Here is a 57,671-nt window from a genome sequence, read left to right as displayed (position 1 = left end):
TCCGGGATCATGTCCGGCGGGGACATCGTGGCGGCGCTGGCTGCCGGTGCGGACTTCACCCTGGTTGGCCGGGCGTACCTGTACGGGCTGATGGCCGGCGGGCGCCAGGGGGTGGACCGGGCGCTGGACATCCTGCGGACCGAGATGACTCTGGTGATGCAGCTGATCGGGGTCACCAGCGTGGCGGAGCTGGGCCCGGAGCATTTGCGGCAGCTCAGGGCTTCGCGAAGCACATAAGGCTCCGCGAAGTTCGCTGGACGCCGGCACACCATTGCTAGGCTGCGGAGGCAGCGTTCCGGCATCCTGCCGGGCCTGCCCCGACGCCGCCGGAGGACCACGTGCAAGAACCGGATAGCCAAGACACCTACTTTGCCCCCTTCGATACCCAGATCAGCACGTTCATCGAGCAGCACCGCAGCATGCTGGCCGCCAGACTGGACGGCCTCACGGAAGAAGAGGCCCGACGGCGGCTGGTCCCGTCCAAGACCACGTTGCTAGGGCTGGTCAAACATGCCGCCTTTGTGGAACGGGTCTGGTTTGGTGAAGCGGTCACCGGAGCATCGAGGGCCGAACTCGGTATTCCGAATACCCCCGATGAGTCCTTCGGCCTCCAGGAATCGGACACCATCGAGTCCGTTCTGGCGGACTACGCGTTGGCTGTAGGCCAATCCCGGCAGGCGGTTACCGGAATGGACGGCGACACCGTGCTCCCCGGCAACCGCCGGGGTCCGCTGCCGCTGCGCTGGGTCCAGCAGCACATGCTCCGCGAACTTGCCCAGCACTGCGGCCATGCGGACATTCTGCGGGAACTGGTTTTGGCCGCTCGGTCCCGGACGCAGGAGTAGGCACCCCGCCTACCCACGCGCTTCCCGCCGGCACCGCACGCATCTGTCGCACAGAACACATCCCTGCACCGGAGAATCCGTGTATACGGTGTAAATAAGACGACTAAAATTCGAACCATGAGCACCAAAACGTTCCCGCACCTGATGGCCACCGGCCGTATTGGTCCGATGGAAACCCCCAACCGCATCGTCCTGCCCGCCATGGATATGAACGTCTCCGAGCACGGCGAGATCGAGCAGACCGAGATCGACCACTACGTGGCCCGCGCCAAAGGGGGCGCAGGCCTGATCATCACCGGAGCCTGCGCCATTGCCTTCCCCTACGGCGCGGCATCCATGAAGGAGCCGGGCCTCTCGGATGACAAGTACATTCCCGGTCTGAAAGCCCTCGCCGACGCCATCCACGCAGCCGGCAGCAAGCTCTGCATCCAGTCCACGCACCACGGCAAAGTCGCCCGCGTGGACGTCGCCAATGACCGGCCCGTCCTCGCACCGAACCCGCAGGACTACACGTACGACATGTCCGCCCTGGCAGACAGCACGCGCGAAGAACTCGGCAAGATGGGCGCCGCCACCGCCGGCAAGCAGACGTCCTACAAGGAGATGACCCAGGAGGACATCAACTGGCTGATTGAGACCTGGGCCGACGCCGCCGAACGCATCGCCAAGGCCGGAGCCGACGCCATTGAGATCCACGCCGCCCACGGCTACATCCTGGGTGTCTTCCTCAATCAGCGGGACAACAAGCGGACCGACGCCTACGGCGGCTCCCTCGCCAACCGCGCCCGTCTGGCCTGCGAGGTCATCGCCGCCGTCAAGGCACGCGTGGGGGACAAGCTGGCCATCCTGGTCCGCGTCGCCGGTGAAGAATACGGCCAGGAAGGCGGTCTCACCCTCCCCGAAGCCATCGAGGCCTCCAAGCTGTTCGAAGAAGCCGGAGCTGATGCCATCCACGTCACCGGCTGGGGGCGCAACCCGTTCGACAACTTCACCGACGGCCCGCTGCCCAACAAGGTGGGCGCCTACCTGGAGAACGCCGCCGCGATCAAGCAAGCGGTGAATGTCCCCGTGATCGCCGTCGGCCGTATGCTCCCGGAGATCTCCGAAAAGGCCATCGCCGCAGGCCAGATCGACTACGCCGCCATGGGCCGCCAGCTGCTCGCCGACCCTGAACTGCCCAACAAGCTCCGCGAAGGCCGCTTCGCCGAAGTCCGCCCCTGCATCAACTGCTACCTCTGCGTCGCGGAGAACTTCTTCGACGACACCCCGTTCTGCGCCGTCAATCCGGCCCTGGGCAACGAAGCCGTGCTTCCGCTGAAGCCCGCGTCGGCGGCCAAGCACGTCGTCGTCGTCGGCGCCGGCCCCGCAGGCCTGGAAAGCGCGCGCGTCCTCACCGAACGCGGCCACCGCGTCACCGTGATCGACAAGTCCGACCGCCTCGGCGGCACCATGTGGTTCTCCACCATGACGACGCCGGACAACGAGCGCCTGCTGCGCTGGTTCAAGGCCGAAATCAAACGGCTGCGCATCGCCGTCAAACTGAACACCCCAGCCACTATCGAAACCATCCGCGCGCTGAACCCGGACCACGTCATCGTCGCCACCGGCGCCGTCCGGCCCAAGCCCGACTTCCCGGGCGGCGACCTGCCGATCGTCCAGACCGGCGACACCCTGCGCGCCATGATGCTCGGCACCGCCACAGCCGAGGAAGCCGGCGCCGTACTGAGCACCCTGGGCAAGATGGGCCGGCTCTCCGGCGTGACCAAGAGCCCCGAGTTCGTCCGCCAGTTCACCAAGTTCTGGCTGCCCATGGGCAAGGACGTGGTGGTCATCGGCGGCTCCCTCGTGGGCCTGGAGCTCGCCGAGTTCCTCGCCGAACGCGGACGCCGCGTCACCCTGCTGCACGAAAAGCAGCAGCTCGGCCTGCCGCTGGCCATGCCGCGCCGCTGGACCGCCGTCAGCGACGCCAAGAAGCACGGCGTCCAGATTCACCGCAACGCAACCATCACCCGGATCACCGAGAAGTCCGTGGAATGGACGGTAGGGGAAGAGTCCTTCTCCGCACCCGCCGCCATGGTGGTCTACGCCGACGGCACGACGTCGGCAGCCCCCCTCGCGGACGAGCTGCGGGATGCGGGCATCCCCTGCGACGTCGTCGGTGACGCTGGCGCGGTCAACTACATCCACGGCGCCATCCATTCATCGTGGAAGGTGACCACCGAGCTCTAGGACTTCCGCGCTGCTGCCGGGCCGTCCCCTCGAAGGGGCGGCCCGGCATTTTCTTGTCTGGCAAGCCCCGGTCCCGCGGTCGCTGGAAACGCCCCGCCGATTCGGAGACCACGGCTCCTTCTGCAAGGATGTTCATAAGGCTACTTACAAAGGAGCATCCCGTGCACGAAGACATGCAGGAACATCACGCTGAGGACACCACCCCGTCCACCCGCCGGACAGCTCCGCTGATGAACGTCCCGGCGTCAGGCATCGTCAATGGGGGAGCCTCGGCCAGCCGGCCAAGGGATGTGGATCCCGCTGAGGTTGCCGTCTTGGCAGAAGCAGAGGATCCCGGAACCGCTCCGCAGCGCCTGCAGGAACTTGCCGCCGAGCAGCCAATCGCACGTCCCGCCGTCGCCGCCAATCCGGCCGCCGGACCCGAACTGCTGACCTGGCTGCGCAAGCTGGACGACCCTGCCGTCAACGAAGCGCTCCGCCGCCGGGCGCAGGCGGAACCGGGACAGTAGGTCCGGCTTCACAACTCAAGGAGAACCCCATGCTTTCCCCAACCGCCGCAGGCACGGCCGCGTCCTACGGCGTCCACTCTGAGGTGGGCAAGCTGCGCAAGGTCCTGGTCTGCGCACCGGGCCTGGCCCACGAACGCCTGACCCCCACCAACCGTGAAGACCTGCTGTTCGACGACGTTCTGTGGGTGGAGAACGCTCAGCGCGACCACGCGGACTTCGTGGCCAAGCTGACCAGCCGCGGCGTCGACGTCGTCGAACTCCACGACCTGCTCGGCCAGACCATGGACCTGCCCGACGGGCGGACCTGGCTGCTGGACCGCAAAATCATCGCCAACCGCGTGGGCCTGGGTCTGGTCACCGGCACCCGCGCTTTCCTGGACTCACTCTCCGGACCGGAACTGGCGCGGTACCTCATTGGTGGCCTGACGACGTCGGACCTTCCCTCGGATTACCGCAGCGGTTACGTCGGTCTTATCCGGGAATCCCAGGGCCGGCCCGAGTACCTGCTGCCGCCGCTGCCCAACACCCTCTACACCCGGGACACCACCTGCTGGATTGGCTCCGGACTGACCCTGAACCCGCTGTACTGGCCGGCCCGGCATGACGAGACCCTGCTGATGCAGGCCATCTACCGGTTCCACCCGGACTACACCGGATCAAAGATCTGGTGGGGCGATGCCGAACAGGACTGGAGCCAGGCCACCCTGGAAGGCGGCGACGTCATGCCCGTAGGCAACGGCACCGTGCTGCTCGGCATGGGAGAGCGGACCTCCCGGCAGGCCATCACCCAGCTGGCGCAGGCACTCTTCGCGGACGAGGCAGCGGACCGGATCGTGGTCGCCGGGATGCCGAAACTGCGCGCCGCGATGCACCTGGATACCGTGTTCACCTTCGCTGACCGGGACCTGGCTACTATCCATCCGGCCATCGTGGACGGCATCCACCCGTTCACCATCCACCCCTCGGACAAGGATCCCGGCCTCGAAATCCGGGACGAGCGGGACCGCCGCTTCGTGGATGTGGTGGCCGAAGCCATGGGCTACAAGCAGCTGCGCCTGGTGGAGACCGCCGGGGATTACCACGCCACCGAACGCCAGCAGTGGGACAGTGCAAACAATGCCGTCGCCGTGGAGCCGGGAGTGGTGTTCACCTACGACCGCAACACCCAGACCAACGCGGCGCTGCGGAACGCCGGCGTCGAGGTGGTTCCCATTGTCGGAGCCGAGCTGGGCCGCGGCCGCGGCGGCGGGCACTGCATGACCTGTCCGATCATCCGGGACGGGATCGAGTGACGTCTCTAGCTTGAGCGATGCAGCCCGGTATCCGGTGGCAGGAACGGTGCAGCACGCGCTTACCCGAACCCCAGCTTCACCGCCGCCCGCACACCCTCCAGATAGTCGGACGGCCGCTCCCACGCAGCGAAGTGCCCGCCGCTCTGGAACTCCATCCACTCGGCAACCTTGAAGTACCGCTCGGCGAACTGCCGCGGCGCATTCACCAGGTCCTTCGGGAACAGTGTGAACACGGTCGGCGTCTCGATGCGCGGCCAGCCCGTTGGACGGCCCGCCGCATACGGAGCGAACGAGGTCCCGATGGACCCGGTGAACCAGTACGCACTGATCCACGTCAGTGCCTCATCCAGGCTGAACGCATTCGTCAGCGTTCCGTCCGAATCCGTCCAGCGGACCAGCTTCTCGCCGATCCACGCCGCCAGCCCGGCCGGTGAATCCCCAAGCCCCGCCGCCAGCGTCACCGGACGCGTGGACTGCTCGTGCGCATATCCGCCCTCAGCCCCCTGCCAGCGCCGGGCCCGCTGCTGGTACTCCCGCTCGGCGTCGTCCATGTCCTGCGGCGGTGCGAGGTTGACGTGGTACTGGGACACATCGGTCAGGTGCAGCGCCGTCACGACGTCGGGATGCCGCACCGCCAGCGCCTCAGCCACATCCGAGCCAACATCCCCGGCGGACACCACGTACCGGGCGAACCCGAACTCAGACATCGCCGAAGCAACCGCATCGGCCATCTCCACCGTGGACATCCCGCCCGCCGGCACCGGTGCGGCAAACGGATACCCGGGCAGCGCCGGCGCCACATAGGTCAGGTCCGTCAGCAGTGGAAAAAGCCGCTGGAACCGCAGGACAGAATCCGGCCAGCCGTGCAGCAGCAGCACTACGGGCGACGACGGCGAGCCGTAGGCAGCTTCCGCCCGGGACACGACGGCGCGCACCGGCATAGTGGACAGCTCCGTCTGCTCCCACTGCAGCGCCGAAATCCATGCCTCCTGCGCGGGCCAGTCGAACCCGGTCCGCCAGTGCTCGACCAGCTCGGCGAGCTGCTCCCCGCCGAACCCGAGGGAGTCACGGCTGCGGTTGAAGAGCCGGGGTTCGGGCACCGGCCGGAACCGGGCCAGGCGTTCGGCAAGGTCTTCCAGCGCAGCGGGAGGAACGGGTTCATACGGATTCACGGCAGCTCCTGACGGGGTTGGTGTCCGGAAACTATAGACCGGGCGCTGACAAAATTCCGAGGGAGCCCGCTCCCGGAACCCGCTTGTCCGCTAATTAGGACATCTTTCTGTCACCAAATTTCCCACCAACCGTAGAAGTAGCTTAGGGTTACCTTGGTTAGCCTGCCCTAAGTACGTATCCGGAGCGTCGCAGGAAGGCTTCCGCCGGCCCCAATCGGGGCCGGCCCGAACCTGCACCAAAGGAAACGACTCTTGCGCTCCTCCAAACTCGCTGCGCTCTCAGCCGCCGCCCTGCTCACCGCATCCCTCGCCGCCTGCTCCTCCACACCGGCCGAAAGTCAGGCCGCACCCGAAGGCGACTGGGAAACCATCACCATTGAACACGCCCTGGGCACCGCCGTCATCGACGAAAAGCCGGAACGCGTGGCCACGGTCAACTGGGCCAACCACGAAGTTCCGCTGGCCCTGGGTGTTGTGCCCGTGGGCATGGCCGCCGCGAACTTCGGCGACGACGACGGCGACGGCATCCTCCCGTGGGTCGAGGAAAAGCTCGAGGAACTCGGCGGCGAAGCGCCGGTGCTGTTCGACGAGAACGACGGCATCGACTTCGAAGCCGTAGCCGACACCCAGCCGGACGTCATCCTGGCCGCCTACTCCGGCCTGACCCAGGAGGACTACGACACCCTGAGTGAAATCGCCCCCGTGGTTGCCTACCCGGAAACCGCCTGGGGCACCTCCTGGCGCGAAATGGTCGAGTACAACTCCACCGCCCTGGGCCTGGCCGAGGAAGGCGAGCAGCTGGTCGCTGCCCTGGAGCAGGAAATGACCGACGCCGCCGCCAAGTTCCCGTCCTTGGCCGGCAAGTCCGCCATGTTCATGACCCACGTGGACACCACGGACCTCAGCGAAGTCAGCTTCTACACCACGCACGACCCGCGCACCCTCTTCTTCGAGGACCTGGGCATGAGCGTGGCAGACAGCATCGCCAAGGCCTCCGCCGAGACCGAGAAGTTCTCCCTCACGCAGAGCGCCGAGCAGGCCGATGCCTTCAGCGACGTGGACATCATCGTCACCTACGGCGGCGAGGAACTGATCACCGCACTCGAATCCGATCCGCTGCTCTCCCAGATCCCCGCCGTCGCCAACGGCGCAATCGTCACCCTGCCCGGTGACAACCCGCTGGGCACCGCAGCCAACCCCACCCCGCTGGCGATCAGCTGGGTGCTGAACGATTACCTGACCGTGCTCGCAGAAGCAGCCGACGCCGCCAAGTGACACACCCTTCCCGCCCGGCTGCCCCGGACGCCGCCCCCGCACCCGAAAACCAGGACTCACCGGAGTCCCTGGCTTCCGGAACTGCAGCACGGCGCCCGGGGCGGCTGCGCGCCCTCTGGCTCGCCGCCGCCGTCGTACTCCTGGGCCTGCTGATGCTGGCCTCCGTCACGGTGGGGGCGCGCGACGTCGACTGGGCGGACATTGTTGCCGCACTGGGCGGCTCGGCAGACGGCTTCAGCGAGGCCGCCGTGGCCAAACGCATTCCCCGCACCCTGCTGGCTGTGCTCGCCGGTGCAGCGCTGGGCGTCGCCGGAGCCGTGATGCAGGGCGTCACCCGCAATCCGCTGGCCGACCCGGGCATCCTGGGCGTGAACATGGGTGCCTCCCTCGCCGTCGTGGTGGGCATGGCTTTCTTCGGCCTGACCGCCGCCAACAGCTTTGTCTGGGCCGCGATCCTGGGTGCCGGAATCACCGCTCTGTTCGTCTACGCGGTGGGCTCGCTGGGCCGCGGCGGCGCCACCCCGCTGAAACTCGCCCTGGCCGGCACCGCGATCTCCGCGGCGCTGGCATCCTTTATCTCCGCCGTTGTGCTGCCGCGGAACGACCTTGCCGGGGGAGTGCGGTCCTGGCAGATCGGCGGCGTGGGCGGCGGCTCCTTCGACGCGATTGGGCAGGTGCTGCCGTTCCTCGCCGTCGGGTTCCTGGTCTGCCTGGTCACCGCCCGGTCCCTGAACTCCCTGGCGCTGGGCGATGAACTGGCCGCCGGCCTCGGCGAACGCGTAGCCCTGGCCCGCGGCACCGCCGCCCTGGGCGCCGTGCTGCTCTGCGGCGCCTCCACTGCGGTGACCGGACCCATCGCCTTCGTCGGCCTGATGGTGCCGCACGCCTGCCGGCTGCTCACCGGCGTTGACCACCGCTGGCTGCTGCCCTTCTCCGCCGTCGCCGGGGCCGCCCTGGTCACCGCCGCGGATGTACTGGGCCGAATCATCGCCCGTCCGGCGGAAATCGACGTCGGCATTATTACCGCGCTGATCGGCGCCCCGTTCTTCATCTGGATTGTCCGCCGGCAGAAAGTCCGAGCCCTGTGAACGTCTCCTCCTCCACAGCCCCGGACGCGGCCCCGGATCTGTCCGCCGGCAACAGCGCGACCATCGCCGCCGTCGTCCGCGGCCGCCGGAACCGCGGCCTCCGCCTGCGCACCGTCGTGACCGTCCTGACCATTCTGATCCTGGCGGTCTTTGCACTCAGCGTGATGGCCGGACGCACGTTCTACCCGCTCGGCGACGTGCTGCGGGTGGTTTTCGGTGAGGATGTGCCCGGCGCCTCCTTCGCCGTCGGGCGCCTGCGCCTGCCCCGCGCGGCACTGGCCGTGCTCGCCGGCGCCAGCTTCGGCCTGGCCGGCGTCGCGTTCCAGACCATGCTGCGCAACCCGCTGGCCAGCCCGGACATCATCGGCATCAGCTCCGGCGCCGGTGCCGGTGCCGCCTTTGCAATCGTGGGGCTGGGCCTGGGCGGAGCATCGGTGTCCCTGTTTGCGATCACCGCCGGGCTCGCCGTCGCGCTGGTCGTCTACGCCCTGTCTTACAAGGCCGGCGTCGCGGACACCCGGCTGATCCTGGTGGGCATCGGCATCGCCGCGATGCTCGAATCCGTCACCGCGTACATCCTGAACCAGGCGCCGGACTGGGAACTGCAGGAAGCCATGCGCTGGCTCACCGGCAGCCTCAACGGCGCCTCGTGGAACCAGGCCCTGCCCGTCCTCGCCGCACTGCTGGTCTGCGGCCCCGTGCTGCTGAGCCAGGCCCGCAACCTCGGCGCCACCCGGCTGGGCGATGACACCGCCTCCGCCCTCGGCGTGCGCGTGGGCCGCACCCGGCTGGTCATCATCGTCGCCGCGGTGCTGCTCATCTCCTTCGCGACGGCAGCCACCGGACCCATCGCGTTCGTCGCCTTCCTCGCCGGGCCGATCGCCGCCCGGCTGGTAGGCCCCGGCCCGTCGCTGCTGGTCCCCGCCGCCCTGGTAGGCGCGCTGCTGGTCCTGGTGGCCGACTTCTGCGGACAGTACGCCTTCGGCACCCGCTTCCCGGTGGGAGTGGTGACCGGCGTGCTCGGCGCCCCCTACCTCGTTTACCTCATTGTCCGCGTCAACCGCGCAGGAGCCTCACTGTGACCGCTGCCCACACCCTCGCCGTCGAAGGCCTCACGCTGGGCTACGGAGACCGCACGGTCATCGAGTCCCTGGACCTGCTGGTTCCGCCGGGCCAGGTCACCGCCGTCATCGGCGCCAACGCGTGCGGCAAGTCCACGCTGCTGCGCTCAATGTCCCGGCTCCTCGCGCCGAAGAAAGGCCACGTGCTGCTGGACGGCAAAGAGGTCCACCGGATGCCTCCCAAACAGCTGGCCCGCACGCTGGGCCTCCTGCCGCAGTCCCCAGTGGCGCCCGAAGGCATCACGGTTGCGGACCTGGTGGGCCGCGGCCGGCATCCGCACCAGCGGCTCCTGGCCCGGTGGAACGCGGAGGACGACGCCGCCGTCGCCGCCGCGCTGGACGCCACCGAGACGGCGGGGCTGGCCGAGCGCTCCGTGGACGAGCTCTCCGGCGGGCAGCGCCAGCGCGTCTGGATCGCCATGGCCCTGGCCCAGCAGACGGACCTGCTGCTGCTCGACGAGCCCACCACGTTCCTGGACGTCAGCCACCAGGTGGAAGTCCTGGACCTGCTCACCGACCTGAACCGCAGCCGCGGCACCACGATCGTGATGGTGCTTCACGACCTGAACCTGGCCGGCCGCTACGCGGACCATCTGGTGGCCATGGCCGACGGAAAGATCCTCGCCGCCGGTACCCCTGCCGAAGTACTCACTGAGGACAACGTCCGGGCGGTCTACGGGCTGGAGAACCGGGTCATCACCGACCCTGCCTCCGGCAAGCCGCTGGTGCTGCCGCTGGGACGGCACCACGTGGTTGGCTGACACGTATTGGGGGCAATCCGCGGTGCGCCGCGGGTAAATACCCCTCTACCCTTGCGGATGGTTTAGGAAGGGAAGTGCCGCCGGGAGTACCCGGTACAAGCGCGTAGTTTGTGCTATTGAAGGCTTCCGGGCATACATCTAGGCTCCGTTCCACTAGTAGTTCGCACCCCAAACTTCCTGGCCAGGCATTCAAAGAATGCTGTTCAGGAAACCGGTAAACCCGGTAAATCTCACTGCCCTCATTCCGGCGTCCAGTCTCAGCGCCGCGCGCTCAAACCCCTGCATACGGTGATGCGTGAATGGTCACGCACGCCGAATCACTGAGGAGCTTGTATGTTCACTCGAAAACGGCGCATCAGCACTCGAAGGCCGCGTAATGCGCGCCGGTACGGGCTGGTGGCCTTTCTAGGCTTGTTCGCGGCAACCGGATTTCTTCCGTCTGCGGTAGGTGATGATGCTGTGATTCAGGCGGATCCTGAATACACAGTGCAGCCGCCGCCGTTCAGCGACATAGCTAACGATCCGTTTCAAACGGAGATTGAATTCATCGCCGCGAACGGAATCGCCACCGGTTTCCCCGACGGGACCTACCGCCCGCTGGCAACGGTTGCCCGTGATGCGATGGCGGCGTTTATCTACCGGCTGGCCGGACAACCCTATTTCGAGCCGCCGGCCACCTCCCCGTTTACGGACATCACCCCGGAGATCCAGTTCTACAAGGAAATCACCTGGCTCGCGTCAACCGGCATTACCACCGGCTACCCGGACGGAACCTTCCGCCCGCTTGAACCAGTCGCCCGCGACGCCATGGCGGCGTTCATGAACCGGTTCAGCGGCGGCTACTGCAGCGTTGCCGCGACCCTGGAGTTCCCCGATCCCACCACTGCGCCCTTCACCGACGTTCCATTAACCCTCCAGTTCGCTGAGGAGATTGCGTGGATGAAGGAATCCGGCATCTCCACGGGCTGGCCCGACGGAACTTACCGTCCGTTCCTCCCGGTTGCCCGTGACGCGATGGCAGCATTTATGACCAGGCTGGATGCCTACAACGGGCGGGAAGGCGGCTGCACCCCTCCGGTGCCGGCAGGCAACCCCTGGCTGGGCAGCGACGAGGACGCCATGACCCGCGCACAGTGGGCCACGGCGGCCATGAACCTGGGGCAAAAAGTCACCTACCTGATCCAGTCCGGCGGACCCGGTGTTCCGGAGTTCGGGCTGCCGGGCATCCGGGGCAAGGACGGCTGCTGCGGCCTTGCACTGGACACCGGTCCGTCCACCGGTCTGCCGGTCGGTGTAGGCCTTGCCTCCACATTCGATGCGGAGCTGGCCCGCGCCTACGGTGCCGTGGGCGGGGAGGAAGCCCGCGCAACCGGCTTCAACTCAATCGCCGGACCCACCATGGACCTGGTCCGGACGCCCTATAACGGCAGGATGTGGGAAGACCTCGGTGAGGACCCAATGCTCAGCGGAGACACTGCGGCGGCCCAGGTTATTGGTGAACAGGGAGCTGACGTCATTGCCCTGCCCAAGCACTACAACCTGAACAACTTTGAATCACGCCGCGGAGACGTCAACGTTCGCATCGATGAGCGCCCGCTCCTGGAGACCTACACCCGCCCGTGGGAGAACGTCGTGGAAAACGGCAACGCCGGCTCCGTCATGTGCGCGTTCAACAAAGTTAACTCCGAGTATTCGTGCGGCAACGACCTGCTGCTGAACCAGATCCTGAAAGGACGCCTGGGATTCCAGGGTTTCGTGAGTTCTGACTTCAACGCCGCGCATGCATTCTCCGACTATGCCAACGGCCTGGACGTTGCAGGGCCCGGGACCGAGTTCTCCGGGCCGGCGCTGCAGCAGGCCGTGCTGAACAACCAGGTTTCGGAACTGCGCCTGACTGACGCGGCCCGCCGGGTGGCTTTCGCCATGTTCGATAACGGCATCATCGACAACCCGCCGGAGGGCTCCTTCGAGACCCCGCAGCCAACGGACATTTCGATTCCGGAAAACATGCTGGACGCCCACGATGCGGTCGCAGAGCAAGTGGCGGAGAACTCTGCGGTGCTGCTCAAGAACAGCGACGGCACGCTGCCGCTGGTCCAGGCTGACACCTCCTCGATAGCCGTCATTGGTGCCGACGCCGACTGGTACATTGACGGCGGCGGTTCGGGCGCCGTCCCGAATCCGGCCCGGCTGACCACCATCCTGGACGGCATTACGGCCCGGGCTACGGGCGCCACCATCAGCCAGTCCGCCGGTACAGACCCGGTGTCACTGGCCGACACCATCCCGGGCCCATTCCCGATGCCCAGTGATGTGCTGACCAACGTCAACGCCGAGTATCGGCTGGGCATCAACAACTTCACCGGCGATCCCACGCTGGCACGAACGGAGCCGCAGGTAAACCTGCGGACCGGGATTTCGGCGGACGTGATCAACACGTCGCAGGTTCCCGGAATCGGCGGGCTGCTCGCTACCCAGCCGATGTCCGCAGCCTGGACCGGCACCATTGTGCCGCCGTCCACGGGCACCTACACCCTGACCCTTACCCATCTGGGCACGGCACGGCTGTATGTGAACGGGGCCGAGGTCCTCAACGAAGCTGCGGATGATCTCGGTACAAATCAGGTGACGGTGGACCTGACAGTTGGAACCCCGGTGCCGGTTCGGGTGGAGTACACCACCGACGCGCCGGACCAGTTCAACGGTGGACTCAATGACCAGCCTGGTGCAATGGCCCGGTTGGGATGGATCCCGCCGGAGGGCGTCACAGCCCCGAGCATCACGGCGGCCGCGCAGGCAGCCGCAGCTGCCGACGTCGCCGTCGTGGTTGCCCGCGACTACACCGGTGAGGGCGCCGACCGGGGTTCCCTGGCGCTGCCGCAGAACCAGGACGCCCTGATCAGCGCCGTGGCGGAAGCGAATCCACGGACCGTCGTGGTGATGGCCACCAGCGGTCCGGTGACCATGCCCTGGATCGAGGACGTGCCTTCGGTCCTGCAGACCTGGTACGCCGGACAGGCGCAGGGACGCGCAGTCGCCTCGCTCCTGTACGGGGATGTCAACCCGTCCGGGAAGCTGCCCGTCACCTTCCCGGTCAGCGACGAGCAGGCGACGACAGTGGGACCGCCGAACCCGTTCAGCATCTTCGACGTCGTTAGCCCGGTAGTCAACTACACCGAGGGAGTCTTTGTTGGCTACAAGGCCTACACCACAGAGGGTGCGGTTCCGCTGTTCCCGTTCGGGCACGGCCTGTCCTACACCAGCTTCGGCTACGGGAACCTCTCGGTGCCGGCAGAGCTCGACGCCGCGAACCCCAGCGGCAACGTGGCGGTGCAGGTATCCAACCTCGGCACCCGCACCGGAAAGGAAACGGTCCAGGTGTACGTGGGCAACCTGCCCGGCGAAGAACCCACACCAGCACGCCAGCTGGCCGGCTACGGCAGCATCACCCTTCCACCGGGAGGGGTGGGGACAGTGAACATCACGCTGGATCCGAGGTCGCTGCAGTACTGGGACGACGAAGCGGATGAATTCGTCACTCCTACCGGACCGCTTGCCATCTATGTAGGGAGCTCCGTCTCTGACACCCGGCTCATTGGGCAGGTGACCGTGCAGTAGCCGGACTAAAAAGCATGTGGAGCCCGGGAGTCCTCCCGGGCTCCACGCGTGTCAGGGAACCTGTCAGCAGGCGCCCGGACCTAGACTCATCTGATGCCCGAAACGCCGCTGTCCACCCGAACACCCCCTCCCGCCGTCGCCGGCGTCGTCACGGAAATCTTCGCTCCCGCCGTCCTGGTCGGCGTTCTCCTGCTGCTGCAGCCCGTGCTGACGCCCGGAGTGACCTGGCTGCACGGGATAGTGGCGGCAGTGTTTACTGTCGGGCTGCCCTTCGCCGGGATCCTGTGGCTGAAGCGGCGCGGCTCCGTCACGGACCACCACATCGGCGTGCGCTCGCAGCGGGCACCGGTCCTGCTGGGCGCCGTCGTGTCCCTGGCTGTGGGTGCGCTGCTGCTGGCTTTCCTGGCTGCTCCGGCTGCCCTGTTCGGCGAGATCGGCGGTGTATTCATCGGTTTGGTCCTCTGCCTGGTGGCCAATCTTTTCTGGAAACTTTCGGTGCACTCCGCCGTTGCAGCCTATGTGGGACTGGCACTGCTCGCGCCGATCCCGGCGCTGGGACCGGCGCTGGCGCTTCTGCTCGCCTCAGCAACGGGCTGGTCCCGCATACAACTCGGCGCGCACACACCAACACAGGTCCTGGCCGGCCACGCCGCCGGCTGCATTGCGTTCGCCGCCGCGCTGCTGCTTCCCTGAATGCATTCTTTTTTGCTGGCGCAAATGTGGGATAGGGTCGCAGGGTTCAGTCTCTGGCCTACAGGCACAGAGTCCGGAAAAGACATGACGGGGAATTGAATGGCAGTGCGTTTTCGAAAGTCTGCCGGCGGGGACCGGGCCGCATCAGAAACCGCGGTCGCGTCCCTGGGCCTGGGCCAGCACGTCACCTTTGAAGAATTGCTCGACGTCGTTTCACAGGCGCACGGCAAACCGATCGAAATCCGGGAAATCGACAACTCGGCCATTCCCGCCGTTACCGGGCTGTGGATCGAAAAAGAAAAGAAATCGATCATTCTTGTGCCGTCCGGGGACAACCGGCTGCACCGAACCCACGCAGCCTGCCACGAATTCGGCCACATCCTGCTGCGTCATCAGGGATGCGGGGGAGTTGAAACGGCAAACCCGTCAGTCTTCCAGCACATTGGCAGCCGCAAGGGCATCAAACGGATGCTGGCGCGGTCGCTCGACTGGAATGAAACCGAGCGCGCAGCCGAGCACGTTGCCTATTTGCTGTCCCTGGCGCTGCTGCCGAAGGAGCCGGCCAGCCCGAGCGACTTCGAGCGAACCTTCCTGTGACGGCACTGCAGGTAATTCCTGTCCTGGTCCTCTGGTCCGTGGTCGGGGGCCGGCTGCTCGGCCTCGCGTTCGGGTGGAAACCCGGGATTCTCGGAGCAGTCTTCCTTGTTGCCCTCGCCGCTACGCTGAATATCGATCCGGTGTACCTCGCCGTCGACCGTTATCTGGGCGGCTGGAACCTGCTCAACCTGATCGTCCATCTGCTGATGGGCATCGGCATGACCGACCTCAGCAGGCTGCTGCTGCGGGTCACGGGCAGGGCCAGGCGAATAAAGGCGCTGATCTGCGTCGGCGCGGTGCTGGCCGCAGCCCAGATGGTGCTGCTTCTGATCTCCAATACCCAGGGATCTGCCGCCTCCTTCACCGACACCTTCGGTGACCAGCCGACCATCGCGCTCTACCAGGGAACCTTTTTCGCCTGGTTCGGCATGATCTCGGGCTACACCGGTGTGGAAACGCTGCGCCGGGACCGTGCAGGGGAGTCCCGGGCCTTCCGAATCGGCTTCAATCTGCTCAGCGCCGGGTGCTTTGTGGGCGTAGCGGCAGCCGCTTTGAAAATGTTTGAGATAAGCACCGAAATCCGCGGCGGCGGCGAGAATTACGACGACGCGCTGATCCTCGGGTACCGCATCCTCCTGGCTGCCATGGTTACCGGGTTCGCAGTCGGGTTCATCCTTCCCACCATCGGACGTATCCGGTCAGCACTCCGGGCACGGGCTGTGCGGAGATCGGACCTGGACGCGCTGCGGCCGATCGTCCGGCGCCTGATGGAGACCAGCGAAGGCCAGCGGTCCATGAGGGCTGCAAGCATCTCCCTGGAATCCCGGACATCCAAGACCCAGCTGTACCGTTGGTTTATCTTCATCGGCGACATCCGGGTCCTGGATCCGAAGCTGCTCTCCCCGCAGGAAAACCGCACCATTGACGAGATAGGCACAAGGATTGAGCACCACCATTCACCAGCCCGGAACACGGCGGCCTCTGGCGTCTAGTTATTCCAGGCTCCTGCAGCCCGCCCTGCTGCTGGCGGTGCTCGTGATCCTTGCGGGGTTGAAAGCCGGGATGTCTCTCCTGGGCGTTGCCGCGATCCTGGCGGGAATCGTGGGTGTCCCGGCCCTGCTGTACAAGGGGTCCAAGGGTCTCTTCCGCCGGTGGGGGCTGCCGGACCGGGCACGGATCATTCTGCTCGCCGTGCTGACTTTGGCCAGCACCATCGCCTGCTTCGTCCTTCCGCTCCCGGCACCCGTGCCGCTGACTGTAGCGGCAATGTTCCTGGGCAATGCGTCGCTGGCAATCTTCCGGCGGTGGCTGAATGTCTCCGCACATGTGTCGGTTGTGACGTTCACAGCGCTGTGGGTTACGGCTATGTTTGGGGGTGTCTGGGCGTGGCTGTTGATATCATCACCGTTGATGATGGTCAGCCGGGTTCAGCTTCGTGAACACACCTGGCCGGAGGCGCTGTCAGGCGCAGCACTTGGTGTGGCAACTTTCTGCTGTTTCCTCGCGGCAACAACCTGGAGCTAACTTCGTGAACGAACTCGATCTTCCCCCGGACCGCCAGGCGGCCGTCCGGCGAGCTGAAATCCTGGCCCGGAAGATCAATCTCCTGCTCGACGTGATCATGTCCGATTCGGGCAAGCCCTTCGATTACCCGGCCATCCGCGACGGCGCGCAAAAGGCGGGCTATTACCTTTCCCGCACCCGTTGGTCGCTGCTGAAATCCGGCAAGGAGCAGGTTGTTCCCGACGAAGCCCTGCGTGCGATTGCCGCTGTTTTCGACGTCGACCCGGAGTACCTGATTCAGGACGGAGGCAAGCTGCCCGAACGCGTGGAAGCCGAGCTTGAACTCATCCGCAGCATGCGCCGCGCGGAAGTGCGCAACTTTGCTGCGCGCGCCCTTGGGCCTGTGGACCCGGAAGCGCTGCGGGCGATCGCCAAAATCCTGGACGAAGACGACTAGCCTTTCCCACCCCGGAAATCTTTGACCCATCTACTAAGCACTGCTATGGTTTCACTCATGTCTCACACATGTGTGAAACACGAGTGATGCTATGGAATGGCGGACGGGGAAGTGCCCGCCCCAACGGCGAAGCTGAGGACATTATGTGGTTGGGGGACCACGTCTGCGGCTTCGGCCTGAGGGACGCTACGTGTCCCGAGGGCTGCGCACCCCGTCCGCGTTTCCCAGCCACTGCCAGGACCTGGTGTTCCGGCGATCAAGCAGGATCCACTGCCCGTGGGGGTGTCAGTGGAGATTGCGGGTAAAAGCCAGCGAAGCATATTCGCTGGCTTTTGCTGTATCCGGGCCAAGTCGGGACTGCAGGCGTCGGCGGCCCGTCCGGCGTCGTAACCTATGCGCGTTCGACCGCCTGCATCGCCTAGCCTGAGCGCATGGCTAAACCTGTGCTGACAATCCTCACCGGCAACCGCTCTGTCACGGGACTGGAACGCCTCGAAGAGCTGGCCGAGGTGCGCCTGGCTGACGATGCCACGGAGCTCGCCGAAGCGCTGCCCGGCACTGAGATTGTGTACCTGTGGAACTACTTCGCCGACGGCCTCCGCCAAGGCTGGGAGTGGGCCGATTCCCTGAAATGGGTCCATCTTCCCGCCGCCGGCGTGGACAAGCTGCTGTTCCCCGAGCTGGCTGCTTCTGAGGTCACCGTTACCAACGCCCGCGGGATCTTCGACGCTGCCATGGCAGAATACGCGCTGGCCGGAATCCTCTATTTCGCCAAGAACTTCCCGCAGGCCGGGCGCAACCAGCGCGAACGCCGCTGGAAGCATTTTCCTACTTCCAACCTGGGCGGGAGCCGGGCGCTGGTGGCCGGTACCGGAAGCATAGGGCGGAGCACCGCGCGGCTGCTGCGCGCCGTCGGAATTGAGGTTGACGGGATGGGGCGTACAGAGCGCGACGGCGATGCAGACTTTGGTGCCGTGTTCGCCAGCCGGGACTTCGCAGCGGTTGCCGGTGACTACGACTACGTGGTGCTGGCCGCGCCGCTCACCGACACCACCCGGGGCATGCTGAACCTGGATGTACTCTCAACCATGCGCCCGAGTGCAGTGGTGGTGAACATGGGCCGCGGCGAACTGGTGGACCAGTACGCCCTGCAGTCAGCTCTGGCTGCAGGCACAATTGGCGGTGCGGTCCTGGACGTTACGGATCCGGAGCCGCTGCCCGGGTCGGATCCGCTCTGGGGCCTGGACAACGTGCTGATCACTCCGCATCTCTCCGGTGATTCCCGCACGCACCTGCCTGCCATGGCGGAACAGTTTGAAGCCAACCTGCGGGCCTACATCGCGGGCAGACCGTTGGTAAACGTGGTGGACAAGCAGCTGGGGTTCGTTCCGGCGGGGTCTTAGGGGGAGGGAATTCCGGGGGCAGTCCTACAGCCGCGGAGTCCCTACAGCCGCGGAGTCCGGGGCGGCTCGGTCCGGCGGGAACCGCTCGCCTCAAACGCAGCACCAAACCTGAGCAGCGCATTGTCATCCCAGCCCCGGCCGGCAAAGGTCACCCCCACGGGCATGCCGGTATCCGCCATGGTGCCCATGGGCACCGTGACAGTCGGAATCCCGAGATGCCTCGGAACCAGGTTGCCGTTGGCCACCCAAACACCGTTCCGCCAGGCAAGCGCGGCCGACTCCGGGTTTACATCCGCATCCGCCGGACCCACGTCAGCCACTGCAGGAAATACCACGGCATCCAGTCCAAGCGAATCCATCCACACCTCCAGATCAACGCGACGGGTTTCCTCCAGCCCGCGCAGGCCCTCGGCGAGGTGCGGAATCCCGGTGAAGGATTCCACCGGATGGTTCCGCACATGGTCCGGGTAGTTGGCGATGTCGTCGTCGAACCCGGTGTACTGATCCGGCAGGGCACCCTCCGGGTGCGGGAAGATTGCGTCGCCGTCCACGTCCGCCAGCGTATTCAGGTTCGGGTCGCCGTTGGCCGCGAGGAAGTCATCCCACGCCCAGGCAGAAAGGTCCACTATCTCGCGGTGCAGGAACTCAGGGCTTACCAGCCCGCGGGTGGCGATGGTCGGAGCGCCGGGCCGGTCGCCTTCGTAGTTGGAGACCACGGGGAAGTCGACCTCCACCACCTCGGCGCCGGCAGCTTCCAGATCCCGGCGGGCGGCCCGCCACAGTTCAACCACCGATTCCCGGGTTTCAATGCGCTGCCCGGTCGGCCCGCCGATGCCCGGGGAGTCCGCTGTGCCGGCGTCGGGATCGGCGTTGATGTACATCTTCGGCACACCGAAGCGCTTTCCGGCCAGCACCCCGCGCGCAGCATCAGGCGCAGGGACAGCCAGGTCAGCGTACGACGGCGGACGCACCGACGAGGAGGGCGGAATCTCCACCCAGGGCTGGGCGCGCCAGAAATCTCCCCGGGTTTCGGCGTCGTCCGCGACGATCACGTCCAGGACCTCCAGCAGGTCCGCCATGGTCCGGGTGTGAGGGACCACCACATCCATGGTGGGAACCAGCGGCCAGTTCCCGCGGATCGAGATCACCCCGCGGGAGGGGGTGTACGCGCAGAGAGCATTGCACGACGCCGGAGCGCGGCCGGATGACCACGACTCCTCGCCCAGTCCGAACGCCGCGAAGCTGGCTGCCGTGGCCGTTCCGGATCCATTGGAGGATCCGGAGGCGAAGGCAGAGGTCAGAAAGTCAGCGCTGTACGGGCTCTCCGCGCGGCCGTAGAGGCCGCGCTGCATGCCGCCGTTGGCCATCGGGGGCATATTCGTCAGACCGATCAGCACCGCACCGGCGTTCCGCAGCCGGGAAATGGTGAACGCATCCTCCTGCGCCACCAGGTCAGCGAAGGCAGGGGAGCCCGCGGCCACGGTGAGCCCGCGGACCTTGAAGCTGTTCTTCGCCGTGTAGGGGATGCCGTCCAGCGGGCCGAGGGACTCCCCGCGGGCGCGCCGGGCGTCGGAGGCTCGCGCCTCGGCCAGCGCCTCCGGATTCCGGACAACGACCGCGTTCAGCTGCGGGCCGGACTGGTCGTAGGCCTCGATGCGGGCCAGATACGCGAGCACCAGCTCTTCGCTGGTGGTCTTCCCGGACTCCAGCGCCTCCCGCAGTTCGGCAATACCGGCCTCAACGACGTCGAACATCAGGCGCCTGCCTCGCGGCCGGCACCCAGCGCAGCGGGCTGCTGCTGGGTGATGCAGTGGATGCCGCCGCCGAACTCGAAGATGTCCCGGGCATCGACCAGTTCGATTGTCCGCCCCGGGTAGGCGCGGCCCAGGATCTCAGCGGCAGCGGCGTCGTTCGGGTCGTCGAAGGCACACAGCACCACCACGTTGTTGGCGACGTAGTGGTTGATGTAGGAGTAGTCCACGAAGCCGTCGCCCGCGTCGATCACGGTGGGGGCGGGCACGTCGATGAGCTCCAGCTTCCGCCCGCGGGCGTCCGTTGCTTCTTCCAGTACCGCGCGGATTTCCTGCATGACCTCGTGGTCCGGATGCGCCGGGTCATCCTGCCGGTGCAGCAGGACGGTGCCGGGGGAGGAGAAGCACGCCACGATGTCCACGTGGCCGCGGGTGCCAAATTCGTCGTAGTCCCGGGTGAGGCCGCGCGGCAGCCAGATCGCCTTCGACGTGCCGAGTCGGGCATGGACTTCGGCTTCGACGGATTCGCGGGTGGCCCCGGGGTTCCGCCCCGGATCCAGCTGCACCGTTTCGGTGAGGAGCACGGTGCCTTCGCCGTCGGTGTGGAATCCGCCTCCCTCGTTGACCAGGGTGCTGGCGTGCACCGGCGCTCCGGCCTGTCCGGCCACGAACCGGCCCAGCTGCGAGTCCTTGTCCCAGGCCGCCCAGTCCTGTGCGCCCCAGCCGTTGAAGATCCAGTCCACGGCGGCAATGCTGCCGTCCGCCGTGTGTACAAAGGTGGGGCCGGAATCCCGCAGCCAGGCGTCGTCCAGTTCGGCGGCCACAACTTTGATCCCGTCGCCGAGGGATTCGCGGGCCGCGTCGAGGTCCGCGGGATCGGCCAGGACACTGACCGGTTCGTAGCGGGCAATGGTGCGGGCGACGGCGGACCAGGCGGTGCGTGCCCTGTCCAGTGTGCCGCTGCCCGGTTCGCCGAAGGTGTCATTCGGCGGGGGAAATGCCATCCAGGTGCGTTCGTGCGGTGCCCATTCGGCGGGCATGGAGGTGTTGCTCGAAGACATTGCGGGAGGTTCCTTCGGGGTCGTTTAGCTCAGGGTAGCGGCAGCGGCGTCGAACACTGTCTCGCCGCCGGTAACGGTCAGTAACACGGCGTTGACCAGCAGGTTCTCTGCCGGTGCGGTGAGCGGGTCGGTTGCCAGGACGGTGAAATCGGCGCAGTAGCCGGGGGCGATCCGGCCCTGGCTCGCCTCGGCGCGGCAGGAGAATGCGGCGTCCCGGGTGGCGTGGCACAGCGCCTCGCCCAGGTCCAGGGCATACTGCGGGAGGTTGGCCGGCAGGCCGGGTTCCAGCGCCGATTTCCGGGTGGCCGCGACATAGAGGTTGGGCAGCGCCTGGTACGGGGCTGTCGGCGCGTCAGTGCTGATCGCCAGGGTGGCTCCGGCAGCGGTGAACTCCGTCCACGGATAGGCGCGGTCCACCCGGGAGTCGCCGAGCACCGCCTGCCAGTTTGCCTGGATGGCCGGGTCCGCGTGCACGGGCTGGACGGAGGGAACGACGCCGAGGTCCGCCAGCCGCTGCACGTTGGCTTCGGTGACGGTTTCCAGGTGTTCGATCCGGTGCCGGCGGTCCCGCGGACCGTTCGTGCGGACGGCATTCTCCAGCGCATCGAGGGCGATGTCCGAGGCTTCGTCGCCGATTGCATGCAGGGCCACCTGCAGGCCCGCGGCATCCGCGGCAGCCACTACGGGCAGCAGTGATTGCCGGTCCCAGATGGGTCCGGCGCTGCTGCCGTCCGCATACGGTTCCTTCATGGCGGCGGTGCAGCTGTCGATCACGCCGTCCACAATGATCTTGATTCCGCACAGCTGCAGCCACTCCGCGGCCGGGCTCGCGGTGAGCTGACGGGAGATTTCCAGGGCCCGCTCCACCTGGGCCAGGTTCTCCTCAGGGCTGTCGGTGCGGTGGATCAGCCAGTGTCCCTTCACCCGCAGCGGGAGCCTGCCATGGCGGCGGGCGAGGGCACGCTGGAACGCGGCGACGTCGTCGTCCTGCACCGCCATGTCCACGGCGCCGGTGACGCCGGCGGCAGCGTAGTGCGCGAAGGCGGAATCGAGCCAGGAATCCCGGTCTTCGTCGGTGGCGGCGTTCGCGAGGGCGGGCCAGACGCCCGGTAGGCGCGGATGACGGCGCGGAGTGCCTCATCCCACGGCAGGTCCTCCACGGGCACCTGCAGCCGCTCGGCGAAAACCTGGGCGCGGATCAGCTCGATGATGTGTTCGCGGTTCTGGATGTGGTTGTAGAGCGAGGACTGGCTGACCTCCAGCCGCTTGGCGATGCGGGGAAAGCTGAAGTTGCCGCTTTCATCAATGAGGTCCAAGGCGGTGCTGACAATTGCCTCTACCGAGAGCAGCAGCGAACGGGGGCGGGGCATCGAGCAAACTCCTTGGTTGGTGGTGTCCATAATCTACCGGTCCGGCCGGGTCCGGGGTCCGGTACCATCCGGTGCAACGGGCTCCGCCTCTCCCCGGAGCCGGCGGTTGCCGCTAGGCTCCGGGCATGGGATGGGGAGAGTTTTGGGATACAGCGGCCGGGTGGGCGATTATCTGGATTCCTGTGCTGGGGCCCCTGGGGATCCTGACAACAGCACTGATTGCCTATTTCGCGTACCGGCAGAAACTCGAGGCTGACCGCCGTGCGCAGTGGTGGGTCCGGGCGCAGTGGGCGCTTGAGGCCTCGCTGAGTGCGAACCCGCGGCGCTCACTGGCCGGGCTCGCGGTGCTGAATGACCTGAAGACCTCATCTCTGGCCACGAAGGAGGACCGGGAGCTCTTCCGGCTGATCGCGCTGACTGCGCGGGATGGACTGGCTGGAACTTCATCCCTCCGGGCGCCGGCTAGTTCCCAGCAGGCGCAGCCCGCAGGCGTGGAAGAGCTCATGCGGGAGCAGGTGGAACAGCTGCTCCTCGACGACCACCCCGGGCGGCCGGCCGGGTCCACTCCGGCTCCGCCTGAGGTGGCGCGCTAGGAGAAAGTCCGTTCCTGACCTGTGCGGGTATGGCCTCCCGGCACCGTCATCCGGGAAAGGTCCTTGCCGGGGTGCGACTGCCGCTCCTACCGTGGAAGAACCCGGAACTCATTGACCCTGCGGGCAGTGCCTGCGGTGTCCGGACCCGCGAGGCAACCATGGGAATCCAGCCGAACGACCCGATGTACAACTACAACCAGGGCTACCCAGGGGGTCGGCGATCCAACCAGGGCTGGGGCATGGCGCTCGCCGGCCTGATCCTGGGAATCATCGCACTTGGGCTGTTCTGGATTCCGGTCATCAACTTCCTGGCACTGGTGCTGGCGATCATTGGCCTGGGCCTGTCCATCGCGGGCCTGGTGATCGCGCTGCGCAACCAGAGTTCCGCCAAGGGCCTGTCGATTGCAGCGGTCATCGTCTCGGGGATCGCGTTCCTGCTCTGCGTCGCCAGCACCTTCCTGTGGTCGGCACTTTTCAGCGCAGTCGATGATGACTCCACCCGGCGGACCCCGGCGCCGGCCGTTACGGTGACCAGCCCGGCCACAACAGACGGAACGACGCCGTCGGTGTCCCCATCTGCCCCGGGCACCGGCGGAACCGGCACCGGCGGGACCGGAACCAGCGGTGCAGCAACCGGTTCGGCGGCCACCTCGAGCAGCCCGACTCCATAGTCAACTCCCTGATCCGGCATCAGCAAAGACTTTTCGGGACGGGCCATTGCAGTGGCGTTGGGCCCCTTTTACGGTGATTAGACCCGGAATCATCGACCCCGCAGGCTGGGAAGGGCACGAGTCCAGGTCCTTTTAGCGGCGGTGTCCCAACCTCAGCGAGGCGAGTCATGGGCACACAACCGAACGATCCGATGTACGGCTACGGTCCGGGACCCTATCCGCCGCCCATGCAGGACAACCAGGGCAGGGGACTGGCACTTGGCGGCCTGATCGTAGGCATTGTTGCGCTGGTCCTCTGCTGGGTCCCGGTTGTAGGGCTGGTGCTGGCGCTGGTGGGGCTGGGCCTGGCAATCGCGGCACTGGTGATTGCGGTCCGTCGCCGGACATCAGCGAAGGGCCTGGCCATTGCAGGCACCGTGGTTTCCGGCGTCGCGCTCATTGCGGCAATCGTCGTGGCCGCCTTCCTCTCGGCCGTGATCACGTCCATCAGCGATTCCGTAGAGAGCGCCTCGCCGTCTGCCAGCGGAACCAATCCGGCGACGTCGACCCCTTCGACAGGCACGGGATCTGCGTCCGCTACCGCTACGGCCGCGGAACTGCTGCCGATTGGCACAGCAGCTGAAGTCGGCGAGTACACGGTGACGGTTTCTAGCGTGCAGCTGGATGCCACGGCCGCGATCCTTGGGTTCAGCGAACTGAATCAACCGCCAGACGGCCAGTACGTCCTGGTGACGCTCGACGTCGTCTACAACGGCAACGAAGAAGGCGACCCATGGCTGGACCTGACAGCAAACTTCGTCGGATCAGACAGCCGGCAGTACGACGAATCCACCTGCAGTGCTGTCCTGGATCTCGAAGGGACCTCGGTTCCTACCCTCGAGAACGGCGGCGCAGCACAGTACGAGGTGTGTATGGATGTTCCTGCCGCAGCGCTGCCGGGACAGCGGGTGCTGGTCGAGGAGACCTTTGGCCTGACGCGGCCGCTCGAGGCGAGCTGGCGGACCGAATAGCTCGCGGCAGCCGTGGACCGGCCAACCGGGAGTCTCCGGGGCGGCGCCCGGCGACGTTCACCGCTATGAGCGCGACGAGGATCAGGCCCAGGCCTGCCAGCTGACCTGCGGTGAAGGATTCCCCCAGCACCGCCGCTCCGGCAACAGCCGCGACCACGGGACTGAGCAGGGACAGGAAACTCACTTCGGAAGCCTGCAGCCTGGCGATGCCGCGGAACCACAGCCAATACGCCGCCACCGTTCCAGCCACGGCCAGGTAGAGGTACCCGCCCAGGTTTACCGCCGTAAACGCCGGCAGCCTGAAACCTTCGACGGCGAGCATCACCGGCACCAGGAAGGTCCCGCCAGCCACGAGCTGCCATCCAGTCGAGACCAGCGGACCAACCGGCGGACGCCAGCGCTTGGTCAGCACAATCCCCGTGGCCATGGAGAATGCGCCGCCCAACGCGGCCAGCACTCCAAGGGCGTCCAGCCGTGCCCCGGCCTGCAGGACCAGCAGTCCCACACCGACGACGCCGCCCACTCCAGCGGCCAGCTTTACCGGCGTCAGGCGTTCACCAAGCAGTCCCGCGGCCAGGGACGCGACGATCAGCGGCTGAACGGCGCCGACCATGGCGGCCACACCGCCGGGCAGCCGGTAGGCCGCCATGAACAGCAGAGCGAGAAAGATGCCGAAGTTCAGCACGCCGAGCACTGCGGACTTCCACCACCAGGCACCCTGCGGCAGCCGTCGCAGCAGGATCAGGAGCAGCAGACCTGCGGGCAGGGACCGAAGCACGGCTGCGAGCAGCGGGCGGTCCGGGGGAAGGAGTTCGGAGGTGGCGAGGTACGTCGTTCCCCAGATAGCCGGCGCGAGTCCGGTCACGATGAGCAGGTTCAATTTGCTAAGCACTTAGCAATAATTACTTAAGCGCTTAGCAATGTCTAGACTGTGGGCATGACTGACCACGTGGAAGCTGTCCTGGCCCAGTGGGCCGCTGAACGTCCGGACCTGGATGTCTCGCCGATGGCGGTTCTTGGCCGGCTCAGCCGCACCTCCCGGCGCGTGGACGCCGAACTTGCCGGCACCTTTGCCGCACACAACCTCGACGCCGCGAGCTTCGACGTCCTGGCAACCCTCCGCCGCGCCGGTTCCCCGTTCACGCTCAGCCCCAAGGACCTCGCCGCGCAGTCAATGGTGACCTCTGCCGCCGTCGCCCAGCGGCTCAACCGGCTCGAGGCCAGGGGGCTGGTCTCCCGCTCGCGGAACAACGATGACGGGCGCGGAACGCTGGTCAGCCTCACTGCTGCGGGCAGGAAACTGATCGACGGGGCCCTGCCGGACCACGTTGCCACCGAACACCGGCTGCTTGAGCCGCTCACCGCCGTCGAACGCCAAACCCTGGCCGAACTGCTGGGAAAACTCGGAGGCTGAGGGCACCCAAACGGCTTCCGGGGGTTCCGGCGGCGTACCCAAGCGGGTAAGGCTGCCTAAGTAAGTTCTGACCGCACCACCCCCAAGGAGCTGGTTTTCCGTGCCATCCGATTCCATCCGGCGTCCCACCCGCGCGGCCGCCGTCCTGGCGGCAGCCTGTGCCGCTAGCCTGATTCTTATGCCCTCCGCCACAGCCGCCCCCGGAAACGGGAATGGCGGCAAGCCCGGCCATGCCGGGAAGGACCAGACCGCGAACTTGACCGTTATGGGTACCTCGGACCTGCACGGCTACATCGAAAACTGGGACTACTACAAGGACGCGGAGTACGACGACGCTGCCGGCAACGACGTTGGCCTCGCTAAGATTTCGGCGCTCGTCAACCAGGTGCGTGCAGACCGCGGACGGTCCAATACCCTGCTGATCGACGCCGGGGACACCATTCAGGGCACGTCGCTGACCGACTACTTCGCCAACGTGCAACCCATCACCGAGACCGGCGAAACCCACCCGATGGCCGCCGCCATGAACGCCATGGACTACGACGCCGCAGCCCTGGGCAACCACGAGTTCAACTATGGCACCGAACTGCTGGACCGGTTCGAGGATCAGGTGGACTTCCCACTGCTCGCCGCGAACGCGGTGGACTGGAACACCGGCGAGCCGGCGTTCACCCCGTACATCATCCAAACGGTCAAGCCGAAGGGCAACAAGCCCATCAAGGTGGGCATCCTGGGCCTGACCAACCCCGGCATCGCCATCTGGGACAAGGGCAACGTGGAAGGAAAGCTGCGCTTCCCGGACCTGGTGGAAACCGCTGCCAAGTACGTGCCGCAGATGAAGGCCGCCGGTGCCGACGTCGTGGTGGTCAGTGCGCACTCCGGCACCTCCCGTACGTCCTCCTACGGTGATGAGCTGCCGCTGGAGAACGCGGCAACCCAGGTGGCCGAGGAAGTGCCCGGCATCGACGCGATCCTCGTGGGGCACGCGCACCAGGAAATTCCCGAACGTTTCGTCACCAACAAGGCGACGGGGGAGCAGGTGCTGCTGACCGAACCGCTGAACTGGGGAATGCGGCTGTCCGTCATGGACTTTGAACTGGCCAAGGTGCGCGGGAAGTGGCAGGTTGAATCGGCGTCGGCCTCCCTGCTTAACGCGAACACCGTGGAGCCGGATCCGGTGGTCTCCGCGCTGGTCAAGGATGCACACCAGCGGGTGATCGACTACGTGAACACCCCGGTGGGCGCGGCGACCGAAACCATGCCTGCGGCCGAGTCCCGGTACCGTGACACGGCGGTGATCGACTTCGTCAACGAGGTCCAGACCGACGCCGTGGAGCGCGCGCTGGCAGGAACCGAGAATGCCGATCTGCCCGTGCTATCCGTCGCGGCGCCTTTCAGCCGGACGGCCGTGATCCCTGAGGGGCCTGTAACCATCCGTGACATCGCCGGGCTGTATGTCTTCCCGAACACCCTCTATGCCGTCGAAATGACCGGTGCGCAGATCCGCGACTACCTCGAATACTCGGCCAAGTACTTCGTGCAGACTGCGCCGGGTACTCCCGTTGATCCGGAAACCCTGACCAATGCGGACTGGACCCCTGACTACAACTACGACATGTTCTCCGGCATCTCCTACGACATCGACATATCGCAGCCGGTGGGGGAGCGGATCACCAACCTGGCGTTCGACGGCGCGGCGCTGGATGATGCCCAGCGCTTTGCCGTGGCGACAAACAATTACCGCCAGTCCGGCGGCGGCAACTTCCCGCACATTGCCGACGCCCCCGTACTGCTGAACCAGCAGACCGAGATCCGTGAGCTGCTGATCGACTACGTGGTGGCGAACCAGGTGATCGATCCGGCGCTGTTTGCTGAAGAGAACTGGCGGCTCGTCCGCGCCGGGGAGCCGGTGTTCGGGTAGGGGTTTGCTTGTTGGGGTGATCGTCCGGTGCCGGGGCCGGATCCGGGGCCGGATCCGGGGCCGCGCCCGGTCCCGGTGCCGGTCCCGGTGCCGGTGCCGGGGCCGCGACTCTGACCGTACCCGTGCCTGTGCCTGCGCCGGCCGCGGGTTCCGGTGCGGTGCCCGTGTCCGTGGCGCGCCCGTGGCGCGGGTGCGGCCGGGTGGTTCGGTGTGGCGTGTGGGACCGGCGCCATTCTCCTCCGTTTCGGGACAATCCTGCCGCGGCGGGACATTCCTGCCGCGGCGGGACATTCCTGCCGCGGCGGGACATTCCTGCCGCGGCGCCGCGCAGGAAAGTCCCAAAACGGCAGGGGAGTCCCAAACTGCAGGGAAGCGGGGGTGCAGGCCGTCCCAAAGCGGCAGGGATGTCCCAAACCGGAGCGGAACGTGTTGCCGGGCCAGCCCAAAATGGCAGGGATGTCCCAATGTGGAGCGGAACCCCGTGTGGGGTCGCCCAAAAACGTCAGGCGGGTAACTGCGACGTCGTTGGGTTAGCGACCGCTGTCACATTTGCAGCCGTGTTGTGACGTGCGTCATGCCTCCAGTACAGTGTCTGGACAGACCGTAATTCGACTATGGAACCACCTGTTCGATTATCGAACAGCATCTAGTTCGAATACCTGGCACCATTCCACAGAGAAGTGAGGACACCGTGCAGTTCCACCACCACGGCTACGTTTCCGGAGATCCGCGCATTGAGCCGGCGGCCGGCGTCGGACTCGACCGGCCGGACGAGCTTCCCGACGAAGTTGACGTCCTGATCGTAGGTTCCGGTCCTGCCGGAATGCTCGCCGCCGCACAGCTGTCCCAGTTCCCGAACATCACCACGCGCATTATCGAACGCCGTGACAGCCGCCTGGTCATCGGCCAGGCCGACGGCATCCAGGCCCGCAGCGTGGAGACCTTCCAGGCGTTCGGTTTCGCCGAGGAAATCATCGCCGAGGCCTACCGGATCACCGAAATGTGCTTCTGGCGCCCGGACCCGGAGAACCCGCAGAACATCGTGCGCTCCGGCCGTGCCCTTGATGATCCCACCGGCATCAGCGAGTTCCCGCACCTGATCGTGAACCAGGCGCGCGTACTGGACTACTTCGCCCGGTTCATGGCGAACTCCCCGGCACGCATGAAGCCGGACTACGGCTATGAATTCGTTGACCTGGAGGTCGACGACGACGCCGAGTACCCGGTCACCGTGACCCTCCGCCACACGGCAGGTCCGGCTGAAGGCAGAGAACGTACGGTCAAGGCCAAGTACGTGGTGGGCTGCGACGGCGCACGAAGCAAGGTGCGGCAGTCAATCGGCAGCACCCTGGCAGGCGATGCAGCAAACCACGCCTGGGGTGTCATGGATGTCCTGGCCTCCACCGATTTCCCGGACATCCGGACCAAGTGCGCCATCCAGTCCTCCAACGGCGGCTCGATCCTGCACATCCCCCGTGAAGGCGGACACCTGTTCCGCATGTACGTGGACCTGGGCGAAGTCCCCGAAGGCGACAACGGCGCCGTCCGTCAGACCAGCATCGACGAGATCATCGCCAAGGCCAACGCCATCCTGCACCCCTACACGCTGGATGTCCGGAACGTGGCCTGGCACAGCGTCTACGAGGTGGGCCACCGCCTCACCGACCGGTTCGATGACGTCCTGCCGGAGCAGGTCGGCAAGCGCACTCCGCGTGTTTTCATCACCGGCGACGCCTGCCACACCCACAGCGCCAAGGCCGGCCAGGGCATGAACGTTTCCATGCAGGACGGGTTCAACATCGCCTGGAAGCTCGGCCACGTGCTGGACGGACGCGCCCCGGAGAGCCTGCTGTCCACCTACTCTGCGGAGCGCCAGGTGGTTGCCAAGAACCTCATCGACTTCGATAAGGAATGGTCCACCCTCATGGCCAAGAAGCCGGAGGAGTTCGAGAACCCCTCCGATCTGGAGGACTTCTACGTCCGCACAGCGGAGTTCCCCGCAGGGTTCATGACCGAGTACGCCCCGTCCATGCTGATCGGTGAAGCCGTTCATCAGGACCTTGCCGCCGGCTTCACCATCGGCAAGCGCTTCAAGTCTGCTCCGGTGCTCCGGGTCAGCGACACCAACCCGCTGCAGCTGGGCCACCAGGCCAAGGCCGACGGACGCTGGCGGATCTACGTCTTCGCAGACGCCGCACCTGCCGGTACGCCGTCGCCGCTGACCGAGCTTGCCGACTGGCTGCAGAACGCACCGGAATCCCCGCTCGCTGCCCAGCCCGCCGGCGGAGACGACGACGATGCCTGGTTCGATGTGAAGGTGATCTACCAGCAGGACCACACCGGGATCGATATCAATGCCGTACCGTCCGTCTTCAAGCCGCAGGTTGGCCCGTTCCGCCTGACCGATCTGAACAAGGTCTACGGCACTAACCCGGAGGCCGACATCTTCGACCTGCGCGGCCTGGACCGTAACGGCGTGATGGTGGTGGTCCGGCCGGACCAGTACGTTGCGAACGTGCTGCCGCTGACCGCGACGGCCGAGCTCGGCGAGTTCTTCGCCCCGCTGCTGCCGGCACGCCAGCCGCAGCACTAAGTACACATAAACAAACGACGACGGCGGCACCCGCGCGGGTGCCGCCGTCGTCCTTTTTATTCAGTCAGGGGCTAGGCGTGCCGGCCCTTCCGTCCGCCAAAGAACAGAACCAGGCCCGCTGTCAGGAGCAGGACAGCGACGGCGCCAATTGCCAGTGCGCCGGCCGATCCGGTTGCTGCCAGAACGGAACCCGGTGCGGAGGCGGGCGCGGAAGAAGCATCCGCCGCTGACGCCGAGGGAGCACCCGGATTAGTGCCTCCCGCAGCTGGAGCGCCGGACGGGTCAGCCGAGGGAACCACTGCCGCCGGCTCCGTCGGTTCGCTTGGCTCCACAGTCGGTTCGCTTGGCTCTGCCGTGGGTTCTGCGGGGGTGGTGGTGCTGGGCTCCGGCGTGGGCACTACGGGCGCGGAGGCTGCACACGGAAGCTCGCCAAGGAACGTGTGGTGGTGGAGTTCCCCGGCCCCGGCACTGGTGAAGCTGCCGGTGAGCCACTGGCCGTTGTGCGTGACATTCGAGTTGAACGCCACGCTCGCCGTCGGTGCATACACGGCACCCATCTCGAGGCCGTCAACCAGCACGTTTCCAGTTACCTCGGAGAGATCCAGGAAGATGTAGCGCGCCAGGGCCTGGCCTGCTCCAGCGGAGGACCAGCCCTCAAAGTTCAACCTGCCAACCTCCGTGGTGCCTGCAGGGACCTTGATCACCAGGGGAGCCTCAGCGGTGGGGCGGTAGCCGTTGGCGTTGTCGCCCTTGATCGTTTTGCCGGCAACGTCGCTGTAATTGAGCACATTGGGTTTGTCCGCGGCGTAGGGGCCGGGCATCACCATTGAGTTGTCGTTCTTCACGGGCACCGTGTGGGCGAGTCCGTTGGCCAGATCGTACATCGAGGCCAGGCACTGACTCGTTCGGCTCAGCTGCGCAGCCCTGTTCGGGAAATACGCGCCGACCGACGGTTCAGCCGTCGCCAGCAGGCCCAGGTCGGTTGCGTACCCGCTCTGGAACGGCACCGGCTTGAGGTCCAGGTTGCCGCCGTCAGTATTGGTGACACGAAGGAAGTCCCTTCCGTCGTTACCACCGCCGCGCGCAGAACCGGAGAGGTTCGCGGTCTGTACCAGCTTCACGCCTGCCCCGGCTTCCGGACTTCCGGGCTGGGCACTGCGGTTAGTGAGGTCGACGCTGCCTGCACCGGTGTACTCCGCAGCGAGAATGCGCACCGGGACGCCGTCGATGAGCGGCACGGTGTAATCCGCCAGTCCGGCGACCTGGTGGACCACGGGATAGCCGTTCTGGTTGGCCGTCGAAATCCGGCCGTCGACGGCGATGGATCCCTCCATCTCACCGTTGCCCAGAACGGCGTCCCCGGAGACATACAGCGTGAATCCCTGGTTCACTTCGAACGGATTGAAGTTCCCGGTCCCCGCTGCCGAGGCACCCGTGGCCCAGGGCCCGGCAGCCAGGGGAGCGGCGAGCAGGGCCGCCATGACACCGGCGGAGGCCAGGACCGCGCCCGTGCGGCGTCTGGTTGGTGTTGGGCGGGTTGATCCTTCAGGGAGCAGTGGTTTCACAGTTGTTTTCCTTTGGTGGCGGACCCAGAATCCGGAGCGCAGAGCCGAATGGATGGCAGCACGGCGCGGCAGGCCTGGGGCATGGGTTGGAAGCCGGTTCCCTGGTTGGGGGAAACAGGGAACCGGCGGACTAGGGAGGGGATATGACCGGGGCAGCCGGAAAAGTGCCGGCAGAGGCCTTGCCGGTCTATCCGGGTGGACGGGTGGCGCGGCGCGGCCAGGTGCATGGCCTGGGGCCTGAGGAAGAGAGCGGCATCTTGCCGTACACGATCTTCACCGTCGTCCTAGATTCAAAGCTGACCCCGCTCGTGGCGGGCTTATCCCACGGAATCACGGACCGGCGAAGAGGACGCGCGCTGTGTCGCTTTCCTTTATGACCCTGTCGTCCGGCTGGACTAAGCTCGAAACTACGACGAGGTTCGCCGTCAGGCCGGGATGCTGGTTCGTCCCAGGAACGGGGAGACAGATGGCACGGGCGGGGAGCGAAGCAGCTACCTGGCTGGACGAGCTGGGCATGGACCCGCTCCGGATCGGCGGCGGCAGGCCGCCCGCAATCCTTGAACGGCGTGTTGGTGCCGTGTGCATCCGCCGGATCTCGATGAGTCCCTTCGATAAACCCAGCACACCGCTGGTGGAGCCGAACGACGTTTTCTGGACATCAGTGCTCGCCGGAAGCCTGAAAGTTGAAGGGCGCGGCGCACAGATGCTCCTAACCAGGGAGGTCTCCACCGTCCGGCGGGGACTGGGGGTCAGCCGGTCGAGGACAGCGGCCGGTGCCGACCTGCTTTCCCTGGCTGTTCCCCAGGACCGGATACGGGACCGGGGACTGAAAACCGAGCACCTGCTGCTGCCGGTGGATGCCCTGGCCAGGAGTGCCCAGGACTACCTCTTGATGCTCCTCCGGCGGCGGTTCGATTCCGCTTCCCCGGCCAATGCCAGCCTGGGAGCAGCTGTCGAGGAGATGCTGGTTGCCATGCTGATGGAGCAGGAAGGATACCGTGCCGATTCGGCGTCCGTTTCCGGTGCCCTCCGCCTGCGTGCCGAAGCCATGATCCAGTCCCGCTGCACGGACCAGGAAACCGGGCCGCAGACGGTTGCAGATGCGTTGGGAGTCTCGCTGCGAAGCCTGCAGCGCGCCTACGCGGAGGCGGGAACTACCGTTTCCGCGCGTATTGATGGTCATCGCCGTGCCAAGGCTGAGCAGTTGATGCGGGGTTCGGCCCGAATGAGCTTTGACGAAGTCGCGGCGAAGGCCGGTTTCCGCTCTACGTACCAGCTTCGCCGCGTAATTCAGCAGACCCACGGAGTGTCGCTGCGGGAGTTCCGCCATCACACGGGTTCGGCGCACCTTCCCTAGCTGGATGGGAAGAGCCCGAATAGGGCCTCCGCCGGGGTCGACTGCCCGCGCACGGTGTCCGCGCCGCAGCACAGCGGCGTAGCGTGTAGCCAGTATCTGCGTTCAAATCCTGCCCCGCCCTAACCGTGCGCGGCGTATGCCGATCGCTGGAAGACCTGCCATGGCCGAGCCCGCAGCTAAGAGCCATCCGGAGGGCAGCCGTGTCCGGATGCTCGCCGCGGCCTCAGTTCCGGCGATCCTGACTGGAGTTCTCTCCGCGCTGATCCTCTTCGCCTTTGATGAGCTCAGCCTGCTGCTTCAGCACCTGCTCTGGGAGAACCTCCCGCATGCGGTCGGCGCAGACCCGGAGGGCGGATGGTGGATCTTCGGGATGCTGACGGCCACCGGGCTGGCAGTTGGGCTGATCGTCCGGTACGCGCCGGGGCACGCGGGCCCGGATTCGGCAGCCTCTGAGCTGGGCGGGCAGGCCCTGCCGCTGCGTGTGGTGCCCGGTCTGGCAGCCGCCGCCGTCGTAGGCCTGGCAGGCGGAGTGAGCCTGGGCCCGGAGAATCCCGTCATTGCCATCAATACTGCTGTCCTAACTGCTCTTTTGGCCCGGGCCTTTCCCCGTGTTCCGGGGAAACTCGTGGCCGGTCTGGCTGTAGCAGGAACCGTAGGGGCGCTGTTTGGCACCCCCGTTGCGGCGGCCCTGGTCTTCACCGGCCTGGCTGGATCGATTGCCGTCAAAGGGGCACTCTTTGACAAGCTCTTCCTCCCGCTGGCTGCGGCCGGGGCGGGCGCCGTGATGATGAACCTGCTGAGCGGAACGCTTCTGAACTTCACCGTGCCGCAGGGCGGGGCGCGGAGCGGATGGGATGTGCTCACCGCCATGGTCGTCGCGGCGGCGGCAGCCGGGTTTGGGCTGCTGGGAGTATTCGCCTTTCGGTGGGCACACCGCTGGGCCCACCGCCTGCGCAGCCCAATCCTGTTCACCACGCTGGGCGGGGCCCTGCTCGGCCTGCTCGGTGTGCTCGGCGGCCCGCTCACCCTGTTCAAGGGCGCCGAGGAATCGAAGGAGCTGCTGGCCGTCGGGGGAGAGTCTTTTGGAGTTTTGCTGCTGCTGGCCGTCGTCAAACTTGCTGCCCTGGTGGTGGCCGCGGCCACCGGATTCCGAGGCGGCCGGATTTTTCCTGCAGTCTTTGTCGGCGTTGCGTTCGGCCTGGCTGCCGCGGCACTGGTTCCGGCGGTACCGGCCAGCGTGGCAGTATCAGCCGCCGTACTCGGCCTGGTCCTGGCGGTAGCCCGCGACGGCTGGGTGGCACTGTTCATCGCCATCGTCGTCTCCGGGGACGTAACTTTGTCAGCGGTCCTGTGCCTGGCCGTGCTCCCCGCGTGGCTGGTGGTCACCGGTGCGCCGCACATGCTTGCGGAGGACGACGGCGGCGGGCACCCGGCTGGCAGCTGAGGCCACCGCCGGATCCGCCTGGGCGGCAGGGGTGTTGGCGGCCCGGAACTGCGGGATACGATTCCCGCCACAGTCCAATGCAAAGGAGCAGGCATGAAAGCTGTACGGGTACACCGCTACGGGGAAGACGCACGCATTGACGATGTTCCCGAGCCGGAAATATCCGGACCGTGGGACGTCCTGGTCCGGGTTGGCGCCGCCGGAGTCTGCCGCACCGACCTGCACGTGCTCGAGGGGCAGTGGGATGCGATCCAGCGGCCCGAACTTCCATACATACTCGGACATGAAAATGCCGGCTGGGTGCTGGAGACCGGATCCGCGGTCACCAGCGTGGCGCCGGGTGACACGGTGATCATGCACCCGGTCATCGCCTGCGGGCTGTGTGCCCCCTGCCGGGCGGGGGAGGATTCGCACTGCGAGGCCTCGTCCTTTCCGGGCCTGAACGCCGACGGCGGCATGGCAGAGCTGCTGAAGACCAGCGCCCGCGCCGTGGTGAAGCTGGAACCCTCCGTAGCGCCCGCGGACGTCGCCGCCCTGGCCGACGCCGGACTCACCGCGTACCACGCGGTACGCAAGGCCGTGCCGCTGCTGCCGCCGGGATCCGAGGCAGTGGTGATCGGTGCCGGCGGGCTGGGGCACATCGGCGTGCAGTCCCTCAAGGCCCTGACCGGGGCACACATCACCGTCGTTGACACCTCGGATGCAGCCCTGACACTGGCCAAGGACCTCGGCGCCGACGCGACTGTGAATCCCAATGACCTGCACCCCGCTGCCCGCGCTGTCGGGGAGCCCCCGGCAGACGCCGTCGTACTGGCGGTCCTGGACATCACCTGCGGGGGAGCGCACGTTGTATTCGACTTCGTGGGCGAGCACGGCACTGAGATCACGGGGCCGGCAATGCTGCGCAACCGCGGCAGCTACTATGCCGTCGGCTATGGCGGCACAGTCATGCTGCCGACCATTGACCTGATTTCGCGCGAGATCAGCGTGGTCGGAAACCTTGTGGGCACCTACCGGGACCTCGTGGAACTCATGACCCTCAACTCGCTGGGCCAGATCACCCTCACCACCAGCAGTTATGACCTTCTGGATGCCGTCCAGGCACTGCACGACCTGGACGCCGGCAAACTCACCGGACGGGCAATCCTGGTCCCCGGGCTGGAGTAGGCCTGCCCGCTCCGGGCACCGGCAGATAGGCTCGAAACCGCAAGCAATGCCGAAGGAAAGGCGGAACCGGTGGAAGGCACAAGGCAGGTCGCTGTGGTTGGCGGCGGCGTCCTGGGACTCTCGACGGCGGTGCAGCTGCTGCGCGGCGGAGCGGAAGTGCTCCTGCTTACCGAAACCGAAGTCGGCAGCGGGGCTTCCGGGCGGTCCCTGTCCTGGCTGAATGCCGGCGGCGGGTACTCCGATCCGTACTTCAGGCTGCGGATGGCCGGCATCGACCGTTACCGGACACTGCTGGCACGCAACCCCGGAGTGGATTGGCTGGCATTTGACGGCGGACTGTACTGGGATGACGACCCGTTCACTGTCATTGAGCGGCACAACGAGCAAAGCAGGCAGGGCTACGACGCGCGGATGCTGGACAGGGACGATGTTCCCGCGGAGGTTCCCGGCGTCGATCCCGGGGTTCTGCCCCACCGGGTCCTGGTCAACCCGGGCGAAGGATGGGTGTCCCTGCCGCACCTGGTACGGCGATTGGCAGAAGAGTTCACCCTCGGCGGCGGAGTCCTGATTGAACACGCCGGACTGTGCACGGTGGTGGGAGGCGATGGTGCCCCGGCACGCGGCGTTCGCACCGGGACCGGCGAGGAATATCCGGCCGACGCCGTTGTGCTGGCCTGCGGTGCCGGGACTCCGGCGGTGGTGGGACAGCTGGGAGTCGAGCTGCCCAATGCCTCAGACAAGGCGATGCTCCTCATCAGTGCTCCCCTGGAGCACGGCCTGCGCGCTGTGCTTAACACGCCGCGGATCTCACTGCGCCCCCATCCGGGCGGGCGGCTGGCGATGGACCACACCTGGTACCTGGACCGGGTTGTCCAGCGGCCAAACCACAGCTGGGACGCAGACCCCGCGGTCATGGCGGAGCTGGCCGCGGAGGCCTCGCGGGTGCTGGCCGGAAATCCGCAGGTTGTGGTGGAGAGCTGGCAGCCTGGGCTGAAACCGGTGCCCGCCGACGGCGAACCCGTGTTCGGTGAGCTGCAGGCCGTCCGGGGATGCTGGGTGGCGTTCACCCACTCCGGAGCCACCCTCGGCCTGATCGGAGGAGAGCTGGTGGCCGATGAAATCCTTACCGGGCGGCGTCATCCGCTGCTTGAGCCGTTCCGCCCCGAACGCTTCGGTTTCGGCTGGGAGTCCTGACTCCCGCGGAGTCAGGCGCCCGCGGCCGGCTGCGGGGTTTGTTCGGCGGAATTGAGGGCAGCAGCCGGAGCAGCCAGCAGGTCGGCGAAGGCCAGTTCCGCGGCTCCCACCAGCAGCAGGTCAGCGCCCAGGGCGGCCCTGCGGATCTGCACCTGGCGGCCCAGGCCTCCGATGCCGCCATGGGCCACGGCGTTCTGCAGCCGCCTCGGATCGAAGGAGAACAGCACGCCGAGGAACCCGCCGAGGAGGATGGTGCTCGGATTGAAGATGTTCACGAAGTTCACCAGTGCCTCTGCCAGCATGTCCAGCTGGCGGGCAGCCGCGGCTTCGAACCCCGGCGTCCTGCGGGCGGCCATCGCCTCTTCCAGCTGTTCCAGGTCGGCATGCTTCAGACCCAGCGGTTCCAGCAGCCCGCCCAGGTTCACCTCGGTCTCCAGGCACCCGCGGCGTCCGCAGAAGCAGGCGAGGCCGTCGGACCGCACGAGGGTATGGCCCAGTTCCCCGGCGAACCCGGCAGCGCCGCCCAGCGGCATCCCGCCAACTATCACGCCGCCGCCGATGCCGCTGGCGCTGCCGTTGAGGTACACAACGTCTGCCTGTTCCACGCCGGCGCCGAAGACGGATTCGGCCAGGGTCCCGAGCGTGGCGTCATTCCCGGCGAATGCCGGAAGCCCGAGCGTCCGGGAGAGTGATTCGGCCAGCGGCTCGTTTTCCCAGCCGAGGTGCGGCGCCAGCCGCACTGAACCGTCGGTGCTGTCCACCAGGCCGGGCACTGCGGCGCCCACGCCGACGATGCGGTCCATTGATGCCAGTTCGGCGGCCATGCCCTCCACCACGGCCCGCGTGATGCTCAGGGTTTCAGCGACACCGGGCACGGCAGCGGCGTCGTAGCGGACACGCCGGTGGACCTTTCCGCCCAGACCCACAAGGCCCACGGTGACGGCGTCGACGTCGGGGTGCACCGCCAGCGCAGCGACGCGTTCGTTGGGGTGGACCAGGGGGCTCGGACGGCCTGCCCGGCCGGCAGCCGCGGGTTCGGTTTCGTAGGCCAGGCCCAGCCGGGACAGCTCGGACGTCAGTGCCCCGACAGTGGACCGGTTGAAGCCGGTAAGCCGGGTCAACTGTGCCCTGGACAGGGGTCCGCGCCGGTGCAGCAGTGTCAGCACCCGGGAGAGGTTCTGTACGCGGATGCTGTCGGTGGCCGGTTTGCTCGGCATGCGCTGGATCCTTTGCACCGTGGACGGGACGATTGATTGTTGCACGGAACAGCAATTTAGACCGCACGTTTCGGAAGGAAGTTCGCTTTCGGAACCCATTGACACTCTCTGGGGCAGTGCATATGTTGTTGTCCACAACAATTCCGCGGAACCCACCTCTCTGGAGCAGTGCAACATGACAAAGACGCCAACACCTGCCGACCGCTTCACCTTTGGACTCTGGACCGTGGGCTGGACGGGCAATGACCCGTTCGGCACCGCAACCCGTGCCGACCTGGACCCCGTGGAGTCGGTCCACAAGCTGGCCGACCTGGGCGCCTACGGCGTCACGTTCCATGACGATGACCTGGTGCCGTTTGGTTCTTCCTCCCAGGAACGGGATCTGATCCTGAAGCGTTTCCGCGCAGCCCTGGCCGAGACCGGCCTGCAGGTTCCCATGGTCACCACCAACCTGTTCAGCCATCCGGTCTTCAAGGACGGCGGTTTCTCCTCCAACGACCGTTCCGTGCGCCGCTTTGCCCTTCGCAAGGTGCTGCGGAACATGGACCTCGCCGCGGAGCTTGGCGCGAAGACCTTCGTGATGTGGGGCGGACGCGAAGGCGCCGAGTACGACGGCTCGAAGGACATTTCCGCAGCCCTGGACCGGATGCGCGAAGGCGTGGACACCGCTGCCGGCTACATCAAGGAGCAGGGCTACGATCTCCGGATCGCCCTGGAGCCCAAGCCGAACGAACCCCGCGGAGACATCCTCCTCCCCACCGTGGGCCACGCCCTGGCCTTCATCGCCCAGCTGGAGCACCAGGACATCGTGGGCCTGAACCCGGAAACCGGGCACGAGCAGATGGCGGGCCTCAACTACACGCACGGAATCGCGCAGGCCCTGTGGGCCGGCAAGCTCTTCCACATTGACCTCAACGGCCAGAAGTCCATCAAGTACGACCAGGACCTGGTCTTTGGCCACGGAGACCTGACCAGTGCCTTCTTCACCGTGGACCTGCTTGAGAACGGCTTCCCCAACGGCGGCCCGGTCTATGACGGCCCGCGGCACTTTGACTACAAGCCCTCCAGGACCGACGGCTACGACGGCGTCTGGGAGTCGGCTGCCGCGAACATGTCCATGTACCTCCTGCTCAAGGAACGCGCACTGGCCTTCCGCGCGGACCCGGAGGTCCAGGAGGCTCTCGCCGCCTCCGGTGTTGCAGAACTGGCCGAGCCCACGCTGGCAGCGGGGGAGTCCACGGCGGACCTGCTTGCAGACACCGCTTCCTTCGAGGAGTTCGATGCCGAGGCCGCAGCCCAGCGTTCGTTCGGATTCATCCGCCTCAACCAGCTGGCTCTGGAGCACCTGCTCGGCGCCCGCTAGGCACCTTACCCGGGCACCGTTTGCTAGCATTCCTGGTTCCGGGCGCTGACGCCCGGAACCAGCCTGTTGAAAGGTCCGTTATGCCGCTAGTCGCAGGGGTGGACAGCTCCACGCAGTCCTGCAAGGTCGTAATCCGTGATGCCGAAACCGGTGCGCTGCAACGGCAGGGAACTGCCCGACACGCGCCCGGGACGGAGGTGGATCCGGAGACCTGGTGGCTGGCGCTGAACGAAGCCGCGCAGGCTGCCGGAGGCCTGGATGACGTCGCGGCGGTGGCCGTGTCCGGCCAGCAGCACGGCATGGTCTGCCTGGATGCGGACGGTGCGGTGGTGCGCCCGGCGCTGCTGTGGAACGACACCCGCTCGTCCGGTGCCGCGGCGGACATGATCGCCGAGGCCGGGCCCGACGGCGCGCAGTACTGGGCGGAGACCACCGGCAGTGTCCCGGTGGCATCCTTCACCGCCGCCAAGCTGCGCTGGCTGGCCGAAAACGAACCGGAGAACGCCGCCAGGACAGCCGCCGTGTGCCTGCCGCACGACTGGCTGTCCTGGCGCCTTGCCGGATACGGGCCGGGAAGCGGAGCGGAAGGGCTGGCCGCACTGCGGACGGACCGGTCTGACGCTTCCGGGACGGCGTACTGGTCTCCGGCCACCGGGGAATACCTCTCATCCGTACTGGAATCGACGCTGGGCCATGTGCCGGTGCTGCCCGCCGTCCTGGAACCGCTGGAATCCGGACTGACAACACCGTCCGGTGCACTCATCGGCCCCGGCGCAGGTGACAACGCCGGAGCGGCGCTCGGTGTGGGTGCCGGGGTCGGCGACATCGTAATTTCCGTAGGCACCTCGGGAACCGTCTTCGCCGTCGCGGACCAGCCCACCGCAGACCCGAGCGGTCTCGTGGCAGGATTCGCCGACGCCACCGGCAACTTCCTTCCGCTGGCCGCCACCCTCAACGCCTCCCGGGTGCTCGACTCGACGGCGGGCATCCTCGGCGTCAGCCTTCCCGAACTCACCGGACTCGCGCTGTCCGCCGAGCCCGGAGCCGGCGGGCTGTCCCTGGTCCCGTACTTCGAAGGCGAACGTACCCCCAACCTTCCTGACGCCCAGGCAAGCCTTCACGGCATGACGCTGGCCAACTACGTCCCGGCAAACCTGGCACGCGCCGCCTTTGAAGGTGTGGCCTGTTCCCTCGCGGACGCCTTCCGCGCATTCACCGAGCTGGGGATTGAGGCACGGCGCGTCATCCTGGTAGGCGGCGGAGCCCGGTCCGCGGCAATGCAGCAGACACTCTCCTCCGTGCTCGGGATGCCGGTCGAAGTGCCTGAGCCGGGAGAATACGTGGCCGACGGCGCTGCCCGCCAGGCTGCTGCGGTGCTCGCCGGGCAGTGGCCGGAGTGGAAAACACAGGATTCCCTGACCGTCGATGCGCCGCCTGCACCGCAGGTGCTCGAGCGTTACCGCGCAGCGGCGGACCGCCAGTACCGCTAGCCCCGCTGCGTCAGCGGGCACGCCTGCAGGATGCTTGGGCATCTCCCTCTTTCCGTCGCCACCAGCGGGTTTATTGCCTTAGGCAAAAAATCTTGGTTACTGTGACTCATGCAACAGAAGTTCCCGGTGAGTGAGATGTGCCGGACGATACGGACGGAAAGAACCCAATGAGAGTTTTCTGCAGTGACCCGCTGCAGCCGGATGCACGTGTCCGCTGTCCGCACGCGGATCCCGGGCACGCTTCACCCGGCCCCGCAGCATGACCATCACCAAACCGGCAAACCCGCCGGCTGCAAAGGCCTCGCCGCAGCCCGACCGCCAAACGGACCGCGGCAGCCTGCGGGCCCTGTGGTACCTGGTCCCGGCACTGCTGGTTTTCGCGCTGTTCCTTTTCTATCCACTGGGGCGGTCAGTCTTCCTGTCCTTCCAGGGCAGCGACCTTTTTGGCCGCCCTTCGGGCTTTGTCGGCTTCGACCAGTACACCCGCCTGTTCACGGACTCAGGGTTCTGGAACGTCATGTGGGTGACGCTCGGCTTCACCGTGCTCACAGTGGTGCCTTCGATCGCCATTGCGCTGGCACTGGCCCTGCTCCTGCACCAGAAGATCCGGGGAATCCGGTTCTTCCGCACGGCTTTCGCGCTTCCCTTCGCCTATTCGGTAGCCACGGCCTCGGTGATCTTCGGGGTTATGTTCAACCAGGCAACCGGTGTGCTCAACGGAATGCTGGCCTTCTTCGGGCTGGACCGGGTGGGTTGGCTGACCGATCCCGCGTGGGCGCTGCTGTCAGTCTCACTGGCGACGGTGTGGATGCAGCTTGGATACAACCTGCTGGTCCTTTCTGCCGGGCTCGGCGCAGTTTCAGACGACGTAGTTGAAGCTGCCCGGCTGGACGGAGCACACGGCTGGCGCATGCAGCGCTCCATCATCATGCCGCTGCTGACACCGCAGCTGTTCTTCCTGCTGGTCACCGGCACCATCCACGCCCTGCAGAGCTTTGGCCAGATCCACATCCTGACCAAGGGCGGCCCGCAGGACAGCACCACCACCCTTGTCTACTCCATCTACGAGCAGGCATTCGCCAACAACAACTCCAACTTCGGCTATGCCTCCGCGCAGGCCGTAGTCCTGCTGATCATCGTGGTCGCGGTATCCGCCATCCAATTCGGTGTCCTGGAACGAAAGGTCTTTTACCGATGAGCCGCACCGCAACCGCCGCAGCCACCCGCAGCGGCGATGCCCGCCCGGTGCGCGGCACCCTTGCCGCGAGGAAGCGGCAGCGGCGTCCGCTCACACTGGGGCGTGTCCTGACCTATGCCGCGCTCACCCTGGGCGCCGTCGTCGTCCTCTTTCCCGTCTACTTTGGTTTTGTGGGTTCCTTTATGGGCCCGGCGGACATCAACGCCTACCCGGCCTCGCTCTGGCCGTTCAACGGATTCCGGGTGGAGAACTTCACCGGTGCGCTGGACTCGATCCCGCTGGGCCGGCAGTACGTGAACTCCGTGGTGATGGCCGGACTCATCACGCTGGGGCAGATTGTCACGTCGCTGCTGGCGGCTTACGCCCTGGTGTTCCTGAAGGTGCGGGGACGGGTCTTCTGGTTCGCGCTGTTCCTGTGCAGCATGATGGTTCCCGCTGAAGCGATCATCATCCCGAACTACCTGACCATGTCCTCCGCCGGACTGATCAACACGATTCCGGCACTTGTGCTGCCGTTCCTGGCACACGGGTTCGGCATCTTCCTGCTGCGCCAGGCATTCCTCTCCTTCCCGGTGGAGCTGTGGGAAGCCGCCAGGATCGACGGCGCCGGCCACATGCGGTTCCTGCTCTCGGTACTGGTCCCGCTGTCCAAGCCCACACTGGCAGCACTGGGAATCTGGTCCTTCCTCTCCGCCTGGAACATGTACTTCTGGCCGCTGCTGGTCACCCAGACGCCGCAGATGCAGACCATCCAGATTGGCATCACCCAGCTGCGGTCCGCAGACAACTTCAACGCCGGGCTGGTGCTGGCAGGAACCGTCCTGGCCATCATTCCCACGCTCCTGCTGGTCATCTTCGGCCAGCGCTTTATTGTCCGCGGCCTGACCGCGGGTTCCATCAAATAGCCATATCGATTCATCACTTACCTTGCTCAACCCGGAGGGCACACCCTCCGGTCCAACCGAAGGGAATTCAATGCGAACCATACGTAGAGGGCGCCGACTGCCAATGGCGGCCGCCGGTGCTGCTGCACTCGCCCTGACGCTGTCCGCCTGCGGCGGCTCAGGATCAGCCGGGGCAGGGGACGCTCCCGCGGCCGATGCGCTGGAGAACGCCGACGGCGTCACGGTAGTCAACTTCTGGCACTCAATGGATGGGACCAACGGAGAGACGCTGAACAAGCTGATCACCGACTTCAACGCCGCCAATGAGGGCAAGATCGAGGTCAAGGGCGTCTACCAGGGCGACTACGACACGACCATTACCAAGTACAAGGCAGCGGTCCAGTCCAACAGCACGCCCAGCATGGTGCAGATCTATGACATCGGCACCCAGTTCATGATCGACTCCGGGGCTGTTATGCCCACCCAGACGTTCATCGACCGCGACGAGTACGACGTCTCCGACCTGCAGCCCAACATCGCCGGTTACTACTCGATCAATGACGAGCTGTGGTCGATGCCTTTCAACACCTCCATGCCGGTCATGTACTACAACAAGACCCTGTTCGAGGCTGCCGGGCTGGACCCTGACAAGGCTCCGGAAACCCTCGCCGAGGTGGGCGAAGCTGCCAACAAGCTCTCCAAGACGAACGGCGGCCCGGCTGAATTCGGCTTCAACGCCGCCATCTACGGCTGGCTCCTGGAGCAGGAAATTGCCGCCAACGGCGCGCTGTACTGCAGTCCGGACAACGGCCGCAGCGGCGAACGGGTGACCGACTACAGCTTCAACAATGACACCGCCGTGGAGTTCGTCGACTGGTGGAAGGGACTCGTTGAGACCGGCGTAGCCGGCAACACCGGCCGTGCCACCGCCGATGCGCAGAACGCCTTCAAGTCCGGCACCATCGGCATCACGCTCGAATCCACCGGCGCGCTGGGCGGCATGCAGAAGGCCGCTGAAGAGCAGGGCTTCGAACTCGGAGTGGGCTTCTACCCGAAGATCGAGCAGAACGATTCCGGTCCGATCATTGGCGGTGCCTCCCTCTGGGTCTCCGATGAAGGCCACTCCGACGCCGAGAAGGAAGCTGCCTGGCAGTTCATGCAGTACCTCGCGGAGCCGGCCACCCAGGCCACCTGGCACACCGGCACGGGCTACTTCCCGATTTCCAAGGCTGCACTGGACGAGCCCGAAGACGTCGCCTGGCGTGAGCAGTACCCGCAGTTCGACGTCGCGGTCCAGCAGCTCGAAGGCACTGAGCTGACGGCCGCCACCCAGGGCTGCTCAGCCGGATCCATGCCGCAGGCCCGCAAGGCCGCTGAGGACGCGCTCGAAGGTGCGCTGCTCGGCGGGGACAGCAAGGCCGAGCTCACCGAATCGGTGGAAGCACTGAAGACCGAGGTCGAGAACTACAACAACTCGGTGCAGTAACAGCTGCATCTGGGACCGGGGCGCCGGTTCCGCCAGAATGTAAACGACATCATTTCCGCTCTGCGGACAGGATTCGGTTTCTATTTCCGGCGGGGCCGGCGCCCCAACCTGTTTGCGGGCCTGTTGCACAGGGGTGGCCATGGATTCGGAATACACCATCCGGCAGGAGCAGCCTGCCGACTACGCCGAAGTGGAAAGCCTGACGCGGGAGGCATTCTGGAATATCTACCGGCCCGGCTGCGTGGAGCATTACCTGGTGCACAGCTACCGCAGCCTGCCGGAGTTCGTTCCCGAACTGAGCTGCGTCGTGAATCTGGACGGCGGGATCGCCGCCCACATCATGTACAGCCGGGCCGAAGTAGCGCTCGACGGCGGCGGCATCCTTCCCGTCCTGGTCCTCGGCCCGGTGTCGGTCCGCCCGGAACTCCAGCGCCGCGGGCTCGGCGGAAAGCTGATCCGGCACACGCTTGACGCTGCCGCAGAAAGGGGATTCGGCGCCGTCGTCCTCTCGGGGAGCCCGGAGTACTATTCCCGGTTCGGGTTTACCGACGCCCGATCACTGGGAATCCGCTACGCCGGCGTTCCGGAAGACGTACCCACACCGTTCTTTATGGTCCGTGAACTGCGTGCCGGATACCTCGCCGGAGTGACTGGCAGCTACGCCGATCCTCCCGGCTACGCCGTCCGTGAGGAGGATGTGGAGGCCTTCGACGCCGGTTTCCCTCCGAAGGAGAAGCTCAAACTGCCCGGCCAGCTGCAGTAACTTCCTGGTTCTGGGGCCGTTCCGGGCACCCGTTGACCCTTCCCACGACGCATCATAAGGTTGCTTACCATCTGATCCCAACTGATCACCGAAGCAATGAGGAGGACCAGTGGAAGCAATGGTGTACCGCGGCCCGTACAAGGTTCGGGTCGAAGAAAAAGAGATGCCGCGCCTGGAGCACCCCAATGACGCGATTATCCGGGTGACCCTCGCCGCGATCTGCGGCTCCGACCTGCACCTGTACCAGCCAACGCCACCGCCGTCGGCGCTTTGTACGGCTACTCGCACACCACCGGTGGTTACGACGGCGGGCAGGCAGAGTATGTGCGCGTCCCGTTCGCCGACGTCGGGCCCTCCCTGATCCCGGACTGGATGGCTGAGGAGGATGCACTGATGTGCACCGACGCCCTGGCTACCGGGACGCACCGGCGAACCGGTCTTCCAGGGCGGCCACCCGTTCCTCGAGGGCCCGCAGCCGGGGTTCAGCATCGTTTTGCACGCCGGCGGCGGACGACGTCTTCTGGGTCCTGAACGGGATCCGGGACCGGTACCCGGACTCCGGCGTTGTGCTCTTTGCCGGTACGGCCGCCGTGGGTCCGGGGGAGCGGTATGAATACCAGTACGGCCTGGAAACGGCGCACCTGCTGGACGTCGACTGGACCGCGTATGCAGAAACCCTCGCTTCCCTGGGCAACCCGGTGAGGCTCTCGATCCTGCGCGCCGTCCTGGGCGGAACGGAAACCGTAGCGCAGCTGGTGGAGGAACTCGGCGCGGGAACGGCGGGTCAGATCTACCACCACGTCAACCAGCTTCTGGCCCAGGGCTGGCTGGCTGCCCATGCCCGCTCCCGCTATCGGATTCCGGCGCCCCGCGTCATCCCGCTGCTGGCTATCCTCACCGCTGCCACAGGAGGCAACTGAGATGACTGCGACCGTCCAGACCAGGCGCAAACCCAAGGCACGGATCGTTGCCGGCTGTGTGGCGGCCGCCGTCGTGCTGGCCTGCGGGCTGGCCGCCGCGCCCTGGCCGCCGCGGCTCTCCGGGAACATTACCGGGGACACCGTGTTGGCGGATCGCGTCCGGCCGCTGCTGACGAACCCCGCCCAGCACGTCAGCGTGGCCTACATCGACGGAGACAGCATCCGCTATGCCGGCTTCGGCGCGGATGAACACGCCGAATTCGAAATCGGTTCCGTGAGCAAGACGTTTACCGCGTCGCTGCTTGCCGATGCTGTGGAACGCGGCGAAGTCACACTGGAGACCACAGTGGCGGACATCCTGGGAGATGACCTCGCGGACGCATCCGCGGAAATCGGCACCGTGACACTTGCCGAACTCGCCAGCCACCGCTCCGGCCTGCCGCGGCTGGCGACGGGCTTGGATGCGCTGCCGTCCCTGCTGGCCGGGCAGCTGCTCAACCGCGACCCCTACACCGCAACGCCGGAACAGGTTCTGGCCCAGGCACAGGCCGCTGGCCTGAACAACCGCGGCACCGTGACCTACTCAAACCTGGGTTACGCCTTCCTGGGCCAGCTGCTGGCGCGGGCCGCCGGCCAAAGCTGGGAGCAGCTCCTGGAGGAACGGATCCTGGCTCCGCTGCAGCTGAAGGAAACCTACGCCCCCGTAACCGCGGAGAACCTGCGCGACGGCGCCCCCACCGGTCGCAGCGCCGCCGGCCGTCCCGAGGACGCGTGGACCGCCAATGGGACGGCACCGGCCGGAGGCATCCGTTCCACCACGGCAGACCTGGCCGCCTATGCACAGGCACAGCTGAACGGAACCGCCCCCGGGGCAGCGGCGCCTGGAGCCGCAGTGGAACGGTGAAGAGGGTTCACGCTACGGACTGGCCTGGGTGACCAGCCGGGAGGGCGGAGCCGACGGCCCGGAGATCACCTGGCACAACGGACAGACCGGTGGCTTCTGGTCCATGGTCGCCCTGGACCGGGACAATGGGCGTGCTGTGGTGATGCTCTCCAATGTTGCCGCGGGACAGGAAGAAGCCGCTTTTGAGCTGCTGGCCGGAGGCCCGGAATGATGGCCGCAGTGATCGGCTGGGTGCTGCCGCTGGGCCTGGTGGCTTACTGTGGCTGGCTTGCCTACTTCGCCTGGACTCAGTCAGTGCCGGAAAAGAGCCGGGGCTCATATGCGGCAACACTGCTGGAGGCGGCCTTCGTGGCCGTTCTAATGCGGCTGGTGGTGGAGTGGTCCGCGGCCACCATCTGGCTGTGGGTTCTCCCCGCGGCAGCGCTGGCTGCGGCCGCAGCTGGTCTGGTGATCCGCTGGCCCCGGCTTCCAGCCCGCCGCGCACAGGTAACAGAGCCCCGGGCTGGTTTCCCCGCTGCGGTTCCCGCGCGGAAACCCAGGGAGCCGGGTCCGGCTACCCTCACCGGTTACGCTGCCCTGCTTGCCGCAGCGCTCGCCGTGTCCGTGATCGTTGGCTGAGCGCCCGAAAACAGGCGGACTAGGCTCCAAAGACGCGGCGCAGGAAGGCCACAGCAGCAACATCGTCCTCGATCCCGCCGGCTTCGTGCCCGTTGAAGGGCCACACCTGTTGCTCCTTGGCCCCGGCGTAGTTGTTGTACGCCGCATAGACGGTGGACGGCGGCGTGATCTGATCCATCAGGCCCACCGAAAACAGCGCCGGAACCCTGGCCCGCTTGGCGAAGTTGATCGAATCAAAGTACTGCAGCGTCTGGTGCACCTGCTGGACCCGGGTGCGGTGGATCGCCAGATAATCAACCAGTTCCCGGAACGGGTACGCATCCGTGACCTGCAGCGCGCGGGGGATATCGGAGAGGAAAGGCACCTTCGCTACGATGGCCGCCAGCTCCGGTGCCAGAGCTGCGACGGCTACTGCCAGGCTGCCGCCCTGGCTCATGCCCACAGCCGCGCAGCGGTCGGGATCTACCCTGTCCAATGACCGCAGGGCCTGGACAGCCCGGACGGCGTCCGTGGTCAGCCGCCGGTAATAGTAGGTCCCGGGATCGGTAATGCCGCGGGTCATGACGCCTTGCCCCTGGGGCCCGGCACTGCCCGCCGCGTCCGGGGTGACACCCGTGCTCCAGCCCGCCCCCTGCCCCCGGGTATCCATCTCCAGGTGCGCGAAACCGCAGGACGCCCAGAAAAGGTTCTCGTGCGCGTCGCCGCGCCCGCCGCCGTAGCCGACAAACTGGACGACGCCGGGCAGCGGACCGGATGCTCCGGACGGCACGCGCAGCCAGGCGCGGATTGGTTCCCCGCCGTAGCCGTTGAACGTCACGTCCCAGACGTCCACTGTGGACAGCACGGTTTCAACCGGCTCGAGGACCAGGCCCAGCGGATGGGCCTGCGCTTCTTCGAGGGTCCGCGCCCAGAACTCATCAAAATCGGCAGGTTCGCCCTCGCTGCCCAGATAGGTGCCCAGCTGGTCAACGGGCAGGTCTGTGTACACGTTCTTCCTCCTACGGGGCCGTGATTTCCACCCCCGGCCCTGCTTCTGCTGCCTCCACGTCCACTGCACAGTGCAGGCGCCGGGTGTGGTCCACCGAGCGTACCGGGCCGGTCAGCCTGACTTCGCCGGTGAGCCGGATATCGGTGCTGGATGCACCGAAGCGCAGTTCAAGCACGCCGGGTTCCACTATCCGTTCCAGGTCCACTCCGGTGAATGAGGCTGCGTCTGCCGGCACGGTGAAGCGAACCCGTGCGGATTCGCCGGCCTTCAGCGGCACCCGGGCGTAGCCAATGAGCCGCTGCACGGGACGGACCACGGAAGCCACCGGATCGTGCAGGTAGAGCTGGACCACCTCCACGCCGTCGCGCGCTCCGGTATTGGTGACGGCCAGCGATGCCGCCGTTTCGCCGTCGGTGCTGGTTTCCGGGGTCTCAACGTGTAGGCCGTCCCAACTGAACTCGGTGTAACTGAGGCCGTGACCGAAGCCGAAGGCCGGCGTCGGATCGATGCTGGACACATCGGTGGGACCGGCAAGCGGTGCTGCCAAATAGGTGGCCGGCTGGCTCCCCGGAGTGGCCGGGACACTGACCGGCAGCCTGCCGGAGGGATTCACCGCCCCGCTCAGCACCCGGGCGACGGCAGAGCCGCCTTCCTCTCCGGGGAAGAAAGCCTGCACAACGGCGGCGGAACGGGAGGCAGCCTGCCCCAGGGCATAGGGGCGGCCGGTCAGCAGGACGGTGACCACCGGCGTGCCTGAGTCCAGCAGCGCATCCAGCAGCTGCTGCTGCACGCCGGGGAGTACGAGGGACTCGACGTCGCATCCCTCGCCGCTGGTGCCGCGGCCAAAGAGCCCGGCCCGGTCGCCGAGCACCGCGATGACGACGTCGGATTCCTTGGCCGCCGCCACAGCGTCCCCGATGCCCGAGGTATCAGGATCATCAATGCCGCAGCCCTGGGCGTACACCACGTCACTGTCCCCGAACTCTGCGCGCAGCGATGCCGCCACCGTGGGCAGCTCAATGCCGGCGGGGACCTCCGGGAACTGGGACCCCACATGGGCAGGGAAGGAATAGCAGCCAAGGAACGCCATGGGGTTCTCCGCATTGGGACCCACGACGGCGATGCGCGCGGGGGAGTGCAGCGGCAGGGTGCCGTTGTTGCTCAGCAGGACGATTGACTCTTCGGCCAGCCGTGCTGCCAGCCCGCGGTTTTCCGGCGGATCCAGGTTCACGGTGTCCTGGACCGAGCGCAGATCCCCGGCACCGGCGGCAAGGGCGTCGGGAACCGGGGACCAGTCCTCGTCCAGAAGGCCCAGGCCAATTTTCTGCAGCAGCACACGACGGGCGGCCCGGTCCACCAGGGCGGGATCAACCCGGCCGGCTTCCAGTTCGGCCAGCAGATGTTCGCCGTAGGCGTCCACTGTGGGCAGCTCCACGTCCACTCCGGCGTCCAGCGCTGCCGCGGCGGCTTCGCCGCGGCTCCCGGCCACTCCGTGCAGGTCCTGCAGGAACCCGATTCCGAAGTAGTCTGCCACCACGGTTCCTTCGAAACCCCAGGTGTCGCGCAGCAGACCGGTCAGCAGGGCGCGGTTGGCGACGGAGGGGATGCCGTCAGTATCGGTGTAGGCATGCATCACTGACCGGACGCCCGATTCCCGGACGGCCATTTCGAAGGGCGGCAGGACGACGTCGGCGAACTCGCGCGGTCCCATGGAGACCGGAGCGTGGTTCCGCCCGGCACGGGAGGCAGAGTACCCGGCGAAGTGTTTCAGCGTGGCAACGACGCCGGCCTGTTCGAGGCCCTGGATGTAGGCGCTGGCTACGCTGCCCACCAGGTACGGATCTTCGCCGATGGTCTCCTCGACCCGGCCCCAGCGGGCATCGCGCACCACGTCCAGCACCGGGGCCAGCCCCTGGTGGATTCCTACCCGGCGCAGGTCGGTTCCGATCGCAGCGGCCATGCGCCGGACCAGACCGGGGTCGAAGGTGGCGCCCCACGCAAGCGGCACGGGATACGCCGTCGCACCCCAGGCCGCGAACCCGGCCAGGCACTCCTCGTGGGCCATCGCGGGGATGCCGAACCGGTTGGAAGCGGCAATCCGCTCCTGGGTGCGCATCAGCGAGAGGGCGCCGGCTCCGGCGTCCACCGGTTTGGTGCCGAACGGCCGGGTGAGCTGGCCGAGGCCGTTCGGCAGCAGCGACTCGAGGTCCGGGGGTTCGTTCATCTCATGCTGGTGCGGGGCCACCTCGGCGCCGTCGGCGGAGGCGCCCACCCACACTCCGATGAGCTGGGCGGTCTTTTCTTCCAGTGTCATTTGGGACAGCAGGGCATCCGCGCGTTCGGCGGGGGAGAGGGAGGCATCCCGCCAGGGGACGCGTTTGGTGGTGGTGTTCGACATGGGTCACTTTCCGCCAGCGCCCATAAGGCCCTGGACTAGTGCGCGGCGTGCAAAGAGGTACACCAGCAGCACGGGAATCATGGAGAGCATCACCGCGGCAAGGATGCCGGGGACGTTGATTCCGTACTGGGTCTGGAAGTTGAAGAGGCCAAGGGTGATGACCCGGGTGGACTCCGACTGGGTCAGGATGAGGGGCAGCAGGAAACCGTTCCAGCCCTGCAGCGCCGCGAAGACGGCGATCGTGGAGATCCCGGCTTTGGACAGCGGGAGCACCAGCCGGACGAACGTCCGCCAGGTTCCGGCACCGTCCACCGCCATGGCCTCATACAGCTCCGGCGTGATGTCCCGCATGGTGCCGGAGAGGATCAGCGTGCAGATCGGCAGGGCGAATGCCGCGGTGGGCAGGATGATGCCCAGCAGGGTGTCATACAGGCCGACCGTGTTGATCAGGTAGAACATGGGAACGATCACGGCCTGGACCGGAATTGCGAGCCCCAGCAGGAAGAAGCGGAAGATCAGGGTGGTGGTGCGGGACTGGCTGCGCACAATGGCATACGCCAGCGGCGGTACTACCAGCAGCACAATGCCGACCACTCCGCCGGTCACTATCAGGGTGTTCAGAAAGTAGAGCCCGAATCCGCTCTGGAACACTCCCGCGTAGTTCTCCAGCGTGAAGCTGGTGGGGAAGGAGAGCGGCCCGCCGGCGTTGAAGTCGCTTCGCGTCTGCACGCTTGCGGCGATCATCACGTACAGCGGCAGGGCAACGATCAGGAGCCATACGACGGCGGCGGCTCCGGCAATGTAGTTGGGGCGCGTGCGCATCTAGACTCCTTCCATGGTGCTGCGCATCTTGTCGTAGCCGGAGACCTTGACCATGATGAGCGAGATAGTGGTGGCCACGACTACCAGCACCAAGGCCACGGCGGCTCCAGTGCCAAAGTCGAAGCGGCGGAAGGCCTGCTCAAACATGTAGAAGGCCGTGATGGTGGTGTCGGTGCCCGGTCCGCCGTTGGTCAGGATCAGGACCGTTTCAAACGTGGTCAGCCCGCCGACGACCATCAGGATCACCGAGGTGATGATGGAGTTGCGCAGCTGGGGCAGTGTGATGCTGAAGAACGTGCGCGCCCGGCCGGCACCGTCGACTTCCGCCGCCTGGTAGAGCACCTGCGGGATGGCCCGCGCGGCACCCTGGTAGATCAGCGTGTGGAAAGGCGTGAACTGCCACATGCTCACGAAGATGATGACGCCGATTGCCGTGGCCTGATGACCGAACAGGTTGCCATCGCCGAAGAGCCAGCGGAACTGGGACGGCACCCCGAAGTTCGGATCAAGCAGCGCCCGCCACAGAACCGAAATGGCTGCGGATGAGAGCAGCAGCGGCACAAAGTAAATGGCGCTCAGGACGGCACGGTTGCGCTGCGGTCCGGCGGCCCAGACCCCGAGCAGCATGCTCACCGGTGTCTGGGTGGCAACACCAAGCACAATGAACAGCAGTGATAGCCACAGGCTCTTCAGCATCACCGGGTCGCTGGAGAGCTCCTGCCAGTTCTCCATGCCAACAAACTTGGGTTCACCGATGCCGCGCCAGCTCATAAAGGACAGCACTACGACGGCGATCAGCGGGATCACGGCGAAGAGCAGGAAAAAGACCGTGGCCGGGAGGGTCCAGGCCAGGCCCGGACGGGGTGTGCGGGCCGAGCGGCCGGCGCGGGCAGGACGGACCCGTTCGGATCCGTCCGCCAGCGCCGGCGGCTTGGGCGGGAGCAGTGCAGTCATGAGGAGAAGTTCCTAGAGTCCCTGCATGGCGGCAATAAAGCCGTCTTCATCGATGCGTCCGCTGAAGAAGTCAGACATTGCTCCGTGGATGGCCGGTGTGGCCGAGGGCGGGTAGGCCTGGTCCCAGGAGAGCTGGAAGGCCGGGGCCTGCTCCACCAGTCCGTACTGGAAACGGGCATACTCGGGATCGGCAGACTGGTCCAGGAACTGTTCGGTGCTGGTGGTGGTGGGGAGGTTGCCGATAGCGACCTGCTCCTGCACGAACTCATCCGAGTACATCAGCTTCAGGAAATCCCGGACGGTGTCCGGGTACCGGGTGTTTGCCAGGACGGAGTAGAAGTTGTTCGTATTGCCAACCAGGTTCTGCGGGTCGCCCTTGCCGCCGTCAATGGTCGGGAACTCGCTGTAGCCCAGTCCGGATTCGACGAACTCGGGAGCGGCGTCCTGGTGCGTGGAGTAGGCCCAGGAACCCATGAGCTCAAAGCCTGCCTGGCCGCTGGAGAGCAGTGATGCCGAACCTCCGTCGGTGAACTTCACTGACTGGAAGTTGGTGCCGAAGGCTCCGGCGTCCACCAGTTCGCGGAGCATTCCGAGCGCTTCGCGGCTTTCTTCTGAGTCCCAGACCTCGGTGTCACCAGCCAGTGCGCTTTCAAAGAGTTCAGGGCCTGCAACGCGGTCGTAGACGTACTCGACCCACATCAGGGTGGGCCATTCATCGGCTCCGCCCAGCGCGATGGGCGTTACGCCGGCTGCCTTGAGCTTTTCGACTGCGGTCAGCAGTTCGTCCCAGGTTTCCGGGGCGCCGTCGACTCCTGCCTGTGCCAGTACTTCCTCGTTGCTGAAGAGCATCACCGGCTGGGTTCCGCGCATCGGAATGCCGTAGGCCTCGCCATCCACTACTGCGGTGTCGAACACGGAGGGCAGGAAGGCGTCCTTGAGCTGCGGGTCTTCCTCGATGAAGTCATCCAGCGGCATCAGCAGGCCGGCGTCCACGTAGTCCGTGATGGATCCGCCGCCCCAGTTGAAGAAGACGTCCGGCGCGGAGTCCGTGTCGATCACGGTCTGGAGTTTCTGCTGGTAGTCGGCGCCCGGGATGGTGTCCAGGACAACCTTGACGTCCGAGGTTTCGTTGAACTTGTCCACCATGGCCCGTTCGAGGTCGTTGCCGGCATCGCCGTAGACCAGGACATGGACCTCGTTCTCCGGCCGGTTGCTTCCGGCAGAGTCTCCGCCGCTGCTCGAGCAGGCGGACAGTGACAGGCCCAGCGCTATTGCGCCGGCCGCTGCGGTAGCTGGTTTGAGCCAGCTGCGGTTGTTCCTCATTGAACTGCTCCTCACTGGAAGTTCTTCCGGGAAGCATGTTCCGAAAGTTTCGAAACACTTGCCGAAAGTTCTGGAATGCCGCTAGCTTAGGATGCAAGGATGTGATGCGCAACACTTTTTTGCTGCCGCTTCACCTCAGGGCTTTCCGTGCGGAGGAGAAACAGATGGCGCAAACGCCTGCAGCTGGGAGAGTGACGCTCGCCGAACTGGCGGCGGAGGCCGAGGTTTCACTCTCGACCATCTCGAAAGTCCTGAACGGCAGGGCTGACGTTTCGCGGAAAACCCGCACGAAAGTTGAAGCCCTCCTGGACGGGCACGGGTACCAGCGCCGGGCCGCCCGCAGTTCCAAATCCGCGCTGCTGGAACTGGTGTTCCACGAACTCGAAAGCGCCTGGGCACTGGAAATCATCCGCGGTGTGGAGAACGTGGCGCGTGAACACGGGCTGAGCGTGGTGCTGACCGAGAGCGGCACGCGGCATTCACCCGGCCCCGAGTGGGTGGAGGGTGTCATCGCGCGGCGCCCGGCCGGCGTCGTACTGGTTTTCGCGGACCTGGCGCAGGAGTCCCGGCGGCTGCTCGAATCCCGCGGAATACCGTTCGCGATCATTGATCCCGCGGGCGACCCTGCGCCGGATGTACCTTCGGTAGGTTCCGCGAACTGGGCCGGAGGCATGATGGCCACCCGCCACCTGATCGATCTGGGCCACCGGCGCATCGCAGCGATTACCGGACCGGAAGACCTGATGTGTTCCCTGGCCCGGATTGACGGTTACCGGTCAGCGCTGAACACCGCCGGCCTCCCGTTCGACCCAGAGCTGGTCAGGTACGGCAATTTCCACGTGGACGGCGGCCGGGACCATGCAATGGAGCTGCTCGCTGCGCCGGACCGTCCCACCGCAGTTTTCGCCGGCAGTGACCTGCAGGCCCTTGGAGTGCTCGACGCCGCCCGGCAGCTGGGCATCAGCGTTCCGGAGGAACTTTCGATCGTTGGGTATGACGACCTGCCGGTGGCACGCTGGTCTTCTCCGGCGCTGACCACAGTGCATCAGCCGCTGATTGAAATGGCCGAGGAAGCGGCACGGATGGTGCTGATGCTGCGCGACGGCGAACAGCCAAAGAACACCCGGCTGGACCTCTCGACGTCCCTCGTCATCCGGCAGAGCACGGCTGCGCCCGCCGGCGCCTGAGCCTGAGTCCGCTTTTAGACGGTGTCGGCGGGCTCGCCGGATTCGGTCTCCCGGGGAGCAGCTGTCGCGGCTGAACCCTGTAGCCGGCGCCCGCCGCGGCGGTAGGCCGGCGTCGTCGCCAGGACCAGGTTGATGGCCACTGCACAGCCGATGATCACCCCGGCCATGGACAGCGCCGAGCCGCCGAAGACACCCACCAGCGGGCTGATGAGCCCGGCCAGGCCCACCTGCAGGCAGCCGAGCAGTGCGGCGGCGGTTCCGGCCATGTGCCCGTAGCCGTCCAGTGCCAGTGAAGTGGCATTGGAGAAGATGAAGCCCAGCATGCCGAGCACCACCCAGAGTCCGGCCACGAGTCCAATGACGCCGCCGAATCCGGTGGCGATGATGATCGGCAGGATCACGGCCAGGAGCAGCAGCACCGGGGCTGCGATGCGCAGGATGCCCGCTGACGGGAAGCGGTTCAGCAGGGAAGCGTTCACCTGGGAGGAGACCACCATTGCGACGCCGTTGACGGCAAAGATGAGCGCGAACGTCGCGGGGGAGAGGCCGTATTCTTCCTGCATCACGAACGGTGAACCCACCACGTAGCTCATGATGATGCCCATCGACAGGCCCGGGATGACGGCGAACGCCAGGAAGCGGCGGTCACGCAGCAGGATCCGGTAGCCTCCGGGTTTGCCGGACTTGGGGGTTCCCTTTTTCGCCTTCGCCAGCCGCCGTTCCGGAGGCAGGGTTTCGGGCATCCAGCGCCAGACGATCACCACCAGGATGACGCCGATCAGCGCCAGCGCGTAGAAGACGGCCCGCCACGCCCAGATTCCCGCCACCGCCTGGCCCAGCGTGGGAGCCAGCAGCGGGGCCAGTCCGATCATCAGCATCAGCCGGGAGAGCAGGCGGGCGGCGTCAGAACCGGTGAACCGGTCGCGGATCACGGCGATGGCCACCACGGAGGCGGCAGCGTTGAAGAAGCCCTGCATAATGCGCAGGCCGATCAGCAGGCCAATGTTCGGGGCGATCGCGCACAGCAGTGAGGTGACCACGTGCATGGAAATGCCGATCAGCAGCGGCAGCCGGCGCCCGAATCGGTCGGATAGCGGGCCGATCACCAGCTGGCCAACAGCCGTGCCCAGCAGGGTGCCGGAAAGCGTGAACTGGGCCGCCGTCGTCGTAGTGGCCAGGTCCGAGGCAACTTCAGGCAGCGCCGGAAGATACATGTCCGTGGTGACCGCCGGCAGCGCGGCCAGCGCTCCGAGCATCAGGATGTACTTCAGGCTGCGTGAACGGGACGTGGCGCGCTTCGGGGAAGGACTTGTCACCGGGGAAAGGCTCCTAGGGAGGATTGCGGGTGTGGGCCTCGGCTCTCTGGGCTGCCGCAGGGCCAACGGGTATCCAACTGGGGCACCCGTGAGATCTGCTGCCAGTATAGGCTTCGGGCCCTGCCGGGCACACCGTGGCCTGCCTCCGGCGTAGTGATCTGTCCCA

General features: G+C 66.3%; 47 protein-coding genes and 3 pseudogenes (1 of these 50 only partly in view). 36 read left to right on the top strand and 14 right to left on the bottom strand.

The window, feature by feature from the left end; all coding sequences use genetic code 11:
- The 5 genes from FYJ28_RS06515 to FYJ28_RS06495 form a co-directional block, all read left to right on the top strand.
- Positions 1–237, top strand: partial view of an alpha-hydroxy acid oxidase gene (locus FYJ28_RS06515; protein ID WP_154578684.1) — the final stretch only. It extends 990 nt beyond the left edge of the window; the window shows 237 of its 1,227 coding nt (coding positions 991–1,227); its start codon lies beyond the left edge, outside the window; it ends in the stop codon at positions 235–237.
- A gap of 101 nt (positions 238–338) precedes the next feature.
- Positions 339–845: a DinB family protein gene (locus tag FYJ28_RS06510; protein WP_326831557.1), complete on the top strand. Its 507-nt coding sequence runs from the start codon at positions 339–341 to the stop codon at positions 843–845.
- Between the two features lie 117 nt (positions 846–962).
- Positions 963–3,074, top strand: coding sequence for an FAD-dependent oxidoreductase (locus FYJ28_RS06505; RefSeq protein ID WP_229780298.1), 2,112 nt, complete (start codon positions 963–965; stop codon positions 3,072–3,074).
- A 161-nt stretch (positions 3,075–3,235) separates the two neighbouring features.
- Positions 3,236–3,583, top strand: a complete 348-nt coding sequence (locus FYJ28_RS06500; protein ID WP_154578683.1) for a variant leucine-rich repeat-containing protein — start codon at positions 3,236–3,238, stop codon at positions 3,581–3,583.
- A 29-nt stretch (positions 3,584–3,612) separates the two neighbouring features.
- Positions 3,613–4,875 (top strand): arginine deiminase, encoded by a 1,263-nt coding sequence (locus FYJ28_RS06495; protein WP_154578682.1) that lies wholly within the window; start codon positions 3,613–3,615, stop codon positions 4,873–4,875.
- 59 nt (positions 4,876–4,934) lie between these two features.
- On the opposite strand, the gene FYJ28_RS06490 is transcribed toward FYJ28_RS06495, so the two are convergent.
- On the bottom strand, positions 4,935–6,047 hold the full coding sequence (locus FYJ28_RS06490; protein ID WP_326831556.1) for an epoxide hydrolase family protein: 1,113 nt from the start codon (positions 6,045–6,047) through the stop codon (positions 4,935–4,937).
- A gap of 252 nt (positions 6,048–6,299) precedes the next feature.
- On the opposite strand from FYJ28_RS06490, the gene FYJ28_RS06485 reads away from it, so the two are divergent.
- The 11 genes from FYJ28_RS06485 (at position 6,300) to FYJ28_RS06435 (ending at position 18,563) form a co-directional block, all read left to right on the top strand.
- Complete coding sequence (locus FYJ28_RS06485; RefSeq protein WP_154578681.1) at positions 6,300–7,322, top strand: iron-siderophore ABC transporter substrate-binding protein; 1,023 nt, start codon at positions 6,300–6,302, stop codon at positions 7,320–7,322.
- Entirely contained in the window at positions 7,319–8,410 is a 1,092-nt protein-coding gene (locus tag FYJ28_RS06480; protein ID WP_326831555.1) for a FecCD family ABC transporter permease, read from the top strand. The genes FYJ28_RS06485 and FYJ28_RS06480 overlap by 4 nt, the downstream gene beginning before the upstream one ends.
- Positions 8,407–9,492, top strand: coding sequence for a FecCD family ABC transporter permease (locus tag FYJ28_RS06475; RefSeq protein ID WP_442778575.1), 1,086 nt, complete (start codon positions 8,407–8,409; stop codon positions 9,490–9,492). The genes FYJ28_RS06480 and FYJ28_RS06475 overlap by 4 nt, the downstream gene beginning before the upstream one ends.
- Positions 9,489–10,292, top strand: coding sequence for an ABC transporter ATP-binding protein (locus FYJ28_RS06470; protein WP_055240058.1), 804 nt, complete (start codon positions 9,489–9,491; stop codon positions 10,290–10,292). Before FYJ28_RS06475 ends, FYJ28_RS06470 begins: the two co-directional genes overlap by 4 nt.
- Positions 10,293–10,751: 459 nt before the next feature.
- Positions 10,752–13,910, top strand: coding sequence for a glycoside hydrolase family 3 C-terminal domain-containing protein (locus FYJ28_RS06465; protein ID WP_195840614.1), 3,159 nt, complete (start codon positions 10,752–10,754; stop codon positions 13,908–13,910).
- A gap of 93 nt (positions 13,911–14,003) precedes the next feature.
- Complete coding sequence (locus tag FYJ28_RS06460) at positions 14,004–14,603, top strand: phosphatase PAP2 family protein (RefSeq protein WP_154578679.1); 600 nt, start codon at positions 14,004–14,006, stop codon at positions 14,601–14,603.
- A 99-nt stretch (positions 14,604–14,702) separates the two neighbouring features.
- Entirely contained in the window at positions 14,703–15,200 is a 498-nt protein-coding gene (locus FYJ28_RS06455; RefSeq protein ID WP_055240056.1) for a hypothetical protein, read from the top strand.
- Positions 15,197–16,192, top strand: coding sequence for a hypothetical protein (locus tag FYJ28_RS06450; protein ID WP_154578678.1), 996 nt, complete (start codon positions 15,197–15,199; stop codon positions 16,190–16,192). Before FYJ28_RS06455 ends, FYJ28_RS06450 begins: the two co-directional genes overlap by 4 nt.
- Positions 16,143–16,724: a hypothetical protein gene (locus FYJ28_RS06445; RefSeq protein ID WP_055240054.1), complete on the top strand. Its 582-nt coding sequence runs from the start codon at positions 16,143–16,145 to the stop codon at positions 16,722–16,724. Before FYJ28_RS06450 ends, FYJ28_RS06445 begins: the two co-directional genes overlap by 50 nt.
- Positions 16,725–16,728: 4 nt before the next feature.
- A complete protein-coding gene (locus FYJ28_RS17300) occupies positions 16,729–17,160 on the top strand; it encodes a hypothetical protein (protein WP_055240053.1) in 432 nt (143 codons plus the stop codon).
- Positions 17,161–17,591: 431 nt separating this feature from the next.
- On the top strand, positions 17,592–18,563 hold the full coding sequence (locus FYJ28_RS06435) for a D-2-hydroxyacid dehydrogenase (RefSeq protein WP_154578677.1): 972 nt from the start codon (positions 17,592–17,594) through the stop codon (positions 18,561–18,563).
- A gap of 41 nt (positions 18,564–18,604) precedes the next feature.
- Here the strand turns inward: FYJ28_RS06435 and FYJ28_RS06430 are convergent, their stop codons facing one another.
- From FYJ28_RS06430 to FYJ28_RS17295, 4 genes and pseudogenes are all read right to left on the bottom strand, one after another.
- Entirely contained in the window at positions 18,605–20,317 is a 1,713-nt protein-coding gene (locus tag FYJ28_RS06430) for an amidase (protein ID WP_195840613.1), read from the bottom strand.
- Positions 20,317–21,375, bottom strand: a complete 1,059-nt coding sequence (locus FYJ28_RS06425) for an agmatine deiminase family protein (protein ID WP_229780297.1) — start codon at positions 21,373–21,375, stop codon at positions 20,317–20,319. Before FYJ28_RS06425 ends, FYJ28_RS06430 begins: the two co-directional genes overlap by 1 nt.
- Before the next feature lie 24 nt (positions 21,376–21,399).
- A pseudogene (locus FYJ28_RS06420) lies at positions 21,400–22,398 on the bottom strand (amidohydrolase); the annotation flags it as partial.
- A complete protein-coding gene (locus FYJ28_RS17295; protein ID WP_229780296.1) occupies positions 22,296–22,745 on the bottom strand; it encodes a TetR/AcrR family transcriptional regulator in 450 nt (149 codons plus the stop codon). The pseudogene FYJ28_RS06420 and the gene FYJ28_RS17295, both read right to left, overlap by 103 nt.
- A gap of 125 nt (positions 22,746–22,870) precedes the next feature.
- On the opposite strand from FYJ28_RS17295, the gene FYJ28_RS06415 reads away from it, so the two are divergent.
- Together FYJ28_RS06415 and FYJ28_RS06410 are read left to right on the top strand one after the other, a co-directional pair.
- Positions 22,871–23,338, top strand: coding sequence for a hypothetical protein (locus FYJ28_RS06415; RefSeq protein ID WP_154578675.1), 468 nt, complete (start codon positions 22,871–22,873; stop codon positions 23,336–23,338).
- Between the two features lie 29 nt (positions 23,339–23,367).
- Positions 23,368–24,009, top strand: coding sequence for a hypothetical protein (locus tag FYJ28_RS06410; RefSeq protein ID WP_154578674.1), 642 nt, complete (start codon positions 23,368–23,370; stop codon positions 24,007–24,009).
- Positions 24,010–24,879: 870 nt separating this feature from the next.
- Here the strand turns inward: FYJ28_RS06410 and FYJ28_RS06405 are convergent.
- Positions 24,880–25,911: an EamA family transporter gene (locus FYJ28_RS06405; protein ID WP_326831554.1), complete on the bottom strand. Its 1,032-nt coding sequence runs from the start codon at positions 25,909–25,911 to the stop codon at positions 24,880–24,882.
- A 45-nt stretch (positions 25,912–25,956) separates the two neighbouring features.
- Between FYJ28_RS06405 and FYJ28_RS06400 the strand changes: the two genes are divergently transcribed.
- The 3 genes from FYJ28_RS06400 to FYJ28_RS06385 all read left to right on the top strand — a co-directional run bounded on the left by FYJ28_RS06400 (position 25,957) and on the right by FYJ28_RS06385 (position 30,947).
- Positions 25,957–26,433, top strand: coding sequence for a MarR family winged helix-turn-helix transcriptional regulator (locus FYJ28_RS06400; RefSeq protein ID WP_055240116.1), 477 nt, complete (start codon positions 25,957–25,959; stop codon positions 26,431–26,433).
- Between the two features lie 100 nt (positions 26,434–26,533).
- Positions 26,534–28,354 carry a bifunctional metallophosphatase/5'-nucleotidase gene (locus FYJ28_RS06395; protein ID WP_326831553.1) on the top strand — a complete coding sequence of 607 codons (1,821 nt, stop codon included), beginning with the start codon at positions 26,534–26,536 and terminating at the stop codon, positions 28,352–28,354.
- Positions 28,355–29,045: 691 nt separating this feature from the next.
- Positions 29,046–30,947, top strand: a complete 1,902-nt coding sequence (locus tag FYJ28_RS06385; RefSeq protein ID WP_326831552.1) for an FAD-binding monooxygenase — start codon at positions 29,046–29,048, stop codon at positions 30,945–30,947.
- 71 nt (positions 30,948–31,018) lie between these two features.
- Here the strand turns inward: FYJ28_RS06385 and FYJ28_RS06380 are convergent, their stop codons facing one another.
- A complete protein-coding gene (locus FYJ28_RS06380) occupies positions 31,019–32,512 on the bottom strand; it encodes a collagen-binding domain-containing protein (protein WP_154578672.1) in 1,494 nt (497 codons plus the stop codon).
- Between the two features lie 466 nt (positions 32,513–32,978).
- On the opposite strand from FYJ28_RS06380, the gene FYJ28_RS06375 reads away from it, so the two are divergent.
- The 4 genes from FYJ28_RS06375 to FYJ28_RS06360 all read left to right on the top strand — a co-directional run bounded on the left by FYJ28_RS06375 (position 32,979) and on the right by FYJ28_RS06360 (position 37,674).
- Positions 32,979–33,869, top strand: coding sequence for a helix-turn-helix transcriptional regulator (locus tag FYJ28_RS06375; RefSeq protein ID WP_195840612.1), 891 nt, complete (start codon positions 32,979–32,981; stop codon positions 33,867–33,869).
- Between the two features lie 160 nt (positions 33,870–34,029).
- A complete protein-coding gene (locus FYJ28_RS06370; RefSeq protein WP_229780294.1) occupies positions 34,030–35,313 on the top strand; it encodes an ion channel protein in 1,284 nt (427 codons plus the stop codon).
- Positions 35,314–35,406: 93 nt separating this feature from the next.
- Positions 35,407–36,480, top strand: a complete 1,074-nt coding sequence (locus FYJ28_RS06365) for an NAD(P)-dependent alcohol dehydrogenase (RefSeq protein ID WP_154578670.1) — start codon at positions 35,407–35,409, stop codon at positions 36,478–36,480.
- A 69-nt stretch (positions 36,481–36,549) separates the two neighbouring features.
- Positions 36,550–37,674 carry an NAD(P)/FAD-dependent oxidoreductase gene (locus FYJ28_RS06360; protein ID WP_326831551.1) on the top strand — a complete coding sequence of 375 codons (1,125 nt, stop codon included), beginning with the start codon at positions 36,550–36,552 and terminating at the stop codon, positions 37,672–37,674.
- Between the two features lie 11 nt (positions 37,675–37,685).
- Here FYJ28_RS06360 and FYJ28_RS06355 read toward each other — a convergent pair whose 3' ends face one another.
- A complete protein-coding gene (locus FYJ28_RS06355; protein ID WP_154578669.1) occupies positions 37,686–38,891 on the bottom strand; it encodes an ROK family transcriptional regulator in 1,206 nt (401 codons plus the stop codon).
- Between the two features lie 175 nt (positions 38,892–39,066).
- Between FYJ28_RS06355 and xylA the strand changes: the two genes are divergently transcribed.
- The 10 genes and pseudogenes from xylA to FYJ28_RS06300 all read left to right on the top strand — a co-directional run bounded on the left by xylA (position 39,067) and on the right by FYJ28_RS06300 (position 48,517).
- Positions 39,067–40,254, top strand: a complete 1,188-nt coding sequence (xylA, locus tag FYJ28_RS06350; RefSeq protein ID WP_154578668.1) for a xylose isomerase — start codon at positions 39,067–39,069, stop codon at positions 40,252–40,254.
- A gap of 80 nt (positions 40,255–40,334) precedes the next feature.
- Positions 40,335–41,744, top strand: a complete 1,410-nt coding sequence (locus tag FYJ28_RS06345; protein WP_154578667.1) for a xylulokinase — start codon at positions 40,335–40,337, stop codon at positions 41,742–41,744.
- Between the two features lie 259 nt (positions 41,745–42,003).
- Entirely contained in the window at positions 42,004–42,942 is a 939-nt protein-coding gene (locus tag FYJ28_RS06340) for a carbohydrate ABC transporter permease (RefSeq protein ID WP_055243101.1), read from the top strand.
- Positions 42,939–43,847, top strand: coding sequence for a carbohydrate ABC transporter permease (locus FYJ28_RS06335; protein WP_154578666.1), 909 nt, complete (start codon positions 42,939–42,941; stop codon positions 43,845–43,847). The genes FYJ28_RS06340 and FYJ28_RS06335 overlap by 4 nt, the downstream gene beginning before the upstream one ends.
- A 70-nt stretch (positions 43,848–43,917) precedes the next feature.
- Entirely contained in the window at positions 43,918–45,312 is a 1,395-nt protein-coding gene (locus tag FYJ28_RS06330; protein WP_154578665.1) for an ABC transporter substrate-binding protein, read from the top strand.
- A 139-nt stretch (positions 45,313–45,451) separates the two neighbouring features.
- Positions 45,452–46,075, top strand: coding sequence for a GNAT family N-acetyltransferase (locus tag FYJ28_RS06325; RefSeq protein ID WP_154578664.1), 624 nt, complete (start codon positions 45,452–45,454; stop codon positions 46,073–46,075).
- Between the two features lie 109 nt (positions 46,076–46,184).
- Positions 46,185–46,495, top strand: a pseudogene (locus FYJ28_RS06320) (glutathione-dependent formaldehyde dehydrogenase); the annotation flags it as partial.
- Entirely contained in the window at positions 46,471–46,995 is a 525-nt protein-coding gene (locus FYJ28_RS06315) for an ArsR/SmtB family transcription factor (protein WP_195840622.1), read from the top strand. The pseudogene FYJ28_RS06320 and the gene FYJ28_RS06315, both read left to right, overlap by 25 nt.
- Positions 46,913–48,110: pseudogene (locus tag FYJ28_RS06310) on the top strand (serine hydrolase domain-containing protein). The gene FYJ28_RS06315 and the pseudogene FYJ28_RS06310 overlap by 83 nt, the downstream one beginning before the upstream one ends.
- A complete protein-coding gene (locus tag FYJ28_RS06300) occupies positions 48,107–48,517 on the top strand; it encodes a hypothetical protein (RefSeq protein WP_154578660.1) in 411 nt (136 codons plus the stop codon). The pseudogene FYJ28_RS06310 and the gene FYJ28_RS06300 overlap by 4 nt, the downstream one beginning before the upstream one ends.
- Before the next feature lie 19 nt (positions 48,518–48,536).
- On the opposite strand, the gene FYJ28_RS06295 is transcribed toward FYJ28_RS06300, so the two are convergent.
- Genes FYJ28_RS06295 through FYJ28_RS06275 form a run of 5 tightly spaced genes read right to left on the bottom strand, consistent with a single transcriptional unit; the run spans position 48,537 to position 55,002 of the window.
- Positions 48,537–49,505, bottom strand: a complete 969-nt coding sequence (locus FYJ28_RS06295; protein WP_326831550.1) for an acetylxylan esterase — start codon at positions 49,503–49,505, stop codon at positions 48,537–48,539.
- 10 nt (positions 49,506–49,515) lie between these two features.
- The gene (locus FYJ28_RS06290; RefSeq protein WP_154578659.1) at positions 49,516–51,903 is read right to left on the bottom strand and encodes a glycoside hydrolase family 3 N-terminal domain-containing protein; all 2,388 of its coding nucleotides are present in this window, start codon (positions 51,901–51,903) and stop codon (positions 49,516–49,518) included.
- A gap of 3 nt (positions 51,904–51,906) precedes the next feature.
- Positions 51,907–52,725, bottom strand: coding sequence for a carbohydrate ABC transporter permease (locus FYJ28_RS06285; RefSeq protein ID WP_154578658.1), 819 nt, complete (start codon positions 52,723–52,725; stop codon positions 51,907–51,909).
- The gene (locus FYJ28_RS06280; protein ID WP_082413686.1) at positions 52,726–53,679 is read right to left on the bottom strand and encodes a carbohydrate ABC transporter permease; all 954 of its coding nucleotides are present in this window, start codon (positions 53,677–53,679) and stop codon (positions 52,726–52,728) included. It abuts the gene before it with no gap.
- A gap of 12 nt (positions 53,680–53,691) precedes the next feature.
- Positions 53,692–55,002, bottom strand: a complete 1,311-nt coding sequence (locus tag FYJ28_RS06275) for an ABC transporter substrate-binding protein (protein WP_154578657.1) — start codon at positions 55,000–55,002, stop codon at positions 53,692–53,694.
- A 164-nt stretch (positions 55,003–55,166) separates the two neighbouring features.
- Here FYJ28_RS06275 and FYJ28_RS06270 point away from each other — a divergent pair, with 164 nt between their 5' ends.
- A complete protein-coding gene (locus FYJ28_RS06270; RefSeq protein ID WP_055243078.1) occupies positions 55,167–56,189 on the top strand; it encodes a LacI family DNA-binding transcriptional regulator in 1,023 nt (340 codons plus the stop codon).
- Positions 56,190–56,203: 14 nt separating this feature from the next.
- Here FYJ28_RS06270 and FYJ28_RS06265 read toward each other — a convergent pair whose 3' ends face one another.
- A complete protein-coding gene (locus tag FYJ28_RS06265; protein ID WP_326831549.1) occupies positions 56,204–57,505 on the bottom strand; it encodes a multidrug effflux MFS transporter in 1,302 nt (433 codons plus the stop codon).
- Between the last annotated feature and the right edge of the window lie 166 nt (positions 57,506–57,671).

This window comes from Arthrobacter sp. BL-252-APC-1A, from assembly GCF_009696625.1.
Taxonomy (GTDB): Bacteria; Actinomycetota; Actinomycetes; order Actinomycetales; family Micrococcaceae; genus Arthrobacter_B.
This window is presented reverse-complemented; position numbering and strand designations above follow the sequence as displayed.

Coding starts and splice junctions, on each gene's coding strand:
- FYJ28_RS06300 (WP_154578660.1), top strand. CDS start 48,107: ATGATGGCCGCAGTGATCGGCTGGGTGCTGCCGCTGGGCCTGGTGGCT.
- FYJ28_RS06325 (WP_154578664.1), top strand. CDS start 45,452: ATGGATTCGGAATACACCATCCGGCAGGAGCAGCCTGCCGACTACGCC.
- FYJ28_RS06460 (WP_154578679.1), top strand. CDS start 14,004: ATGCCCGAAACGCCGCTGTCCACCCGAACACCCCCTCCCGCCGTCGCC.
- FYJ28_RS06370 (WP_229780294.1), top strand. CDS start 34,030: ATGGCCGAGCCCGCAGCTAAGAGCCATCCGGAGGGCAGCCGTGTCCGG.
- FYJ28_RS06280 (WP_082413686.1), bottom strand. CDS start 53,679: ATGACTGCACTGCTCCCGCCCAAGCCGCCGGCGCTGGCGGACGGATCC.
- FYJ28_RS06425 (WP_229780297.1), bottom strand. CDS start 21,375: ATGTCTTCGAGCAACACCTCCATGCCCGCCGAATGGGCACCGCACGAA.
- FYJ28_RS06435 (WP_154578677.1), top strand. CDS start 17,592: ATGGCTAAACCTGTGCTGACAATCCTCACCGGCAACCGCTCTGTCACG.
- FYJ28_RS06400 (WP_055240116.1), top strand. CDS start 25,957: ATGACTGACCACGTGGAAGCTGTCCTGGCCCAGTGGGCCGCTGAACGT.
- FYJ28_RS06335 (WP_154578666.1), top strand. CDS start 42,939: ATGAGCCGCACCGCAACCGCCGCAGCCACCCGCAGCGGCGATGCCCGC.
- FYJ28_RS06290 (WP_154578659.1), bottom strand. CDS start 51,903: ATGTCGAACACCACCACCAAACGCGTCCCCTGGCGGGATGCCTCCCTC.
- FYJ28_RS06285 (WP_154578658.1), bottom strand. CDS start 52,725: ATGCGCACGCGCCCCAACTACATTGCCGGAGCCGCCGCCGTCGTATGG.
- FYJ28_RS06455 (WP_055240056.1), top strand. CDS start 14,703: ATGGCAGTGCGTTTTCGAAAGTCTGCCGGCGGGGACCGGGCCGCATCA.
- FYJ28_RS06340 (WP_055243101.1), top strand. CDS start 42,004: ATGACCATCACCAAACCGGCAAACCCGCCGGCTGCAAAGGCCTCGCCG.
- FYJ28_RS06410 (WP_154578674.1), top strand. CDS start 23,368: ATGGCCTCCCGGCACCGTCATCCGGGAAAGGTCCTTGCCGGGGTGCGA.
- FYJ28_RS06355 (WP_154578669.1), bottom strand. CDS start 38,891: ATGCCGAGCAAACCGGCCACCGACAGCATCCGCGTACAGAACCTCTCC.
- FYJ28_RS06365 (WP_154578670.1), top strand. CDS start 35,407: ATGAAAGCTGTACGGGTACACCGCTACGGGGAAGACGCACGCATTGAC.
- FYJ28_RS06505 (WP_229780298.1), top strand. CDS start 963: ATGAGCACCAAAACGTTCCCGCACCTGATGGCCACCGGCCGTATTGGT.
- FYJ28_RS17295 (WP_229780296.1), bottom strand. CDS start 22,745: ATGCCCCGCCCCCGTTCGCTGCTGCTCTCGGTAGAGGCAATTGTCAGC.
- FYJ28_RS06495 (WP_154578682.1), top strand. CDS start 3,613: ATGCTTTCCCCAACCGCCGCAGGCACGGCCGCGTCCTACGGCGTCCAC.
- FYJ28_RS06430 (WP_195840613.1), bottom strand. CDS start 20,317: ATGTTCGACGTCGTTGAGGCCGGTATTGCCGAACTGCGGGAGGCGCTG.
- FYJ28_RS06345 (WP_154578667.1), top strand. CDS start 40,335: ATGCCGCTAGTCGCAGGGGTGGACAGCTCCACGCAGTCCTGCAAGGTC.
- xylA (WP_154578668.1), top strand. CDS start 39,067: ATGACAAAGACGCCAACACCTGCCGACCGCTTCACCTTTGGACTCTGG.
- FYJ28_RS06275 (WP_154578657.1), bottom strand. CDS start 55,002: ATGAGGAACAACCGCAGCTGGCTCAAACCAGCTACCGCAGCGGCCGGC.
- FYJ28_RS06375 (WP_195840612.1), top strand. CDS start 32,979: ATGGCACGGGCGGGGAGCGAAGCAGCTACCTGGCTGGACGAGCTGGGC.
- FYJ28_RS06330 (WP_154578665.1), top strand. CDS start 43,918: ATGCGAACCATACGTAGAGGGCGCCGACTGCCAATGGCGGCCGCCGGT.
- FYJ28_RS06415 (WP_154578675.1), top strand. CDS start 22,871: ATGGGATGGGGAGAGTTTTGGGATACAGCGGCCGGGTGGGCGATTATC.
- FYJ28_RS06270 (WP_055243078.1), top strand. CDS start 55,167: ATGGCGCAAACGCCTGCAGCTGGGAGAGTGACGCTCGCCGAACTGGCG.